The organism is Pseudomonas sp. QL9 (assembly GCF_041409665.1).
Classification (GTDB): domain Bacteria; phylum Pseudomonadota; class Gammaproteobacteria; order Pseudomonadales; family Pseudomonadaceae; genus Pseudomonas; species Pseudomonas knackmussii.
In genome coordinates, this window is record NZ_CP166971.1 from 1,632,762 (window position 1) to 1,690,432 (window position 57,671).

At 65.2% G+C, this 57,671-nt stretch carries 44 protein-coding genes and 1 pseudogene (2 of these 45 cut by a window edge); 21 read left to right on the forward strand and 24 right to left on the reverse strand.

Features of this window, described 5'->3' with window-relative positions; genetic code table 11:
• From ACA097_RS07690 to ACA097_RS07755, 14 genes are all read right to left on the reverse strand, one after another.
• Positions 1-194, reverse strand: partial view of a hypothetical protein gene (locus ACA097_RS07690; protein ID WP_371369509.1) — the start only. It extends 982 nt beyond the left edge of the window; only the first 194 of its 1,176 coding nucleotides appear in the window; the start codon lies at positions 192-194; the stop codon falls past the left edge of the window.
• A gap of 59 nt (positions 195-253) precedes the next feature.
• Complete coding sequence (locus ACA097_RS07695; RefSeq protein ID WP_160287200.1) at positions 254-517, reverse strand: PAAR domain-containing protein; 264 nt, start codon at positions 515-517, stop codon at positions 254-256.
• Positions 518-635: 118 nt separating this feature from the next.
• A complete protein-coding gene (locus tag ACA097_RS07700; RefSeq protein WP_371369511.1) occupies positions 636-1,094 on the reverse strand; it encodes a hypothetical protein in 459 nt (152 codons plus the stop codon).
• 58 nt (positions 1,095-1,152) lie between these two features.
• Positions 1,153-1,662 (reverse strand): hypothetical protein, encoded by a 510-nt coding sequence (locus tag ACA097_RS07705; protein WP_371369513.1) that lies wholly within the window; start codon positions 1,660-1,662, stop codon positions 1,153-1,155.
• 5 nt (positions 1,663-1,667) lie between these two features.
• Positions 1,668-2,600, reverse strand: coding sequence for a hypothetical protein (locus ACA097_RS07710; protein ID WP_371369515.1), 933 nt, complete (start codon positions 2,598-2,600; stop codon positions 1,668-1,670).
• Positions 2,601-3,040: 440 nt separating this feature from the next.
• Positions 3,041-3,637 (reverse strand): hypothetical protein, encoded by a 597-nt coding sequence (locus tag ACA097_RS07715; protein ID WP_371369517.1) that lies wholly within the window; start codon positions 3,635-3,637, stop codon positions 3,041-3,043.
• Positions 3,618-6,212, reverse strand: coding sequence for a transglycosylase SLT domain-containing protein (locus ACA097_RS07720; protein WP_371369519.1), 2,595 nt, complete (start codon positions 6,210-6,212; stop codon positions 3,618-3,620). Before ACA097_RS07720 ends, ACA097_RS07715 begins: the two co-directional genes overlap by 20 nt.
• A gap of 72 nt (positions 6,213-6,284) precedes the next feature.
• Positions 6,285-8,657, reverse strand: a complete 2,373-nt coding sequence (locus tag ACA097_RS07725; protein WP_371369521.1) for a type VI secretion system Vgr family protein — start codon at positions 8,655-8,657, stop codon at positions 6,285-6,287.
• A 348-nt stretch (positions 8,658-9,005) separates the two neighbouring features.
• Positions 9,006-10,229, reverse strand: coding sequence for a gephyrin-like molybdotransferase Glp (glp, locus tag ACA097_RS07730; RefSeq protein WP_371369523.1), 1,224 nt, complete (start codon positions 10,227-10,229; stop codon positions 9,006-9,008).
• Entirely contained in the window at positions 10,226-10,795 is a 570-nt protein-coding gene (gene moaB, locus ACA097_RS07735) for a molybdenum cofactor biosynthesis protein B (protein ID WP_160285892.1), read from the reverse strand. The genes glp and moaB overlap by 4 nt, the downstream gene beginning before the upstream one ends.
• A gap of 105 nt (positions 10,796-10,900) precedes the next feature.
• Positions 10,901-11,353 carry a molybdopterin synthase catalytic subunit MoaE gene (gene moaE, locus ACA097_RS07740; protein WP_371369526.1) on the reverse strand — a complete coding sequence of 151 codons (453 nt, stop codon included), beginning with the start codon at positions 11,351-11,353 and terminating at the stop codon, positions 10,901-10,903.
• A gap of 4 nt (positions 11,354-11,357) precedes the next feature.
• A complete protein-coding gene (locus tag ACA097_RS07745; protein WP_160285891.1) occupies positions 11,358-11,606 on the reverse strand; it encodes a MoaD/ThiS family protein in 249 nt (82 codons plus the stop codon).
• On the reverse strand, positions 11,603-12,079 hold the full coding sequence (gene moaC, locus ACA097_RS07750; protein ID WP_043249479.1) for a cyclic pyranopterin monophosphate synthase MoaC: 477 nt from the start codon (positions 12,077-12,079) through the stop codon (positions 11,603-11,605). The genes ACA097_RS07745 and moaC overlap by 4 nt, the downstream gene beginning before the upstream one ends.
• Before the next feature lie 304 nt (positions 12,080-12,383).
• Positions 12,384-13,775 (reverse strand): PhoH family protein, encoded by a 1,392-nt coding sequence (locus ACA097_RS07755; RefSeq protein ID WP_043249478.1) that lies wholly within the window; start codon positions 13,773-13,775, stop codon positions 12,384-12,386.
• 409 nt (positions 13,776-14,184) lie between these two features.
• Between ACA097_RS07755 and yaaA the strand changes: the two genes are divergently transcribed.
• The 13 genes and pseudogenes from yaaA (at position 14,185) to ACA097_RS07820 (ending at position 32,397) form a co-directional block, all read left to right on the forward strand.
• Complete coding sequence (gene yaaA / locus ACA097_RS07760; protein WP_371369528.1) at positions 14,185-14,964, forward strand: peroxide stress protein YaaA; 780 nt, start codon at positions 14,185-14,187, stop codon at positions 14,962-14,964.
• Between the two features lie 816 nt (positions 14,965-15,780).
• Positions 15,781-17,091: a GDP-mannose 6-dehydrogenase gene (algD, locus tag ACA097_RS07765; protein WP_371369530.1), complete on the forward strand. Its 1,311-nt coding sequence runs from the start codon at positions 15,781-15,783 to the stop codon at positions 17,089-17,091.
• A 93-nt stretch (positions 17,092-17,184) separates the two neighbouring features.
• Positions 17,185-18,669 carry a mannuronan synthase gene (gene alg8 / locus ACA097_RS07770; RefSeq protein WP_156957986.1) on the forward strand — a complete coding sequence of 495 codons (1,485 nt, stop codon included), beginning with the start codon at positions 17,185-17,187 and terminating at the stop codon, positions 18,667-18,669.
• 58 nt (positions 18,670-18,727) lie between these two features.
• On the forward strand, positions 18,728-19,897 hold the full coding sequence (locus tag ACA097_RS07775) for a PilZ domain-containing protein (RefSeq protein ID WP_371369532.1): 1,170 nt from the start codon (positions 18,728-18,730) through the stop codon (positions 19,895-19,897).
• A gap of 10 nt (positions 19,898-19,907) precedes the next feature.
• Positions 19,908-21,305: an alginate biosynthesis TPR repeat lipoprotein AlgK gene (gene algK / locus ACA097_RS07780; RefSeq protein WP_371369535.1), complete on the forward strand. Its 1,398-nt coding sequence runs from the start codon at positions 19,908-19,910 to the stop codon at positions 21,303-21,305.
• A 6-nt stretch (positions 21,306-21,311) separates the two neighbouring features.
• Positions 21,312-22,798 (forward strand): annotated as a pseudogene (locus ACA097_RS07785) (alginate export family protein).
• 146 nt (positions 22,799-22,944) lie between these two features.
• Positions 22,945-24,519 carry a mannuronan 5-epimerase AlgG gene (gene algG, locus ACA097_RS07790; RefSeq protein WP_371370492.1) on the forward strand — a complete coding sequence of 525 codons (1,575 nt, stop codon included), beginning with the start codon at positions 22,945-22,947 and terminating at the stop codon, positions 24,517-24,519.
• Positions 24,520-24,530: 11 nt separating this feature from the next.
• Positions 24,531-25,952 (forward strand): alginate O-acetyltransferase, encoded by a 1,422-nt coding sequence (locus ACA097_RS07795; protein WP_371369537.1) that lies wholly within the window; start codon positions 24,531-24,533, stop codon positions 25,950-25,952.
• A 3-nt stretch (positions 25,953-25,955) separates the two neighbouring features.
• Positions 25,956-27,080 (forward strand): mannuronate-specific alginate lyase, encoded by a 1,125-nt coding sequence (locus tag ACA097_RS07800; RefSeq protein WP_371369539.1) that lies wholly within the window; start codon positions 25,956-25,958, stop codon positions 27,078-27,080.
• Between the two features lie 283 nt (positions 27,081-27,363).
• Entirely contained in the window at positions 27,364-28,836 is a 1,473-nt protein-coding gene (locus tag ACA097_RS07805) for an MBOAT family protein (RefSeq protein ID WP_371369541.1), read from the forward strand.
• A gap of 13 nt (positions 28,837-28,849) precedes the next feature.
• On the forward strand, positions 28,850-30,022 hold the full coding sequence (locus tag ACA097_RS07810) for an alginate O-acetyltransferase (protein WP_371369543.1): 1,173 nt from the start codon (positions 28,850-28,852) through the stop codon (positions 30,020-30,022).
• 34 nt (positions 30,023-30,056) lie between these two features.
• Positions 30,057-30,731 (forward strand): alginate O-acetyltransferase AlgF, encoded by a 675-nt coding sequence (locus ACA097_RS07815; protein ID WP_371369545.1) that lies wholly within the window; start codon positions 30,057-30,059, stop codon positions 30,729-30,731.
• Between the two features lie 220 nt (positions 30,732-30,951).
• Positions 30,952-32,397, forward strand: a complete 1,446-nt coding sequence (locus ACA097_RS07820; protein WP_371369547.1) for a mannose-1-phosphate guanylyltransferase/mannose-6-phosphate isomerase — start codon at positions 30,952-30,954, stop codon at positions 32,395-32,397.
• A 273-nt stretch (positions 32,398-32,670) separates the two neighbouring features.
• Here ACA097_RS07820 and ACA097_RS07825 read toward each other — a convergent pair whose 3' ends face one another.
• From ACA097_RS07825 to ACA097_RS07835, 3 genes are read right to left on the reverse strand one after another with little or no spacing between them, the layout of a single operon-like run.
• Positions 32,671-34,008 carry a TolC family outer membrane protein gene (locus ACA097_RS07825; protein ID WP_371369549.1) on the reverse strand — a complete coding sequence of 446 codons (1,338 nt, stop codon included), beginning with the start codon at positions 34,006-34,008 and terminating at the stop codon, positions 32,671-32,673.
• On the reverse strand, positions 34,009-35,358 hold the full coding sequence (locus tag ACA097_RS07830) for an HlyD family type I secretion periplasmic adaptor subunit (RefSeq protein ID WP_371369551.1): 1,350 nt from the start codon (positions 35,356-35,358) through the stop codon (positions 34,009-34,011).
• Positions 35,355-37,094 carry a type I secretion system permease/ATPase gene (locus ACA097_RS07835; protein ID WP_371370493.1) on the reverse strand — a complete coding sequence of 580 codons (1,740 nt, stop codon included), beginning with the start codon at positions 37,092-37,094 and terminating at the stop codon, positions 35,355-35,357. The genes ACA097_RS07830 and ACA097_RS07835 overlap by 4 nt, the downstream gene beginning before the upstream one ends.
• 523 nt (positions 37,095-37,617) lie before the next feature.
• Between ACA097_RS07835 and ACA097_RS07840 the strand changes: the two genes are divergently transcribed.
• Entirely contained in the window at positions 37,618-38,343 is a 726-nt protein-coding gene (locus ACA097_RS07840; protein WP_371369553.1) for a response regulator, read from the forward strand.
• Here ACA097_RS07840 and ACA097_RS07845 read toward each other — a convergent pair.
• Complete coding sequence (locus tag ACA097_RS07845; RefSeq protein ID WP_371369555.1) at positions 38,321-39,814, reverse strand: sensor histidine kinase; 1,494 nt, start codon at positions 39,812-39,814, stop codon at positions 38,321-38,323. The genes ACA097_RS07840 and ACA097_RS07845 overlap by 23 nt on opposite strands.
• A gap of 77 nt (positions 39,815-39,891) precedes the next feature.
• On the opposite strand from ACA097_RS07845, the gene ACA097_RS07850 reads away from it, so the two are divergent.
• Entirely contained in the window at positions 39,892-45,810 is a 5,919-nt protein-coding gene (locus ACA097_RS07850) for a peroxidase family protein (RefSeq protein WP_371369557.1), read from the forward strand.
• Positions 45,811-45,972: 162 nt separating this feature from the next.
• On the opposite strand, the gene codA is transcribed toward ACA097_RS07850, so the two are convergent.
• Positions 45,973-47,214, reverse strand: a complete 1,242-nt coding sequence (gene codA / locus ACA097_RS07855; protein WP_371369559.1) for a cytosine deaminase — start codon at positions 47,212-47,214, stop codon at positions 45,973-45,975.
• A 214-nt stretch (positions 47,215-47,428) separates the two neighbouring features.
• Here codA and ACA097_RS07860 point away from each other — a divergent pair, with 214 nt between their 5' ends.
• The 5 genes from ACA097_RS07860 to ACA097_RS07880 all read left to right on the forward strand — a co-directional run bounded on the left by ACA097_RS07860 (position 47,429) and on the right by ACA097_RS07880 (position 50,956).
• The gene (locus tag ACA097_RS07860; RefSeq protein ID WP_371369561.1) at positions 47,429-47,893 is read left to right on the forward strand and encodes a multidrug transporter; all 465 of its coding nucleotides are present in this window, start codon (positions 47,429-47,431) and stop codon (positions 47,891-47,893) included.
• Between the two features lie 70 nt (positions 47,894-47,963).
• Positions 47,964-48,794 carry an SDR family oxidoreductase gene (locus ACA097_RS07865; RefSeq protein WP_371369563.1) on the forward strand — a complete coding sequence of 277 codons (831 nt, stop codon included), beginning with the start codon at positions 47,964-47,966 and terminating at the stop codon, positions 48,792-48,794.
• A gap of 11 nt (positions 48,795-48,805) precedes the next feature.
• Complete coding sequence (locus tag ACA097_RS07870) at positions 48,806-49,192, forward strand: hypothetical protein (protein WP_371369565.1); 387 nt, start codon at positions 48,806-48,808, stop codon at positions 49,190-49,192.
• A gap of 97 nt (positions 49,193-49,289) precedes the next feature.
• Positions 49,290-49,964 carry a tyrosine-protein phosphatase gene (locus ACA097_RS07875; RefSeq protein ID WP_371369567.1) on the forward strand — a complete coding sequence of 225 codons (675 nt, stop codon included), beginning with the start codon at positions 49,290-49,292 and terminating at the stop codon, positions 49,962-49,964.
• Positions 49,965-50,068: 104 nt separating this feature from the next.
• A complete protein-coding gene (locus ACA097_RS07880; protein ID WP_371369569.1) occupies positions 50,069-50,956 on the forward strand; it encodes a TIGR01459 family HAD-type hydrolase in 888 nt (295 codons plus the stop codon).
• A gap of 21 nt (positions 50,957-50,977) precedes the next feature.
• Here ACA097_RS07880 and ACA097_RS07885 read toward each other — a convergent pair whose 3' ends face one another.
• The 5 genes from ACA097_RS07885 to ACA097_RS07905 all read right to left on the reverse strand — a co-directional run bounded on the left by ACA097_RS07885 (position 50,978) and on the right by ACA097_RS07905 (position 57,192).
• Positions 50,978-51,928 (reverse strand): IS110 family transposase, encoded by a 951-nt coding sequence (locus tag ACA097_RS07885; protein ID WP_043248478.1) that lies wholly within the window; start codon positions 51,926-51,928, stop codon positions 50,978-50,980.
• 455 nt (positions 51,929-52,383) lie between these two features.
• Positions 52,384-53,283: an efflux RND transporter periplasmic adaptor subunit gene (locus ACA097_RS07890; protein ID WP_371369571.1), complete on the reverse strand. Its 900-nt coding sequence runs from the start codon at positions 53,281-53,283 to the stop codon at positions 52,384-52,386.
• A 13-nt stretch (positions 53,284-53,296) separates the two neighbouring features.
• Positions 53,297-53,497 (reverse strand): DUF1656 domain-containing protein, encoded by a 201-nt coding sequence (locus ACA097_RS07895; protein WP_043256924.1) that lies wholly within the window; start codon positions 53,495-53,497, stop codon positions 53,297-53,299.
• Between the two features lie 4 nt (positions 53,498-53,501).
• Complete coding sequence (locus tag ACA097_RS07900) at positions 53,502-55,682, reverse strand: FUSC family protein (protein ID WP_371369573.1); 2,181 nt, start codon at positions 55,680-55,682, stop codon at positions 53,502-53,504.
• A 1-nt stretch (position 55,683) separates the two neighbouring features.
• Positions 55,684-57,192: an efflux transporter outer membrane subunit gene (locus tag ACA097_RS07905; RefSeq protein ID WP_160285884.1), complete on the reverse strand. Its 1,509-nt coding sequence runs from the start codon at positions 57,190-57,192 to the stop codon at positions 55,684-55,686.
• Positions 57,193-57,388: 196 nt separating this feature from the next.
• On the opposite strand from ACA097_RS07905, the gene ACA097_RS07910 reads away from it, so the two are divergent.
• Positions 57,389-57,671: the beginning of a LysR family transcriptional regulator gene (locus ACA097_RS07910; protein ID WP_371369575.1), read on the forward strand. 638 nt of this gene lie beyond the right edge of the window; only the first 283 of its 921 coding nucleotides appear in the window; its start codon is at positions 57,389-57,391; the stop codon falls past the right edge of the window.

A 57,671-nucleotide genomic window follows, 5' to 3' on the forward strand; every position in this document is an offset into this window, starting at 1 on the left:
TCGGCAGCGCCCTCCTCCAGAAGGAAAGCGAAAACACGCAACAGGACCACCCCGCACCAGGCCACCAGCGGAATACCCAACGCCTGCATCCAGAAGCGGCCCGACTGCTGCCCCAAAGCTTCATCCCCCAGCCACAATGTCACGCCCACACCCAGCAACAGGCACAGCACCAACAAGCCCAACCACAGCCACAAGCGCGGTGGCCGCGAGCGTTGCGCCGGCGCGGGCACCCTATCCAGTCGAACCGGCATGATTAGGAACTGCTCACGTCAGGCAAGGACGTCAGCAGCAGGCACCCGCACGCGCAGCGATGGCCATGGAAAGCCACGGGAATACCGTCGTCACAGAAATCGGGATCGCCTTCGGCGATTACCGTCGGTCCATGGAACGGCAACGGGCAAAGCACCGGATCGCCCAGACGCGCAGCCCCAATGCCGTCGAAGATCATCTCCGTGGAACCGGCCAGGACCGTACCGCCGCCGGTGGTTTTGTCGCCAATGCGGATGACTCCTTTCATATCTCTGTTAACTCCAGTTCATAAATAGAAAACTCTCACACTAAAACAGCCAACGAATTCCAAATAACGGGAAACCTCCCGACTCAGATAGAGATGCTCTTCCGAAACACAATAAAAACTAATTCCCTTTTGTCGAAACCAACACCAATCTCTCCCCTAGAAACTCAAAGTACCGGATCCTATTTTTCGCTAGCAGAACCTTTCCAAATCGATCCCTTTCCGAGTTGGCCGCCTTCCCGGAAATCTCGAGAAGCCTACTATCTGGATGGTATTCCGCGTCGTAATAGCCACCATCAGCACTATCCAACTCATATGCATTTGGAAAACCTGCAACTACCCTTCCAGTCATTGCATCGAGAATCTCCCCGCAAATCGCACCTCCACCACAGCCACCCGTAAAAATGATGTAATGCCCCGCGAAATTAACTTTTCTTTTTATGGCACTCCTTCGATACTCGCCCCATATATCGTCACTCTGCGCAGACACATCCAATCCATGATTTGGACCAGCAAAAACACAATCAACCTTGTAATCTTGAAATTTCGGACCAACCTCTTGAGCACTGACATCAGACATGACCGCACACAGTGCAATTGCAACAAACAACTCCCTATAAACCTCCACTCACCGCCCCTCAATCCATATACGCAGTATGACTTCCCACAAATCTTCCGCCCTCAAGAACAAAACAAAGCTCCCGCTCCTTTATTGACTTATAAATCAGAACATCCCCATAGATACATATTTTATTTTCGTTCAACTTAAAATTTATATCTCCATTTTTTCCTGTCTTTCCTTTCACTCCAGATATCGAATCAATAGGGAGCGGGTACACTTCAGCGGTAACACTATCCACAGCAACAACAGAAACCTGGTTATATTCATCTCGCTCAGGAATAGTTATTAGTATGAATTTATTCGCAAAATTCGGAGCCCTATCCTTAAGAGCGCCCCTTATCGCCTCCATATGCCTATCATCACAAAAATCAATCGGACTATACATAAACGAGCACCCGTCCTGGCTTTTGTACCCAATATTCACCTTTGGATTTAGCTCCCTTTGCGCAATGAGATTTTTCTCACCGACAGCGCCCCAGCAAACCTCCATCCCAAACACTGCAAAAACAAGCATTAAATATTTCACAGTCGTCACCCTCCAGATATTTCAAACAAAATTTCCCTCAACATAAGAGTCGACCGCTGATTGGCACTATTTGCTTGTGACTCATGATATGAGAGCCTGCCGTCCGAGATTCTTCCGTCTTTGATTTGACTGCCTGCCGGTGCTGCAATCGACGCCCACTCTTTAGCTGCGGCGAGCTGTGCGCTGTCAACCGACCCTCTACCATTTTTAATGAACCCCCCTAACGAGCCATCTCCAGCTTTATCAATCAAATACTCCCGAAACACTCTCTCTTGAAGCTCTTCATCATAAAATTCATCGCCAGATAGATTTAGCACTGATTTCGCAACCCTAAGCGTCGCTATAATTGTCTGATATTTCCCTGTTGCAAAAAGTCTATCCCTATCTAGACCAGATAGAGTCTCGGTAGCCAATATTTCATTTATGGTTTTCGCTGTAACCGTTCCAACAGGTGGACTTATGAAGGAAAAACCAACTCTGTCACCCGGAACATTCTTGGTTCCGGTGTTATATGACTCATAGCCGCCCTCACCATGTGAAATAATGTCACCAACCCTTCTGATTAACTTATCAAGTGCTCCAATCCCCTTGGCAATCGCAGAGATCAATCCAATCGGATGAAAATTTGGAAATCCTGAAATTACCTCCCCAGTCATTGCATCAAGAATCTCCCCACAAATTGCACCTCCACCACAACCGCCAGTATAAATAATGTAGTGACCGGCAAAGTTCACCTTTCTTTTTATGGCTTCTTTTCGATATTCACCCCACAGAGCACCGCTCTGCGCTGACACAGCCAAATCATGATTTGGACCAGAAAACACACTATCAACCCTGTAGTCCTGGAAGGTTGGCACCAATTCATCGGCATCGGCATTTAACATACATACACACAACGCCAACCCCATTATCACAGCATCGAAAAACTTAACCTCCATTTCTTTTCGACCCCTAAAGCATCTTGATAATTTTTATATATTCCTTCCCTCAGGAACTCGAGACCCAGATCGGAAGATCATGAGCCAAAATTAATTATCCCCTTCGCGAGGAGCAGAGTTTTCGAATGTTTTAGTCAGCCTTCGAATTTCTAACCACCCTTCCACTGAAGAGCCGTCTCTCCTTAGGTACATCACTGAAACGAACCCATTATATTCAGTGTACACTTGAACTTTATTGCCCGAAATCACGAAGGCATCTGTCCTGCACGACAAATCTGGCGCGCTAAAGAAGAATGCGCGCCCCTTCTGAACGATATAGATGGCTCCCGGAGGATCAACTCTCGATTCGGTCTTGTAAGAATTTTCATTTAGCTTACTGCAATAATTATCGGCCCAGCCTTGCGCAGAAAAGAGCAGACAGAAGGCAAGTATGATTCGCTTCATTCCAGCCTCCACGCACTTATAACCCCCTTCAACTTCGCAGCGTATGCGCTATCAGCTGCATACCCTCTAGCTTGTAACTGCTCAGCCCAACAACAAGAGCTCTTGCTGCCAAAATTGATCGCATTGGATTTTTCTTCCTTGTAGACTCCATCCTCTAACGTATAGTTTTTCTCCACCACGACGCCGCCATTTTCAAATGCAATTGTTATGTTTTCTTTGTCATGGCCTGCTCTCGTTCTTAAACTATACCCCCCAGTGCTAAGCAACAGCCTATGCTCAGTTGAGCTACTTTTCGCTAACCAAATTGGTCCAATGTTAGCCCCCCAGCCGCAAGCATTTGATGTTGTGATGAAATAGGTCCTTTCATCATTAGCAGGGACTTCGAATAGCTCTGCGCCAATTACATCGCAATGTAGTGAGTAATAGGGTGAATATGAGTCACTGCTCCTTATTAGCTGAGAAACTGGGGCAGGTAATTTTTTAAGTCGTCGATCCTCAATCGTTAATTCAGCCGCCTCCAAGCCCTGAGTAATTACCAAGGCAATCAGAAGAGAGATCTGTATAAATATTTTTTTAGTACTCAAACATCTCATCGCCAATGCTCCTAATATAGATATCAAATTTAGGCATAACCTCTCTTTCAGAAATCTCTTTCCCACCATACGCAAGGCTTGGACCATCATGGTGCAAGGCATAGATCATGGTGTACATTTCGCGACCGGAGTATCTGGCCTCTGAAGACTTCTTGTTTTCAAGGTAGTGCTGAATTAGAGCATGAGCTCCAATCTCTGCGTCGAAACGCTGCTCATTCGTAAATATTCCGTACGCCTTTGCAGTCCCGTCTACAAATTGTCCAAGTCCAGCTGCTGATGTTGTTCCGGCTGCAGCGTCTGGATTGAATCCAGACTCAACGTGTGTGATTGCCAGAATCATAGCCAAATCGCTTTTGCTAAGGTTCTGTTCAATGACTAAGTCTGCAATAATGTCTATAACTGCGCGCTGGCCATCTTCAGATATGTCTCCATGAACTCTACTATTCCCAGATACTCGTTCGTTGCTGATGTCTATTGGATGCCTATAGTGACTGTATTCCTTTATTTGCTCATCTTTGTATGCCCAGCCTTTTTTGGAATACATTACTGAATAGTTAATTCTTCTAGGGGGCTTAAGGAAGTTTCCAACGCCCCCAATTGGATGAAAATGCCAAACCCGCCCATCCACCGGCAGCCCCACTTTCGCGGCAACTTCATTCCACCAGCACATCTGTTCAATTCGGCTTTTCTCGGAAAACCAATTGGTATGCGGCGTCGACGGGGTGTGGCCGAGAATCTCGTCCAGCTCGTTCCACTTCTGGGGATTCCAGTGCCATTCGTTTTCGCAGTGGATCACCAGGCGGGAAATGGATTGCGCATGGGCGGGTAATTCGAGGGCTTTTTGCAGTTCATCGGCGGTCATCCGGCCGTCGCGATTGCGGTCGATGATCTCGAACAGCCGGCTGCGTACCGGGCCCTGGTCCGACAGGTCGGCCATCTGGCTGTAGCGTTCGCGGGCCTGGTCGTTCAGCCGCTCCATCGTGGTTTGTTGCCGGTAGGCCACGCAGCGCTGGGGCGTGTCGCGGTTGTAGATGACGTCGTAGCCGGGCCATTCCCAGGGGCTCACCCACTGGGCGTCAGCCTCGACCTTTACCCAGCCGGACTGCAGCTGGTTCTGCTCGTCGTGCAGCAGGTTTTCCAGGCGATACCAGGTGCAGGCCTTGCGGCCATCCTTTGCCGGGATGGCGAGCTTGTGTTCGGTTTTGAGGCCGTCGAGCAGGCTTTTCGGCAGGTAGAGTTCGGCGGCGCTGCGTGGGGTGTCGGCGTCGACGATCGGGTAGCGCGCGGCGCTGAGGTCGGCCCGGTCCGGCGCAATTGGCGTGCCCTTGGGCAGCGGCAACCAGGTCTTGCTGCTGGCCGGTAGACGCTTCGCCCACTCGCGGCAGAAGTGGATGAAGCCACCGACGTTCTGGCCGCTGAAGACTTCCAGGTGCAGCTGTTGGGTCGGCTCGTCGGCGAAGCACTTGTGGTACTGGCCCAGGTGGCCGATCAGGGCGCCGGCCTTGATCGGCACCGGTTCGTCGAGCACGACGCAACAGTCCCGCTCTTGCGGTTCCGGCTCGCTCAGCAGCGAGGCGAAATGCACGTATTGGTTGACCCATTCCAGTTTGCGATAGGCGCCTTCGCCGCTAATGCGCACAACTGTGCCCAGAGGCAATTTCATTAGCCGCTGTGCGTGGGTATCGGCACTGACCAGCACGTCGAGGTCATGGGTGGCGCGGTATTCGTTGCCGTTGATGAGCACCAGATGGCCGAAGCGGACATAGCCCTGCAGTGCCCCATCGCTCAATAACTGCCGGGGACCGGCGAGGTTCTCCAGCTTGCGGTAGCTGCCGGTGCCGCTGACGGTCACTTCCGTGCCTCGGGCCAGGCCAGAAACGATCGCGCCACCGTTCGGGCCGATTCGCGTGCGTAACCAGACCAGGCCATCGAGGCCGGGCACATGGTCGTGCTCCGTATTCTTGACCCGCAGGTTCTTGCTGGGGGGCCAGAACGCTGGTCGTTTCAGGCTGGGGTCTAGCTGATAGGCCGACCAATCCTGCAAGTGCATGTACAGGCTGTAGAAGGTCAGGCTGGGCGGGATGTCATCACTACCCGCGATCTTCGGCGCCTGCAGGCGATGCCGCACCAACACGAAGTTCCGGGCAAAGGGTCGTTTCACGAGTTGGCGATTAACGGTGTACTCGTTAGCGGGCGCTTGCGAATCGATGCGATAGGCCACCACCTCGCCGTCGGCCAGGCAACGCACAAAGGACTGGTCGAGGATGCCCGCCGTGCCGGCGTCGAAATGCACGCCCGTATGCCAGATGCCATTGCGCCCCAGCGGGTAATAGCCGCTCTTGGCGTTGGCCAACTCAGTCAGCTGCCGCAGCGGATCGGCCTTGCTGCCGAACGGATGGCTCCACTGCCGTACGGCAGATAGGTGCATGTGCTCGTGGCTGTCGGCCCACTGCTCGCCCGGTAAGGGGGCGTAGATCGGCATCCTGAAGGGCTCGCCTTCGCGTTGTGCGGCACGCGCTGCATTGACGGCGTTGGCCGCGGCGGCGGCCAGTGCGCTGAGGGAGGGGGTAGCCATGACATCTCCTTGTGGAAGGTTGCTACTGGAGCAAGCCGCGCTTGTGACACGTGCTCCATGTCGATTGGAGGCCTAGTCCGAAGCCTCAGTGAAACCTTGTCGCTCCGTTTCGTGCTCGTTCAACTGCGGAACAACTGGCATCGCCATTGATGCGGAAGCGCCGCCCTTGCGGTTCATCCGCGCCTTGACGGTGAAGTCGCCGCTGCCCAGCTCGACCGCTCCAGGTGCCAGGCTGAAATAGCTGCCACCGCCGGTGAGGACGATCTTCTTCTTCGCGGTGATGCGGATTTCATCCTCGGTGCTGATGATCTCCAGCCCCTGGCGGGCCAGCAGTTGCATGGCGTCGTTCTGCGCCTGCAGCGTCACCGGGCCCTGGTTGGCGACAAACTTGAGCCCGAGCTTCTTGGCGAACAAGCCGATGGCCTCCCCGGCGGCAACGGTGAAGCGCTTGAGCACGCTGGTGTCAGCGCTGCCACCGGCGACGGCGATCAGGTTCTGGCCGGCCGCCTGCTGGAGGTTGCGCGGCGTGGCCAGCGCGATACCTGCAGGTGCCGAGGCCAGCAGTCCGGCTTCGCGCAGCTGTTCCAAGGTGTTCTTGAGTGCTTCGGGTTGCGCGTTGTCTACCGGCAGGGCCTGAGCCTGGGAGGCGTCCTGCGCCAGGCCCTTCGCCAATGCCAGGGCTTGCTCCAATTGCTCGATGGCAGCGCGCATGTCGAGCACTTGACCCTGCGCTTTTGGCTGCTCGTCGGCGCTAATGAACAACCCCTTCCCCGCCCGAATGGCGCCATGCCCATCGGTACGCAGTTCGAAGCCAGCCCCACGCGGATTGGGCACCGGGCGCTGGTTGTCGACCAGATGCCCCAGGTTCAGCTGGCTCTTGCCGCTATGCTCGGTACTGAGCTTGACGTGCTCTTTTCCGCGCTCGTCGTCCATGCGCAGCTTGTTGTTCGCCGGCGTGCGTAGGACGTTGCGCTTGTAGTTGTAGAGGTTGACGTGGTCCGGGTTGCGGCTGTCGTGCAGGGCGTGGGCGATGTAGGGCCTATCCGGGTCGCCCTGCTCGAAGGCCACTGCCACTTCGGTGCCGGCGATCAGCGGCAGGTGCAGGCCGTGGGTGTCGCCGGCGTAGGGACGGGCCAGACGCAGCCACATACTTTCTTGGCCGGCCGGCCAGGCGTCGCGGTCGAAGAGGAAATTGACCTTGTAGCGGCCCTCTTTATCGATATGGCCATACGGGTCGTTAGCCTGATTGCTGGTCACGCGGGCGGGGACGGTGCCGGCGATGCGCGGCTTCTTCGGCAACGGCGGGCGGAAGCTGTAGTGGTCGGCGTCGGGGATGGCTTGGAAGCTGACTTCGAAGCTGCTGTCGCGGGCGGCTTTGCAGGTCAGGCTGACGATCAGTGCGCCCTTCTCGAAGGCTTGCGGCGCGCCGCCGTCGATCTTCAGCACCTGGCCCGGCAGTAGCATCGCGCTGCTGCTGGTGCCGGAGAGGCGGGTCTGCTGGTTGAGGTAGCGTTCGTGGGCCAGCCGGGCGTGGAAGAAACTCTCGTCGCTGCTGTGCTCGTGATCGAAGGCGAAGGCATCGCCCGGCTTGGTATAGGGCTCGGCGTAGTGGTAGGCCTCGCCGTAGGTGGTTTTCGCACCGCGGGTGAGGTCGGCCTTGGCGTCGAGATCGGCGTGGGCTTCTCGGGGGTTGTAGCTGCGGGCGAAGACGCCGGCTTCGACCACCTGGTGGCTGGCTTGCAGGTTCCACACGCTGTCGGCGGCGTTGCTCTGCAGCCCGGACTGCGGGCGCAGCGGCAGGCTCGTGCCGCGCTCGTAGTAGCGTGAAGCGTCGTGGACCTCCAACACATCCAGCTTTATGCGCTCATCAAAGCGGATGCAGTACCAGAGGCCATGGGCCGCGCAGATGCGCTGGAGAAATGCGAAATCGCTCTCGGCGTATTGCATGACCTGCTCGCGGTCCGGGTAGCTGCGCGAAAGGTCGAGGTGGAACTCGTAGCCTTGGAATTGGTGACGGCGCAGGACCTGCTCGACGATCTCCGGGATGCTCAGGTTCTGATAGATGCGGTACTGGATACCGCGATCCAGCAGCGCCAGGCGTGGTTGCAGTCGCACCTCGTAGCGGGCTTCGTCGCGTGAGCCGGACAGGCGCTTGAAGGCGGTGATCACGCCATTCAGCGTGCGCAGCGGCAACACCGGCTGGGGGTTGAAGCTGAATTTCGGCGTCGGGTCGGGCGCCGCGTACAGGCTGAAGATGGCGGGCTTACCGAGCATGGCGTCGGCGGCGATATCGCCGGCACTGCTGGTGAACTCGATGCGGTAGCTGAAGGGTTGGCTCAACCCTTCTTCGCCCTCGAAGGCGAGGACGTCGAGAGGGGCCTCGAGATCGCTGACGCTGAGCTTGTGGCGGGAATGGTCGAAAAACGAACGGACTGGATCGAGCACGGGCGGAGCCTCCATTGCGTTGCCGCAGTCGAGGCAGATGTCCGTGGGCTAATCGCGCGCCAGGCTCTACCTCGAGCCTTTCGCGGCAATGGCTTGCCGCGATGGGGGCAGCAGTAAATGCGCCGACCAGTAACAATTCAATTCAGTAATCCTCATTCAGTGTCGTTTCAGACAGGACCTACACGTCACTGGAAATGATTCCTACACACCCCGTACGCACGACGCTGAAGGCATAGCGGTCAAGCATTCGTGGTGCGGTCGTTCAGGCCAGGAGAGCGGCATGCGCTACCATGGAAAAACTCGTGAGCCTGCCGCGACGGACGACCACGAACGGTAGCCCGCCCCACGTCAGGCGAAGAGCTCGGCAAAGGGCAGGAACTCCACTGCCTCGCCCTCCTCCAGTATCCGCCCCGCTTCGACCACCGCCAGGCCGTTGGCCCAGCTCGCGGCGCGCAGCATCGCCGAGCCTTGCTGCGCATGGATGTGCACTTGCCCATCTGCCTCGAGCCGCGCGCGCAGGTACTGCCGGCGCGAGTTGGCTTCGGGCCAGGGGAAGCCCGCCGGCAACGACAGCGCCTGCATTTCGGACTCGGACCGCCCCTGCGCCGCCCAGAGGAACGGACGCGCCAGCACCAACGCGGTGACGAAGGCCGCTGCCGGATTTCCCGGCAAGCCGAGCCAGGGTTTGCCGGCGACACTGCCGAAGGCCAGCGGCTTGCCCGGCTGCATCGCGATCCGCCACAGGTGCAGCTCGCCCAACTCGCGCACCGCCTGTTTCAGGTAGTCGCGCTCGCCGACCGAGACGCCGCCGCTGGTGATCAGCAGGTCCCATTCGGAGGCGGCCAGGCTCAAGGCATCGCGGCTGGCCGCCAGGGTGTCGGCCAGCACGCCATAGTCATGCAGCTCCATGCCCCAGCCACGGATGAGCGCGCCGAGGCTGAAGCGATTGACGTCGTGGATCTGCCCGGCCTCCAGCGCCTCGCCAGGCGCACACAGTTCGTCGCCGCTGCTGAGCAGGCAGACGCGCAGGCGACGGTGAACCGGCACCCGCGCCATCCCGATGCTGGCGAGCAGGCCGATCTCCTGGGCGCGCAGGCGGGTGCCGCGGCGCAGCAGGCAATCGCCCTGGCGCATTTCCTCGCCCCGCCGCCGCACGTGGCTGCCCTGGCGCACGGCCGGCAGCACCACCCACTCGCCATCGAGCTGACAATCTTCCTGGGCAATCACGGTATCCGCGCCTGGCGGCAGGGGCGCGCCGGTGAAGATGCGCAGTGCCTGGCCGGGCTGCAACGGCTTGCGCCGGGACTGGCCGGCCGCCAGGCTGCCGGCCAGCGACAACGCCGTGCGGGGCACGCGGGCGTCCTCGGCGCGCAGGGCATAGCCGTCCATGGCGCTGTTGTCCCAGGCCGGCAGGTCGGCCGGCGCGCGAATGTCTTCTGCCAGCACCCGGCCCATGGCCTGGTCCAGACCGACCGACTCCACCGGGGGAGCCGCCGGCACCCGCGCCAGCAACGCCTCCAGTGCCAGCTCCACCGGCAGCAACCCGCCGCCGGCGCAACCGCAGCCGCTCACGATCGGCTGCCGCAGGCACAGGCGCCGCCGCAGCCTCCGTCAGGCTCCAGCAGGACCTTCAGGTGCGGCACGAAATTGCAGGGGCGCGTGCGGCTGTCGAGCTGCTCCCGGAGTATCCGCTCCCAGGCGGTGCGGCAGGCGCCGGGCGAGCCGGGCAGGCAGCAGACCAGGGTGCCGTTGCTGATGCCGGCGAGCGCCCGCGATTGCAGGGTGGAGGTGCCGATCTCGGCCTGCGAGACCTGGCGGAACAACTCGCCGAAGCCGTCGACCCGCCGCACCAGCAGCGGCTCGACGGCCTGCGGGGTGTTGTCCCGCGCGGTGAAGCCGGTGCCGCCAGTGAGCAGGCAGACCTGGATGGCCGGGTCGGCGATCCAGGTCGAAACCGCGGCGCGGATCTGGAAGATGTCGTCGGCCACCAGGCGCCGCGCAGCCAGCACGTGGCCGGCTGCCTGCAGCGCCTCGGCCAGGGTGCGGCCGGAATCGTCGGTGTCGAGGGTGCGGCTATCGCTGATGGTCAGCACCGCTATCCGCAGGCGCTGGAAGTCCTGCGCGGCCAGGTGGCTCATGGTTGCCTCCGGGGAAGGTTGGGATGCCGCCCAGCCTGCGCCGCCAGACGGCAGCGGCCCATTCCCCGGAAGAGGTAGCCCGCCGATCCAGGCGGGGGATGCCAGTCAGGTCTTCCAGCGCTCGGCGGCGTCCTGGTCGCTGCAGCGGCCTTCGACCCAGCGCGGGCCTTCGCTGGTGTCTTCCTTCTTCCAGAAGGGCGCGCGGGTCTTGAGGTAATCCATGATGAAGTTGCAGGCGTCGAACGCCGCCTGGCGGTGGGCGCTGGCGGTGCCGACGAAAACGATCGGCTGGCCCGGCTCCAGGCGGCCGATGCGGTGCAGGATCTCGATGCGCAGCAGCGGCCAGCGCTGCTCGGCCTCGGCGGCGATCTTCTCCAGGGCCTTCTCGGTCATGCCTGGATAATGTTCGAGGAACATGCCGCCGACTTCGCGGCCTTCGTTGAAGTCACGCACGTAGCCGACGAAGCCGACCACTGCGCCGACGCCGACATTCGCCGCATGCACGGCATTGAGTTCCACGCCCGGATCGAAAGGCGCTTCCTGCACGCGGATCGCCATGGGCTCAGCCTCCGGTCACGGTGGGGAAGAAGGCCACTTCGTCGCCGTCGGCGAGGGCTTCTTCGAGGGAGCAGAGTTCCTGGTTGCGGGCGCACATCAGGTTCTGTTCGGCCAGCACCTGCCAGACGCCGCCACGTTCGAGCAGGCGCGAACGCAGGTCGTCGAGGCGGGCGAAGGCTGGGTCCCAGGCGAGTTGTTCGCCGTCCAGGCCGAGGGCTTCGCGGTAACGGGCGAAGTACTGCACGCGGATCATTGCGCGTCCTCCGCGCGGTAGTGGCCGCTCTTGCCGCCGAGCTTCTCCAGCAGGCGCACGTTCTCGATGGTCATGCCTTTGTCCACGGCCTTGCACATGTCGTAGATGGTCAGCGCGGCAACGCTGGCGGCGGTCAGTGCTTCCATCTCCACGCCGGTCTGCCCGGCCAGCTTGCAACGCGCCTCGATGCGCACGGTGTCTTCGCCTTCCGCGCTCAGCTCGACCTTCACGCTGGTGAGCAGCAACGGGTGGCACAGCGGAATGAGTTCGTGGGTCTTCTTCGCCGCCTGGATGCCGGCGATGCGCGCCACGGCGAAGACGTCGCCCTTGGGATGGCCGCCGTCCTGGATCAGGCGCAGGGTTTCCGGGCGCATGCGCACCCGCGCTTCGGCCACGGCCTCACGGGAGGTCACCGCCTTGTCGGTGACGTCGACCATGTTGGCGCGGCCCTGGGAATCGAGATGGGTGAGCAAGGAAGGTCTCCGGGAAAAACGGGCGATGCGGACAAGTGTACGCCCCGGACGGCTCACCGGGTGTTCGCCGGACGGCGTGTCGGGGGGATCGATTGTATACAAAAAGAGGTACGACGGGAGGGCCGGGTGTAGGGCTGGGTGAACCGAAACCACCCGGTTCGGACGCGGAGTTGGCGATGCGCAAGGTGAGGCGGCGTACAACCGCGAACGGTTGTACGCCCTACGCTCGCCATTGAAAACGGCGCCCCGGTGGGCGCCGTTTCGGTTGGTACGAGGCCCACCTCTCGCGAGGCGGGCCGCCGGCTCACATATGCGCTTCGGCGTACTCCGCCAGCACCGAGCGCGGCACCCCTTGCAGGGTGATGTGCACGCCGTGGGGGAAGTCCTTGAAGCGTTCGGTCAGGTAGGTGAGGCCGGAACTGGTGGCCGACAGGTAGGGGGTGTCGATCTGTGCCAGGTTGCCCAGGCAGATCACCTTCGAGCCGTTACCCGCGCGGGTGATGATGGTCTTCATCTGGTGGGGGGTGAGGTTCTGGCACTCGTCGATGAGGATCAGGCTCTGCTGGAAGCTGCGACCGCGGATGTAGTTCAGCGATTTGAACTGCAGCGGCACCTTGCTGAGGATGTAGTCGACGCTGCCGTGGGTGCATTCGTCGTCCGAATGCAGGGCCTCCAGGTTGTCGGTGATGGCGCCCAGCCAGGGCTCCATCTTCTCGGCCTCGGTGCCCGGCAGGAAGCCGATGTCCTCGTCCAGGCCCTGCACGCTGCGCGTGGCGATGATGCGCCGGTAGCGCTTGGTGACCATGGTCTGCTCGATGGCCGCGGCCAGCGCCAGGATGGTCTTGCCCGAGCCGGCGGCGCCGGACAGGTTGACCAGGTGGATGTCCGGGTCGAGCAGCGCGTAGAGCGCCAGCGACTGGTACACGTCGCGCGGGCGCAGGCCCCAGGCTTCCTGGTGCAGCAGCGGCTCCTGGTGCAGGTCGAGGATCAGCAGTTCGTCCTGCTGGATGCCCTTGATCCAGCCGACGAAGCCCTGCTCGTCGACGATGAACTCATTGATGTGCACCGCCGGCAGGTTGTCGGTGAGTTGCACCCGATGCCAGGTGCGGCCGTGGTCCTGGCGGGTCTCGACCTTGCTCACGCGGTCCCAGAACGAGCCCGAGAGCGAGTGGTAGCCACGCGAGAGCAGGGCCACGTCGTCGATCAGCTGGTCGGTGTGGTAGTCCTCCGACGACACACCGCAGGCTCGCGCCTTCAGGCGCATGTTGATGTCCTTGGTCACCAACACGACGCGCCGGCTGCTGTAGCGGCTCTGCAGCTCGACCAGCTGGTTGATGATCTTGTTGTCGTTCAGGTGTTCCGGGAGCCAGGTGATGGGCTCTGCGCGCTTGCTCATGAGGATCGACAAGGTGCCGCAGGGGCCGGCCTTGCCGCGCTGGATCGGCACGCCTTCCTCCACTTGCTCGGGCGAGGCTTCGCCGAGTACCTGGTCGATCAGGCGGATGGCCTGGCGACATTCGGCGGCGACGGAGTGCTTGCCGGTTTTCAGCTTGTCGAGTTCCTCCAGCACCGTCATCGGAATGCCGACGTGGTGTTCCTGGAAGTTCAGCAGGGCGTTTGGATCGTGGATCAGAACGTTGGTGTCGAGGACGTAGAAGATCGGCTGGGAATTGCTGGAACGTCCGTGGTCATCCATACGCGGGTCACCTCATCCGGGGGAGTTACGACGGAATGCCTTTACAGCGCTCCGCCGTGCGGTGAGCCACCGACTCTCGAAGCCTGGGCTCGAGAGTGTTGCAAGCAAGGGACGGGCCGGGGCCGCCACCTGTCTGCAGGGTTCGGCGGTCTACGCCTTCAGAAATACAGGAAAAAAGATGACGATAAAAAGTCTTTTTCCTTCTCAATGGGGAAATTTTCGTCGTACGACGAAATACCTTGGAAAGGTGCGCGCACAGGACTAGTTTTATCAGTCCAGTCATCGACTTATTCACCTGCAGCAATTCCCTCCCCGCGTATCCCCTGATCGATTTTTCCAATCGTCTCCATCGCTGGAGCCCGCCCGGGCAAGTCCCTACAATCGCCCGACGCTTCGAGGAGACCGCACGATGCTGATGGTGATTTCCCCCGCCAAGACCCTGGATTACGAGACCGCGCCGGTCACCGACCGCCACACCCTGCCGCTGCACCTGGATGATGCACAGGAGCTGATCGGCGTGCTGCGCGAGCTGACCCCGGCACAGATCGGCAGCCTGATGAGCCTGTCCGACAAGCTCGCCGGCCTGAACGCCGCGCGCTACGCCAGCTGGCACCCCGACTTCAAGCCGAGCAACGCCAAGCAGGCGCTGCTGGCCTTCAAGGGCGACGTCTATACGGGCCTGGCCGCCGAGGACTTCGGCGATGCCGACTTCGACTTCGCCCAGCGCCACCTGCGCATGCTCTCCGGCCTCTATGGCGTGCTGCGCCCGCTCGACCTGATGCAGCCGTACCGCCTGGAAATGGGCACCCGCCTGGCCAACGCGCGCGGCGCCAATCTCTACGAGTTCTGGGGCGAGCGCATCAGCGGCTGGCTGAATGAAGACCTCGCCGAGCAGGGCGATGCCGTGCTGCTCAACCTGGCCTCCACCGAGTACTTCGGCGCGGTGAAGCGCAAGGCGCTGGACGCGCGCATCATCGACACCGAGTTCAAGGACCTGAAGAACGGCCAGTACAAGATCATCAGCTTCTACGCCAAGAAGGCCCGCGGCCTGATGGCGCGCTACGTGATCAAGGAGCGCCTGACCAACCCGGAAGGCCTGAAGGACTTCACCTACGCCGGCTACCGCTTTGCCGCCGAGGAGTCTTCGGTCGACCGCCTGGTGTTCCTGCGCGACCAGCCCGACGCCTGATAGCCCCCTGCGCTGGCGGCCGCCCGGTCGCCAGCCATCCCTCTCCTGCCACTTGCGGGCTCCCAATTGCCCCTGCCACTCTTCCGCCTCGCTACCGTTCGTCGGTAACCGCGTAGTTTCGTGACATTTTTTTCCACGCCGGCAGCCCTTCCGAACGGCTAAAAAACCGCCACTTTTGCCATCGCAGTTGTAATCCATTCGCCATTAAAAGCATCCGGCCATTACATGCAATTCACGATTGCAAGTTGCACGGAACCTCTTGAATCAAGCTGAACAGAAGCTGAACGAAGTGTAAATCGGCCGAAACAGGGCGGAACTTTTCCAACTTCCTGCATTTTGCACGAGCGCCAGAAGCGACATTTTTATTTCACGCTGATAGCAAATTCTCGCCAATTGATGGCCATTGGATATTCACTTCGCCGCATAACTTCGGATCGGTGACAGGAACTATCCAACAGCCTCGAACATCCTACCTCCGCAACGCCCATTCCGACTTAGTTGCACCCATACAGGTAAAACGAACGCATCGAACTCTGTTCGAAGGCCTCGCTCATCCTGAATAAATTCAAAAGCTTACGTATTTAAGCAGAGCACTAGAAAGACTTGCCGCTTATCCAGATGCACATTTCAAGAGCACTCTTGAAATCACTCTGAAACATTAAAGTGCAAGTCGCGGAACTCTGCCCAAATTGAGTGCAAGAACTTTCAGATCACTCATGGACTGCCTGGACGGGGCGCCTCGAAATGCCCCGCAGCAAAAGGGAATTGGCCACACGGCCAACTTTTAACCGCTCGACAAAAGCAGAGGTGAATACGATGCGTATCAGCATCTTTGGTCTTGGCTACGTTGGCGCAGTATGCGCCGGTTGCCTGTCCGCCCGTGGTCACGACGTGATCGGCGTGGACGTTTCCACCACCAAGATCGACCTGATCAACCGCGGCAAGTCGCCCATCGTCGAACCGGGGCTGGAGTCCCTGCTCGAGAAGGGTATCCGGACCTCGCGGCTGTCGGGCACCACCGACTTCAAGCAGGCCGTGCTGGACAGCGACGTCTCGTTCATCTGCGTCGGCACCCCGAGCAAGAAGAACGGCGACCTGGACCTGGGCTACATCGAGAGCGTCTGCCGCGAAATCGGCTACGCCATCCGCGAGAAGGCCGAGCGCCACACCGTGGTGGTGCGCAGCACCGTGCTGCCGGGCACCGTGCAGAACGTGGTGATCCCGATCATCGAGGACTGCTCGGGCAAGAAGGCCGGGGTCGACTTCGGCGTCGGCACCAACCCCGAGTTCCTCCGCGAGAGCACCGCGATCAAGGACTACGACTTCCCGCCCATGACCGTGATCGGCGAGTTGGACGCGCAGACCGGGGACCTGCTGGAAGAGATCTACCGCGAGCTGGACGCGCCGATCATCCGCAAGACCATCGAGGTCGCCGAGATGATCAAGTACACCTGCAACGTCTGGCATGCGGCCAAGGTCACCTTCGCCAACGAGATCGGCAACATCGCCAAGGCGGTCGGCGTCGACGGTCGCGAGGTGATGGACGTGATCTGCCAGGACAACAAGCTCAACCTGTCGCGCTACTACATGAAGCCCGGCTTCGCCTTCGGCGGCTCCTGCCTGCCCAAGGACGTGCGCGCCCTCACCTACCGCGCCAGCCAGCTGGACGTCGAGCACCCGATGCTCGGTTCGATCATGCGCAGCAACGCGCACCAGGTGCAGAAGGCCTTCGACATCATCACCAGCCACGGCAGCCGCAAGGTCGGCCTGCTCGGCCTGTCGTTCAAGTCCGGCACCGACGACCTGCGCGAGAGCCCGCTGGTGGAGCTGGCCGAGATGCTGATCGGCAAGGGCTACGAGCTGCAGATCTTCGACCGCAACGTCGAGTACGCCCGCGTGCATGGGGCGAACAAGGAGTACATCGAGTCGAAGATCCCCCACGTCTCCTCGCTGCTGGTCTCCGACCTCGACGAGGTGGTGCGCACCTCCGACCTGCTGGTGCTGGGCAACGGCGACGAGCTGTTCGTCGACGTGGTCAAGCAGGCGCCGCAGGGCAAGAAGGTGATCGACCTGATCGGCTTCATGCCGAGCGTCACCGACGAGCGCGCCGAAGGCATCTGCTGGTAAGCGCCACGCCCCTGTAGGAGCGCGCCACGCGCGCGATTCGCGGGCATGGCCCGCTCCTACGGGGGACTCCCCGCCCGACGACTGACGGACCACATCATGGACGCATACAAACGAGCCCTCGGCGAAGCCAGCGGCTGGCTGCTGTTCCTTTGCCTGCTGATGGGCCTGGCGCTGCTGGTGCCGCCGACGGTCTTCGACCCGAATGCCCGCGACTTCCTGCTGATCATCGGTGCGGTCGGCATCTGGCGCTATTCCATGGGCGGCCTGCATTTCCTGCGCGGCATGCTCTTCCTGCACCTGGTCTACCCGTACTACAAGCGCCGCCTGCGCAAGCTGGGCAGCGCGGCCGATCCGTCGCACGTGTACCTGATGGTCACCAGCTTCCGCATCGACGCCCTGACCACTTCGATGGTCTATCGCTCGGTGATCGAAGAAGCCATCGCCTGCGAGCTGCCCACCACCGTCGTCTGCTCCATCGTCGAGCTGTCCGACGAGGTGCTGATCAAGCAGCAGTGGCAGAAGCTCAACCCGCCGGCGCGGGTAAAGCTGGACTTCGTGCGCATCCCCGGCACCGGCAAGCGCGACGGCCTGGCCCACGGCTTCCGCGCCATCTCCCGGCACATGCCGGATGACGAATCGGTGGTCGCGGTGATCGACGGCGACACCGTGCTCGAACCCGGCGTGGTCAAGGCCACGGTGCCCTGGTTCAAGCTGTTCGCCAACGTCGGCGGCCTCACCACCAACGAATTCTGCGAAGTGCAGGGCGGCTACATCATGAGCCAGTGGCACAAGCTGCGCTTCGCCCAGCGGCACATCAACATGTGCTCCATGGCCCTGTCCAAGCGCGTGCTGACCATGACCGGGCGCATGTCGGTATTCCGCGCCAGCGTGGTCACCGACCCGGCCTTCATCGCCGACGTCGAGAGCGACCACCTGGACCACTGGCGCCTGGGCCGCTTCCAGTTCCTCACCGGCGACGACAAGTCCAGCTGGTACAGCCTGATGCGCCTGGGCTACGACACCTTCTACGTGCCGGACGCGGCGATCAACACGGTCGAACACCCGCCGGAGAAGAGCTTCATCAAGGCCAGCCGCAAGCTGATGTTCCGCTGGTACGGCAACAACCTGCGGCAGAACTCCCGCGCCCTCGCCCTCGGCCCGCGGCGCCTGGGCTGGTTCACCAGCGTGGTGCTGTTCGACCAGCGCCTGTCGATGTGGACCTGCCTGCTCGGCCTGGTCGCGGCCATCATCGCCAGCCTCAAGTACAGCATCACCTACCTGCTGGTGTACCTGCTGTGGATCGGCATCACCCGCCTGGTGCTGACCCTGCTGCTGTCGCTGTCGGGCCACCCGATCGGCCCGGCCTACCCGCTGATTCTCTATTACAACCAGATCGTCGGCGCCCTGGTGAAGATCTACGTGTTCTTCCGCCTCGACCAGCAGTCGTGGACGCGCCAGAGCACCAAGCTCGACCGTGGTTTGAACCGCTACCAGCGCCTGTTCAACACCTGGTCCTCGCGTGCCATGACCTTCTCTGCCGCCAGCGTCTTCGTCGCCGTACTCCTGACCATCGTTTGAGCTACCGCCCCTCGGCCCGTGGCCGGATCGACCCTTTGCGAACATAGGACCCGACCTCATGAATACCGCCGTCAACGTCAACGTCGTGCACGAATCCGAAGCCCAGCGCCAGCATGCGCGGGTCAAGCTGCCCGCGCGCATCCGCTACATCGGCGCCAACCGCGAGGGTGTCGACGCGCGCCTGCTCGACCTCTCCGCCGGCGGCTTCGCCTTCACCGCCAGCGCCGCGCCTATCCAGGCCGGCGACATCCACAAGGGCAAGCTGCTGTTCCAGATCGACAGCATCACCTTCGCCATCGAAGTGGAGTTCCAGGTGCGTTCCTTCGACAGCGAGAGCCGCCGCGCCGGTTGCGAGTTCCAGAACCTCAAGCCGCGCGAAGTGGCCGCCCTGCGCTACCTGATCACCGCCTTCCTCGCCGGCGAAGTGATCAGCGTCGGCGACATGCTCAACACCCTGCAGCGCGAGAACTTCACCAAGGCCCGCAAGCACGGCGCCGGCGGCAGCGGCATGGGCTTCTTCGGCCGGGTCCGCGCGGTCACCTTCAGCACCGCGATCTTCGTGGTCGGTGTCGGGGCCTTCGCCTTCATCCTCAACCAGATCTACAACCTGTACTTCGTCACCCACGCCGACTCCGGCGTGGTCAACATCGCCAGCCAGCAGATCACCATGCCCCGCGAAGGCACCGTGGACAGCCTGGTGCAGCCCAACGCCGAAGTGGCCAAGGGCGCGCCCATCGCGACCTTCTCCACCAGCCTGCTGGACCTGCTCAAGGGCAACCTGTCCGACGAGCAGCTCAACCCGGGCAACATCGAGAAGCTCTTCGGCCACCAGCTCAAGGGCACCCTGACCAGCCCCTGCGATTGCCGCGTGGTCGAGCAGCGCGTCGCCAACGGCCAGTACGCCAACAAGGGCGACGTGATCTTCACCCTCGCCCCGCGCGAAGCCTCGGCGACCGTCGAGGCGCGCTTCGCCTACCGCAATGCGTCCGAACTCTCGCCGGGCACCCTGGTGCACTTCCAGGTCGCCGGCGACAGCGAGGTACGCAGCGGCCGCATCCTGCGCACCGCGCCGGTGGACGGCGACCTGGCCAGCGAGATCCGCGCGCAGATCCAGCCCGAGCAGCCGCTGGACAGCCAGCTCGCCGGTCGCCCGGCGGAAGTCAGCATCGGCGGCCTGCCCGGCCGCACCCTGTTGAACAAGGCCATGGCCCTGGCCACCGCGCGCTGAGGAATCGCCCATGAACGCACTTGCCCAGCATCCGCTGCGCGGCGTCGGCCTGGCCCTGGCGGTGAGCCTCGCCGCCGGCTGCGCCGGCCTGCCCGACCAGCGCCTGGCCGACGAGGCCATGGCGCGCGGCGACCTCGCCACAGCCCAGGCCAACTACCAGGCCCTGGCGACCCTCGGCTACACCGACGCGCAGATCGGCCTGGCCGACCTGCAGGCGGCCAACGGTGACAGCGCAGCCCAGGCCCGCGCCGAGAAGCTCTACCGCGACGCCGCCGAGACCTCGCCGCGCGCCCGTGCGCGCCTGGGCAAATGGCTGGCGGCCAAGCCCGGCGCCAGCGAAGCCGAGCACCGCGAGGCCGAGCAGCTGCTGACCCGCGCCTTCGCCGAAGGCGAGGACAGCGCCCTTGTGCCGCTGGTGGTGCTCTACCTGCAGTACCCGCAGACCTGGCCGGACGTGAACCCGCAGCAGCGCATCGACCAGTGGCGCGCCCAGGGCCTGCCGCAGGCAGACCTGGCGCAGATCATCCTGTACCGCACCCAGGGCACCTACAACCAGCACCTGGGCGAGGTCGAGCAGGTCTGCCAGCGCTGGCTGACGCGCATGGACGTGTGCTGGATGGAGCTGGCCACGGTCTACCAGATCCAGGGCAACGCGGATAAGCAGAAGGCCCACCTCGACCGCCTGCGCGCCGCGCACAAGACCGGCCACGTGCCGCCCGAACGCGTCGAATCGGTGGCCCAGGTGCTGGCCGACGCCAACCTCGGCAAGCCCGATCCGCAAGCCGCCCAGGCCCTGCTCACCGAGCTTGCGCCGGAATTCCCGGCCGCCTGGGTCGACCTCGCCAAGCTGCAGTACGACTACCCCGAGCTGGGCGACGTGAACCAGATGCTCGACTACCTGAAGAAGGGCCAGGACGCCGCCCAGCCGCGCGCCGAGCTGCTGCTCGGGCGCCTCTACTACGACGGCAAGTGGATGCCGCAGGACCCGCAGAAGGCCGAGCAGCACCTGCTCAAGGCCGCCCCCAGCGAGCCCCAGGCGCACTACTTCCTCGGCCAGATCTACCGCCGCGGCTACCTCGGCAAGGTCTACCCGCAGAAGGCCGCCGACCACCTGCTGATCGCCGCCCGCGCCGGCTCCGCCAGCGCCGACATGGCCCTCGCCCAGCTCTGGTCGCAAGGCCGCGGCGTGCAGGTCGACCGCGCCGCCGCCTACGTCTTCGGCACCCTCGCCCAGCGCCAGCAGGCGCCCGCCGCCGCCGACCTGATGAGCCAGCTCGAACCGCAGATGCTGCCGGCCGAACGCAGCCAGGCGCAGCAACTGCTCAAGCGCGAGGAACAGGCACGCGGCGCCAACTGGCAGGCCACGGTCAGCCTCATGCAGAACGAACAGGAAGCCCAGAACCTATGAAGCGCCTTGCCCCGACTCCCGCCCCGCTCCTCCAGCCGCTGCGCCTCGCCGGCGTCATCCGCCGCGCGCGCCTGCTGTCGGCCATGCTCGGCGCCGGCATGAGCCTGCTCGGCAGCCTCGTGCAGGCCGCCGAAGAGCCGCCGAAGAACTTCGGCATCGACATCAAGGTCACCGCCGAGTCCCTCGACGACCAGGACCTGGGCACCGCCCACGGCGGCGACCTCAATGGTATTGGCCTCGACCTGCGGCCCTGGGCCCTGGGCACCTGGGGCGACTGGAGCGCCTACGTGATGGGCCAGGCGGTGACCGCCACCGACACCGTGCAGACCGACACCCTGCAGTCCGACGAAGTGGACAACAGCGGCACGAACGGCCGCGAGCCCGACGACAGCTACCTCGCCCTGCGCGAGTTCTGGGTCGACTACGCCGGCCTCACCCAGTACCCCGGCGAGCACCTGCGCTTCGGCCGCCAGCGCCTGCGCGACGACAGCGGCATGTGGGCCGACACCAACATCGAAGCGCTGAACTGGACCTTCGACACCACCCTGCTGCGCGCCCACGCCGGCGTGGCGCAACGCTTCTCCGAGTACCGCACCGACCTCACCGAGCTGGCGCCGCAGGACAAGGACCGCACCCACGTGTTCGGCGACATCTCCACCCAGTGGGAGCCGCACAACTGGGTCGGCCTGCGCCTGCACCACGCCGACGACAGCGGCCACCTGAAGGATGCGGGCGAGCAGGTCGATTCCCTCGACAAGCGCTCCACCGGCGACCTCACCTGGCTCGGCGTCGAGGCCAACGGCGACGGCTACGAGTACCGCTCGCAGATGCCGCTGAACTACTGGGCCAGCGCCACCTGGCTGACCGGCAACCGCGACCGCCTGAGCAGCGCGGACGTCAACGGCGAGCGCATCGCCACCGGCAAGCAGAGCGGCGACGTCAACGCCTACGGCGTCGATCTCGGCCTGCGCTGGAACATCGACGAACAGTGGCGCGCCGGCGCCGGCTACGCGCGCGGCAGCGGCGGCGGCCACAACGGCGAGGACCAGTATGAGCAGACCGGCCTGCAGAGCAACCGCTCCAACTTCACCGGCACCCGCGCCCGCGTGAACCGCTTCGGCGAGGCCTTCCGCGGCGAGCTGTCGAACCTGCAGGACGCCACCCTGTTCGGCGCCTGGCAGCTGCGCGACGACTACGACGCGAGCCTCGTGTACCACAAGTTCTGGCGCGTCGACGGCAACTCGGACATCGGCAACAGCGGCATCAACGCGCCCCTGGTGAACGACTCCAAGGACGTCGGCCAGGAGGTCGACCTGGTCATGACCAAGTACTTCAAGCACGGCCTGCTGCCGGCCTCGATGAGCCAGGCGATCGACGAACCCTCGGCGCTGGTGCGCTTCCGCGGCGGCCTGTTCATGCCCGGCGACGCCTACGGCAATCACGTCGACTCGACGATGCACCACGCGTTCGTCGACGTCATCTGGCGCTACTGAGGATCGGGGCGATGGCGGCTGGTTACTGGGTCCCCGCGTTCGCGGGGAAGACGCAAAAGCAATCTGTCTCTCCCGCGAACGCGGGAGCCCAGCCAACACAGCGCCCACGCCCGTACGGAGAACGGACCATGAACCGCCCCCTACCAATGGCCTCCCTGCTGCTCGCCGGCATGCTCGCCGCGGGCTCCCCGGCCTGGGCCCTGGCGCCGCCGACCAAGGCCCCGGCGCAAGCGGCTGCGGCCAATCAGCCCGGCCATGCCCGCGGCCTGAAGGAAACCGGCAACTACACGGTCCAGACCATCGCCGAGGAAACGCTGCACCTGGACCCGCCGAAGCTGCCCGACCTGTCCGGCTACACCGCCGAGGCGGTGGCGAAGATGATCGACCGCAGCAAACCCGGCAAGGCCGTGCTGCAGCGCATGGTGCAGCAGCAGCCGCTGAAGGAATTCACCGGCGGCAGCAACCGCCTGGCCGAGTGGGTGAAGCGCCAGAAGCAGATGCCGCAGGCGATCTTCATCGAGGGCGGCTACGTCAACCTGGCGGCGCTGGCCGGCAAGCTCGGCAAGTCCCTCGAACAGGTCGAGCCCGGCGTTTACGTCGCGCGCCTGCCGATCGTGGTCAGCCAGGGCGCGACCCTGGAGATCGACGGCAAGGTCAAGGAGCTGCGCCTGTCCCAGGATCGCGGCGCCTTCCTGGTCAACGACGGCAAGCTGTTCGTGCGCGACAGCAAGGTCACCGCCTGGAACGAAGCCAAGGGCGAGCCGGCCTGGTTCAAGTCGCCCAACGAATTCCGCCCCTTCCTGGTGTCCTGGGGCGGCGCCGAGGCCTACCTGGTGAACAGCACCTTCACCAGCTTCGGCTACAACGCCTCCAAGGCGTACGGCATCTCCATCTCGCAGTACAGCCCGGGCATGGACACCCAGATGAAGCGCCCGCGCCCCAAAGGCTGGGTGCTCGATTCCACCTTCGTCGACAACTGGTACGGCTTCTACTGCTACGAGGCCGACGACCTGGTGGTGCGCGGCAACACCTACCGCGACAACGTGATCTACGGCATCGACCCGCACGACCGCTCGCGCCGGCTGATCATCGCCGAGAACACCGTCTACGGAACGAAGAAGAAGCACGGCATCATCGTCTCGCGCGAGGTCGACGACAGCTTCATCTTCCGCAACAAGACCTACGACAACCACCTCTCCGGGATCGTCCTGGACCGCAACAGCGTGAACAACCTGGTGGCCTACAACGAGGTCTACCGCAACCACTCCGACGGCATCACGCTCTACGAATCCGGCGACAACCTGATCTACGCCAACCAGGTGCTGGGCAACCGGCGCCACGGCATCCGCATCCGCAACAGCGTGAACATCCGCCTGTACGAGAACCTCGCCGCCGGCAACCAGCTGCTCGGCGTGTATGGGCACATCAAGGACCTGTCCGACACCGACCGCGACATCGACCTCGACCCGTTCGACACCAAGGTCTCGCTGATCGTGGTCGGCGGCAAGCTCGCCGGCAACGGCTCCGGGCCGCTGTCGGTGGCCTCGCCGCTGTCCCTGGAGCTGTACAAGGTGGCCATGCTCGGCCCGACCAAATCCTCCGGCATCAGCTTCTCCGGCGTACTCGGCGAGAAGCAGGAAGAGATCCTCGACCTGCTCGTGCGCCAGCAGCGCGCGGTGCTGATCGACCCCGTGGAAAGCCAGGCCGAACTGCATAAATGAGGACCCGCACCATGACCATCCGCCCCCATTGCCTGTCGGGCCTGACGGGCCTCGCCGCCGGCCTGCTGCTCGCCCACGGCGCCTTCGCCGCCGACACCGGCGCGCCGACCTACCGCGCCCTGCCGGCCGCCGGCCTGTGCCCCAAGGCGGCCGACGACAAGGCCTACGACACCAAGTACCTGGGCTTCTTCACCCACCTGGTGCCGGCCCAGGAAGACTGGCTGTTCCGCACCACCTACGACCTGCGCACCGACTTCGGCACCAGCCCCGAAGGCTGGCGCGAACTCAAGGCGCTGCGCGACGAGCTCAAGCGCAAGGGCGTCGAGCTGATGGTGGTCTACCAGCCCACCCGCGGCCTGATCGACCGCGAGAAGCTCAACCCCGAGGAGAAGGCCTCCTTCAACTTCGAGCTGGCGAAGAAGAACTACCTGGCGACGATCGCCAAGTTCCGCGAGGCCGGCATCTACACCCCGGACTTCTCGCCGCTGTTCGACGAGAAGGAAGCCCACCCGTACTACTTCAAGGGCGACCACCACTGGACCCCGTACGGCGCCATGCGCAGCGCGAAGATCGCCGCGCAGACGCTGAAGGAAATCCCCGGCTACGACGGCATTCCGAAGAAGGAATTCGAAAGCAAGCGCACCGGCCTGCTGTCCAAGCTCGGCACCTTCCACAAGGCCGCCGCGCAGCTCTGCGGCAGCAGCTACGCACCGCAGTACGTCGACCGCTTCGAGACCGAGCCGGTGGGCGCCAGCGACAGCGGCGACCTGTTCGGCGACGGCGGCAATCCGCAGGTGGCGGTGGTCGGCACCTCCAACAGCGGCCCGGCCTACAACTTCGTCGGCTTCCTCGAGGAGTACGGCAAGGTCGACATCCTCAACAACGCCGTGTCCGGCGGCGGCTTCGACAGCTCGCTGCTGGCCTACCTGACCAGCGAGAGCTTCCACAAGAACCCGCCGAAGATCCTCGTCTGGGAATTCGCCACCCACTACGACATGGCGCAGAAGAGCTTCTACCGCCAGGCCATGCCGCTGGTGGCCAACGGCTGCGCGACGCAGAAGGCCGTGCTCAGCCGCAAGGTCAAGCTGCACGCCGGGCGCAACGAGGTGCTGCTCAACAGCGCGACGCTGCCGATCCGCAGCGGCAGCTACACCGCCGACATCACCTACAGCGACCCGAGCGTGCACCAGCTGAAGAACACCGTCTGGTACATGAACGGCCGCCGCGAACAGCTGAAGATCGAGCAGTCCAAGGCCGTCGACACCGGCGGGCGCTACGTCTTCGAGCTGCGCAACGACGAGGACTGGGCCGACCAGCAGTTCCTCTCCCTGGAAATCGAGGCGCCGGACGAGATGCCGGCCGGCCTCGAGGTCGAGGCCAAGCTGTGCCAGACGCCGCAAACCAAGGCCACTGCCGAAGTGGCCGGGAGATAACCCATGTCCATACAACGACTTTCCCGCAGCAAGGGCCTGCGCCTGCTCTGGCCGCTGCTCAGCCTGGGCAGCCTCGGTGCGCTCTACGGACAAGCCTCCCAGGCCGCCGACCTGGTGCCGCCACCCGGCTATTTCGCCCCGGTCGGCGAGCGCAAGGGCGACGCCGACAGCTGCCAGGCAGCGCCCACGCCCTACACCGGCTCGCTGCAGTTCACCAGCAAGTACGAAGGCTCCGACTCGGCGCGCGCCACCCTCAACACCGGCGCCGAGAAGAAATTCCGCGAGCAGATCAAGGACATCACCGAGATGGAGCGCGGCACCAGCAAGCTGATCACCCAGTACATGCGCAGCGGCCACAAGGGCGACCTCGACTGTGCGCTGAACTGGCTGTCCACCTGGGCCAAGGCCGATGCGCTGGAAAGCACCGACTTCAACCACACCGGCAAGTCGATGCGCAAATGGGCGCTGGGCAGCCTGTCCTCGTCCTACCTGCGCCTGAAGTTCTCCAGCAGCCGCCCGCTGGCGGCCTACCCGCAGCAGGCGGCGCAGATCGAGCAGTGGTTCGGCAAGCTCGGCAGCCAGGTGGTCAGCGACTGGAGCAACCTGCCGCTGAAGCAGATCAACAACCACAGCTACTGGGCCGCCTGGTCGGTGATGTCCACTGCCGTGGTGACCAACCGCCACGACCTGTTCGACTGGTCGGTGCAGGCGTTCAAGGTCGCCGCCAGCCAGGTCGACGACGACGGCTACCTGCCCAACGAACTCAAGCGCCGCCAGCGCGCCCTCTCTTACCACAACTACGCGCTGACCCCATTGGCGATGATCGCCGCCTTCGCCCAGGCCAACGGCACCGACCTGCGCGAGGAAAACCACGGCGCGCTGCAGCGCCTGGCCGAACGCGTGATGCAGGGTGTGGGCGACCAGCAGGCCTTCGACGCCAAGACCGGCAACGACCAGGACCTGGAAGACCTGAAGGAGAACAGCAAGTTCGCCTGGCTGGAGCCCTACTGCGCGCTCTACAGCTGCGCACCGAAGACCCAGGACTGGCGCAGGAAGATGGAGCCCTTCAACAGCTTCCGCCTCGGCGGCGACGTGACCAAGGTGTTCAACCGCGGCAACGGCGGATAACGGACCGAAACCTGTAGGAGCGAGCTTGCTCGCGAATGGCGTCCCCGGAGGCACCGGCGCTGGGCGGTTCGCGAGCAAGCTCGCTCCTACGAAGAGCAATCCCGCACACGCGGGGCACCGCAACACCCCGACCCAGGCGCAAAGACGCCGGGCGGGCGCACCACCACTTGGCAATACCACGGGGAGGAATTGGCGGATCGCACCGGCCTTTTCCTTGCGCGCCTTCACGGCGCCGGAAGGGCTGGAGCGATCCAGGGTACGAAGCTCCAGAGCGAGACGCGCAATGGTCTTTTCTTCCAACGTGTTCCTGTTCCTGTTCCTGCCGGTGTTCCTCGGCCTGTACTACCTGAGCGGGAACCGCTACCGGAACCTCCTGTTGCTGGTCGCCAGCTACCTCTTCTATGCCTGGTGGCGCGTGGACTTCCTCGCCCTGTTCGCCGGCGTCACCCTGTTCAACTACTGGATCGGGCTGCGCATCGGCGCGGCCGGCGTGCGCACGCTCGCGGCCAAGCGCTGGCTGATCCTCGGCGTGGTCGTCGACCTCTGCGTGCTGGGCTACTTCAAGTACGCCAACTTCGGTGTCGACAGCCTCAACCAGATCATCACCTCGTTCGGCATGCAGCCCTTCGTGCTGACGCACATCCTGCTGCCCATCGGCATCTCGTTCTACACGTTCGAGTCGATCAGCTACATCATCGACGTCTACCGCGGCGACACCCCGGCCACGCGCAACCTGATCGACTTCGCCGCCTTCGTCGCCATCTTCCCGCACCTGATCGCCGGCCCCGTGCTGCGCTTCAAGGACCTGGTCGACCAGTTCAACCACCGCACCCACAGCCTCGACAAGTTCGCCGAAGGCTGCACCCGCTTCATGCAGGGCTTCGTCAAGAAGGTGTTCATCGCCGACACCCTGGCGGCCCTGGCCGACCACTGCTTCGCCCTGCAGAACCCGACCACGGGCGACGCCTGGCTCGGCGCGCTGGCCTACACCGCGCAGCTGTACTTCGACTTCTCCGGCTACAGCGACATGGCCATCGGCCTGGGCCTGATGATGGGCTTCCGCTTCATGGAGAACTTCAACCAGCCCTACATCAGCCAGTCGATCACCGAGTTCTGGCGGCGCTGGCACATCAGCCTCTCCACCTGGCTGCGCGACTACCTGTACATCAGCCTGGGCGGCAACCGCGGCACCACTTTCCAGACCTACCGCAACCTGTTCCTGACCATGCTGCTGGGCGGTCTGTGGCACGGGGCCAACGTCACCTACATCGTCTGGGGCGCCTGGCACGGCACCTGGCTGGCCATCGAGCGCGCACTCGGCGTCAACGCCGCGCCGCGCGTGCTCAATCCGCTGAAGTGGGCCTTCACCTTCCTCCTGGTGATCCTCGGCTGGGTGATCTTCCGCGCCGAGAACCTGCACGTGGCCTGGCGCATGTACGCCGCCATGTTCAGCTTCGGCGACTGGCAGCTGTCGGAGCTCAACCGCGCCAGCCTCACCGGCCTGCAGCTGGGCACCCTGGCGCTGGCCTATGTCGTGCTCGCGGTATTCGGCCTGCGCCAGTTCCGCGGCCAGCCGCTGCAGCTCAAGGCGCCCAAGGCCGAGGCCGGCAACGACCAGGGCGGCGCCGTGGTCGCCAGCTGGAGTGCCGCGCTGCCGCTGCTGGCCACCCGCGTGGCGCTGCTTGCGCTGTTCGCCGCCTCGGTGCTGAAGCTCTCCGCGCAGAGCTACTCGCCCTTCCTCTACTTCCAGTTCTGAGCGAGGCCGCCGCATGAACCCGACGCTTCCCAAACCCCTGCAATACACCTATGTCGCCGCCTTCGGCGGGCTGCTCCTGGGCCTGGCCTGCGGCTCGCTGAAGAGCTTCCCGAGCTTCAGCGCAACCCCCGGCACCCCGCTGCTCAACGGCAAGCTGGCGCACGCCTTCGAGACCCACTACGACGAGCAATTCCCGATCAAGCGCCTGGGCACCAACCTCTGGGCCGCGCTCGACTTCGCCCTGTTCGACGAAGGCCGCCCCGGCGTGGTGCTCGGCAAGGACGGCTGGCTGTACACCGACGAAGAGTTCAAGCCGGCACCGACGGCGACCCAGCTCGACGACAACTGGGCACTGCTGCGCGGCGTGCAGAAGGAGCTGGAGCGACGCGGCGTGAAGCTGGTACTGGCGATCATCCCGGCCAAGGCGCGGGTGTATCCCGAATACCTCGGCAAGGAACAGCCGGCCAGCCTGCACGCCGGTCTGTACCAGGACTTCCTGCAACGCGCGCGGCAGGCCGGCATGGCCGCGCCCGAGCTGCTGGAAACCCTCGACCAGGCCAAGGACAAGGGCCAGGTCTTCCTGCGCACCGACACCCACTGGACGCCGCTGGGCGCCGAGGCCGTGGCCGAGCGCCTGGCCCGCGCCATCCGCGACGGCCAGCACCTCGACCTGCCGCAGCAGACCTTCATCACCGAGGCCCACGCCGCCGCGCCGCACAAGGGCGACCTGCTGACCTTCCTGCCGCTGGACCCGCTGTTCAGCACGCTGCTGCCGGCGCCGGACCAGTTGCAGGAACGCCAGACCCGCGCGGCCGACGACAACGCCAGCGGCGGCGACCTCTTCGGCGACAGCACCGCGCCGCAGGTGGCGCTGGTCGGCACCAGCTACAGCGCCAACCCGCGCTGGAACTTCGCCGGCGCGCTCAAGCAGGCGCTGTCGGCCGACCTGATCAATTACGCCAAGGAAGGCAAGGGGCCGCTCGAACCGATGCTCGAACTGCTCCAGGACCCCGGCTTCGCGCAGCACCCGCCGCGCCTGCTGGTCTGGGAATTCCCCGAACGCTACCTGCCGATGCGCAATGACCTCAGCCAGTTCGACGCGAACTGGCTGGCCCAGCTGCGCGCGGCCGGCACCCGAGACGAACGCCTGGCGGCCAACCCGCCGGGCCTGGCTGCGGCGCACTGAGCGCCACCCACTGGGCGCCCGCGCGCCCGCTGCAATGCAAGAAGAGACGGAGGTACACCCCATGATCCGATCCAAGACCCAAGGCTGGAAAATCCCCGCCCTCGCCTTGGCCCTGGGCCTGGCCAACGTCGGCGCGCACGCCGGCGAAGCGGCCCTCTACGGTCCGCAGGCGCCCAAGGGCTCGGCCTTCGTGCGGGCCTACAACGCCGGCAACAGCGAACTCTCGGTGAGCGTCGGCAACGCCGCGCTGAACGACGTCGCGCCGCTGGGCTCCAGCGACTTCAAGTTCCTCCCGCCCGGCAGCTACACCGCCAAGGTCGGCAGCCAGAGCCTGCCGGTGAAACTCGACCCGGACGCCTACTACACCCTGGTCAGCGAACCGGGCGCGCAACCGCAATTGGTGAGCGAGCCGCCCTTCAAGAACAAGCAGAAGGCCCTGGTGCGCGTGCAGAACCTCAGCGGCAAGGCGCTGACCCTGAAGACCGCCGACGGCAAGACCGAGGTGGTCGGCAACGTCGCCCCGAAAAGCCATGGCGACCGCGAGATCAACCCGGTGAAAGTCGACCTGGCGCTGTTCGACGGCGCGCAGAAGGTCAGCGACCTCAAGCCCGTCACCCTGGCGCGCGGCGAGGTGGTGTGCCTGTACGTCACCGACGCCGGCGGCAAGCTTTCGCCGGTGTGGGTCAAGCGGCCGGTGGTGGCGGATTGAGGGGCTTTTTATTGGGTCCCCGCGTTCGCGGGAATGACGACGTTCTCGCATTCGCGGGAATGACGAGCCATTGAGCCACCGTCTTCCCCGCGAACGCGGGGACCCAATGAACAGAAAAAACAGCGGGCTGCCATGACGGCCCGCACGGAGAGGTCACCCAGAACGGCAACGGCGCCCGCGGGCGCCCCACAGAACGCATGAACGCTTAAGGAGAAACCCCATGATTCCCGTCATTCTTTCCGGTGGCAGCGGCTCCCGACTCTGGCCCCTTTCACGCAAGCTCTACCCCAAGCAGTTCCTCGCCCTGGCCGGCGAGCACACGCTGTTCCAGCAGACCGTCGAGCGCCTGGCCTTCGACGGCATGGAGCCGCCGCTGGTGGTGAGCAACAAGGAGCACCGCTTCATCCTCCAGGAACAGCTCGAACAGCTGAACCTGCAGACCCAGGGCATCCTGCTCGAACCCTTCGGCCGCAACACCGCGCCGGCCGTGGCCATCGCCGCCATGCAGCTGGTCGCCGAAGGCCGTGACGAACTGCTGCTGGTGCTGCCGGCCGACCACGTGCTGGAAGACCCGCGTGCCTTCCAGCGCGCCCTGGCTCTCGGCACCGTGGCCGCCGAACGCGGCGAGATGGTGCTCTTCGGTGTCCCGGCGCAACGCGCCGAGACCGGCTACGGCTACATCCGCGCCAACGCCGACGAGCGCCTGCCCGAAGGCGTGGCGCGGGTCGAACGCTTCATCGAGAAGCCCGATGCCGAACGCGCCCGCCAGTTCGTCGAGCAGGGCAACCACTACTGGAACAGCGGCATGTTCCTGTTCCGCGCCAGCCGCTTCCTCGAAGAGCTCAAGCGCCACGACGCGGACATCTACGACACCTGCCTGCTGGCCCTGGAGCGCAGCCAGCGCGAAGGCACGGTGGTGAACATCGACGCCGCCACCTTCGCCTGCTGCCCGGACGACTCCATCGACTACGCGGTGATGGAGAAGACCAAGCGCGCCTGCGTGGTGCCGCTGGACGCCGGCTGGAACGACGTCGGCAGCTGGTCGTCGATCTGGGAAGTCCACGAGAAGGACGCCAACGGCAACGTCACCAAGGGCGACGTGGTCGTCCACGACAGCCGCAACTGCCTGGTGCACGGCAACGGCAAGCTGGTCTCGGTGGTCGGCCTGGACGACATCGTGGTGGTGGAAACCAAGGACGCCATGATGATCGCCCACCGCGACCGCGTGCAGGACGTGAAGAAGGTGGTCGGCGAACTCGACGCCGCCGGTCGCAGCGAAACCCAGAACCACTGCGCGGTGTACCGCCCCTGGGGCAGCTACGACTCGGTGGACATGGGTGGCCGCTTCCAGGTCAAGCACATCACCGTGAAGCCCGGCGCGCAGCTCTCGCTGCAGATGCACCACCACCGCGCCGAGCACTGGATCGTCGTCTCCGGCACCGCCCAGGTGACCTGCGACGAGAAGGTGTTCCTGCTCACCGAGAACCAGTCCACCTACATCCCCATCGCCTCGGTGCACCGCCTGGCCAACCCCGGCAAGATCCCGCTGGAGATCATCGAGGTGCAGTCCGGCAGCTACCTGGGCGAGGACGACATCGAGCGTCTGGAGGATGTCTACGGACGTACAGAACCGGCTGTGATGCAAGCCCAGGCCGGCGCACGCTAGTTCAGGACGGCGCCTCCCCATCGGTGCCAACAGCCCCCAAGGCCATGTGCCTTGGGGGTTTTTCTTTGCGCGAAGTTTTTGTAGGAGCGGATTCATCCGCGAAGCGCACCGCACGAATGCCGACACGTAGGGCGAATAACCCCGAAGGGGTTATCCGCCGGTTTCGTGCCGGGCGGCGGCGCATAACCGCGAACGCGGTTATGCGCCCTACGGATCGGTGCGGGGATTTTCGCGGATGAATCCGCTCCTACAGGGTCGCGCCGAACGGCCCCCTCAGAACCGCAGTTCCGGCCCCAGGTAGCCGTTGACCTGGTCGATGTCGTCCTGCCCCAGGGCGCCGGCCTGGGCCACCAGGCTCAGGCGCGCGAGCAAGTAGCGCAGCTTGGCTTCGAACAGGTCGCGGCGGGCGCTGTAGAGCTGCTGCTCGCTGTCGAGGATGTCGGTGTTGGTGCTGCTGCCGTAGCGGAAGCTCTTCTTCGAGGACTCCACCGCCTTGTCGTTCGACTTCACCGCCACCTCCAGCGCGCGGACCCGGGCGGCGCCGTCCTGCACGCCCTGGAACTCGCGGGTGGTCTTGGACAGTACCGATTCGCGGGTGGCGTTGAGGTCTTCTTCGGCCTGCTCCTGCGACGCAAAGGTCTGCCGCACCCGCGCGCTGGTGCCCCCGCCGGCGTACAACGGCACGCTCAGCTCGACGCCGATGGAGCTGTAGCGGCTGCGCTGGTCGACGGTGGACAACGAATCGCTGTCGGCGGCGGTGTAGCCGGCCACCAGGTTGAGGGTCGGCCAGTGCCCGGCGCGGGCCTTGGCCACTTCCTGCTCGGCGACGCCGACGCCATAGCGACGGGCGATGATGTTGGGGTTGTCGCGGCGCGCCAGGGCCTGCCATTCGCTCAGGGTATCCGGACGCATCGGCGGGGTCGGGAATTCGTCGCGCAGGGTGGCGATGGTCTCCGGCACCTCGCCGATGTACTCCTCCAGCAGGCGCCGGGCGACCAGCAGGTTGTCACGCGCCTCGATCAGATCGGCCTTGGCCACATCGCGCCGGGCGGTGGCCGTGTCGACATCGGTGACAGTGCCGTCGCCCAGCTGGAAGCGCCGGGTGGTCGAGATGACCTGCTCCTCGAAGGCGCGCAGCTTGGCCTCGGACAGCTCGATGGTCTGCTCCGCCAGGAGCACGTCGAAATAACGCCCGGCCAGTTGCACGGCGACATCCTGGGTCTTGCCATCGAACACCGCGTCGCCCATCTGCGCCTGCAACCGCCCCTGCCGGTAGGCCGCCAGTTTCGCCTTGTCGAAGAGCGGCTGGCGCGCCTGCACGATGGCGCTCTTGGCGGTGTAGCCGAGGTCGACGTCATGGCCGTTGCCGAACACGTCCGGCTGGCGCTGGGTGCCGTTGATGCGGCTCTGGTAGGCGTTCAGGTTGACCTGCGGCAGCAAGCCGGCGCGGCCGATGGGCAGGTTCTCCCGCGCGGCATCGCGTTCGTGCAGCGCCGACAGGTAGATCGGCCCCTGGGACTGGATGCGCTCCCAGGCTTCACGCAGGTCCAGCGCGCTGGCGGTCGGCAGTACGCACGCCAGGCACAGGGCAGTCAGGCCAAGGGGGCGCATTCATTGCTCCTTGAACGAATGCTCGACGCGGTCGAGCAGTGGCTTGAGCAGGTAGCTCAGCAGGTTGCGCTCACCCGTGCGGATGGTGACCGAGGCGGGCATCCCCGCGCGGATGCGATTCGCCCCGAGCAACTTCATGCCGGCCGGCGTGACCTCGACCTGGGCGAGGTAATACGGCTTCTTCTCGTTGTCGTCGCTGAGCATGCGGTCGGCGGAAACCGTCAGCACGCGGCCGGGAATGGTGGGCGTCTGCGCGTGGTTGAAGGCCGGGAAGGAGATCTTCACGTCCAGGCCCGGCTCGATGCGGTCGATGGCCTGCACCGGGACCATCGCGTCGACCTGCAGCGGCTCGCCGCGCGGGACTATTTCCATCAGCTTGGCGCCGGGCTGGATCACCCCGCCGATGGTGGTGACCGCGAGGGCCTGCACTTCACCGTCGATGGGCGAGCGGATCACCGTGTGGCGCACCTGGTAGTCCAGCGCCTGCAGGCGGTCGGCCAGGGTGCGGCGCTCTTTCTGCACGTCGGTGAGCTGCGCCTGCACTTCCTTGCGGAAGTCGTATTCCTGCTGAAGGATGCGCAGCTTCAGCTCGGCAGCCTGGCCGCGCACCTGGGCCATGGTGTTGAGGTTCTGCGCCTGGCTGGCGCTGATTTCCGAGAGATCGCGCTCCAGTTCGAGCATGCGGTTGCGCGGGATGTAGCCTTCGGCGGCGAGCTCACGGGCGCCGCTCAGCTCGTCCTGCAGGTAGCGCTGCTGCGCCCCGCGCGCACCCTGCACTTGCTGCAGGCTCTGGACCTGCCGCTCGGCCGCGACCATGGACTCGCGAAGGATCTCGACCTCGCCGGCGAGGCTCGCGCGCCGCGCGGCGAACAGGCGCCGCTGCAGGGCGATGGTCGCGTCCAACTGCGGGTCGTCCTTGTAGCGCTCCAGCAGCTTCGGGTCGAAGACGATCTCGTCGAGCCCGTCGCGTTCGGCCTCCAGGCGGTTTTCCACGGCGCGGGTCACCAGGTACTGGGAGCTGACCACGCCCTGTTCCGACAGGGCCTGGGTAGCGTCCAGGCGAATCAGTTCCTGGTCGAGGCTGACGTCGTCGCCCTCGCGCACCAGGATGGCTTCGACGGTACCGCCGGTGAGGTGCTGGACCACCTTGCGGTTGCTCGACACCTTGACCGTCGCCGAGGCCACCACGCCAGCGTCCAGCGGCGCCAGGACCGCCCAGGCGAGGAAGCCGCCGAAGGCCACGATCACCAGGATCAGCCCCCAGCGCAGCGGGCGCTGGAAATCGACCTCTACCGGCGCGCTGCTCTCCAGCGGCAGGACCGCGCGTTGCCGCAGTTCGGCACTGGTCATGATTCCCTCCCCCGGACCGCCGTCAGCGTGGGCGCCGTCGGACTACCCGGCACGCTGGCCTGGGTCAGGTGCGCGAGCACTTCTTCGCGCGGACCGAACAGCTGCGTACAGCCGTCGCGCAGCAACAGCAGCTTGTCGACGGTCTTCAGGGTGCTTGGCCGGTGCGAAATGACCACCACGGTGCGATGACGCGCGTGCAGTTCCTCGAGCACCTCGACCAGCGCGCGTTCGCCCAGGTCGTCGAGGTTGGAGTTCGGTTCGTCGAGGACCAGCAGGCTGGGGTCGCCATAGAGCGCGCGGGCCAGGCCGATGCGCTGCTTCTGCCCGCCGGACAGCGGATGCCCTTCGGCATCCAGGCGCGTGTCGTAGCCCTGCGGGAAGCGCAGGATCATGTCGTGCACGCCGGCGCGGCGCGCGGCCTGCAGGACGGCCTCGCTGTCCACTTCGGAGAAACGCGCGATGTTCTCGGCGATGGTGCCCTCGAACAACTCGACATCCTGCGGCAGGTAGCCAAGCCAGGGGCCGAGCTCTTCCTTCTGCCAGCTGAAGACGTCGGCGCCGTCGAGCCGCACCTTGCCGCCGAACGCCGGCCAGATGCCCACCAGCATCCGCGCCAGGGTCGACTTGCCGGAAGCCGAGGGGCCGATGATGCCGAGGCTTTCGCCGGCCGCCAGGTGGAAGCTCACGCCGCGCACGAACGGCTGCCCGGTGCCCGGCGCGCCGCCGCTGACGCTCTCCACCGAGAGCGCGCCCTCCGGCCGCTGCAAGTTCATCGCCGGCGGCGTCACGGGGAATTCGCGCAGCAGTTCGCTCAGGCGGCTCCAGGCGCGGCGGGTGACCACCAGGCCCTTCCAGCTGGCGATCAGCGCTTCCACGGGGGCCAGGGCGCGGCCGCTGATGATCGAGCAGGCGATCATCATCCCCGGGGTGATGCTGCCCTCGATCGCCAGCCAGGCACCGACGCCGAGGATCAGCGACTGCAGGGTGATGCGCACGAAGCGCGCCATGCCGCCGATCCAGGCGGCGCGGTCGGAAGCCAGGCTTTGCAGCTGGAGCATGCGCAGGTGGTGATTGAACCAGCGCAGGCTGATGCCCGGCAGCATCCCCATGGCCTGGATTACCTCGGCGTTGCGCAGGTTGTTGTGGGCGAAGCTGGACGAGGCCTGCCCCTCCGCATTGGCCTGGGCCAGCGGCTTGCGCGTCATGCCTTCGGTCAACGCGGTGAGGAACAGCAGTACGATGGAACCGCCCAGCGTCAGGTAGCCCAGCAGCGGGTGCACGAGGAAGGCGATGGCCAGGTAGATCGGCGTCCAGGGCGCATCGAAGAAGGCGAACAGCGAGCTGCCGGTAAGGAACTGGCGCACCTGGGTGAGGTCCTGCAGGGCCTGCGCCGGCGAGCTGCCGGCACGCTTGAGGTTGCGCAGGAAGGCGGCCTCGAAGACCCGCTGGTTGAGGGTCATGTCGAGTCGATTGCCGAGGCGGATGAGCACGCTGTTGCGCACCACTTCGAGCTGCGCCAGCAGCATGTAGAGGCCGATCATCAGCAGGGTGAGCATTAAAAGCGTGGTGGGGTTGCTGCTGCCCAGGGCGCGGTCGTAGACCTGCAGCATGTAGATCGCCGGGGTCAGCATCAGCACGTTGATCACGCCGCTGAACAGGGCCACGCCGACAAAGGCGCGGCGCAGGCGCAACAGCGCTTCGGTTAGTTCACAACGTAGTTCGGAGGCCGTCTGCATCATGCCCATCCCCAGCGGTTGGTCACTGATGGCCCGGCGCGCCGGAATCGCGAGCAGCGCCACCGGCGCACGCCCGCTCGGGTCCGGCCTGCCCACCTGGACCTCTTCTGATTCAGCTTAGGAGTGGCGCGGATCGCCCCGAGTTTGTCGCGCCGACTTGGTGCGATTATCGAACAAGGACAGACGGAGCTTTATTTGCAATTTCAAAAGCTTGTATTCACCACCAGCAGAATCTCCTTAATTTCGGCGGCCCTTTGACACCACCAAATCATTCGACCTTAGTCCAATCCGCGCCTCCGGAAACTCGACAAACTCCTTTACCGCCAGCCACTTCCCGGCTCCATCGGGCTTTCGCGATCCGACGAGCGTACCTGCCGATTGATTGCAGCCTGCTATTACTCAACACGAGTGACTCACTTGCCCAGGTGCGGGCGACCTGTACCGGCGCGACGACAACGTCAACAATCCGTCGCATTTTTACCGTCAGGCGATCCCCCTCGGCGAGTCCACTCGGGAGGGCACAATGAACACCCCGATCATTCGCATCGGTATCGTCGACGACCATCCCCTTCTGCGCGAAGGGGTGGCCAGTACGCTGCGCAAGCGCAGCGACTTCAAGATCGTCGAACAGGGCGCCAGCGCCGAGGACGCCCGCTCCATCGCCGTCCGCCTGCAACCGGATGTGCTGCTGATGGACGTCAACATGCCCGGCGACTCCTTCGCCGTCGTGCATGACATCAGTTGCCGGCTGCCGGACGTGAAGGTGCTGATGCTCACCGTGTCGGAATCCGAGGAAGACGCCTACTGCGCCCTCGAAGCCGGCGCACGCGGCTATCTGCTCAAAGGCATCAGCGGCCCCGAGCTGGTCAATGCCATCCGCGATGTGGCGCGCGGCAACATCCACATCACGCCGGAGTTCGAGCACAAGCTGCTGAGCAACTTCAAGCGCCGCGAGAACGAGATCCGCAAGATCGACCTGACCCACCGCGAGGAGCAGGTGATCCGCGAAGTCTCCCGCGGGCTGACCAACAAGGAAGTGGCCGATCGCCTGTCGCTGAGCGAGAAGACGGTGAAGTACTACATGACCTGCGTGATGCAGAAGCTCAACGCGCGTAACCGCGTCGAGGCGGTCGCTGCGCTGCGTCGCTACTGGGAACGGGAAACCCAGTCGCGCTTCGGCACACCGCCGGCACCGCCCGCGGAGTCCGAGCCGATGCTCGCCCGCTTCAGAGGCGGAACAGCGCCGTAACCCGGGTCCCCTGCCCCGGCACCGAATGGATGTCGAAAGTGCCGCCGAACGACTCCACCCGATAGCGCAGACCGGCGAGGCCCAGGTGCGGCCGGCCGTCGTCGCGCCGGGCCACCTCCTCGGGGTCGAACCCCGGCCCGCCGTCCGCCACGCAGAGGCTGAGCTGGCCTTCGGCATAATTGGCGCTCAACCGCTGCTCCTGCCCGCCGGCATGCTTGAAGGCATTGTTCAGACTCTCCTGCACGAAGCGGTACAGGCAGAGCTTCAAGGGTAGCGGCAGGTCCGCCGGCAGGCTCCCGAGCTCCAGCGCCACCTTGCTGCCGGTACGCTCCTCGTGGCGCTTGGCGGCCAGCTTGAGCTCCTCCTCCAGCGACAGCTCGGCGATCTCCGGCAGCGCCAGCCCGCGCGAGATGTCGCGCACCTCGCGCAGGGCGTCCTGCGCCGCACCGCGGATGGATTCATAGGTGTCGCGGTCTTCGCCATCGGAACGGGCTGGCAGCAGCTCGGCGAGATCGTCCAGGCGAATCAGGATCAGCGTCAGCAGCTGCGCCGGACCGTCGTGCAGGTCGGCCCCCAGGCGGCGCAAGGTGAGTTCGTTGATCTGCCAGAACTGCCGGTTGGCGTTGGCGATGCGCCGCTGCAGCTGGTCGTTGTGCCGCAGCAGCTGCACCTGCTCGGCCATCCGCGCGCGCAGGTCGGCCTGCTGGCGCTGGATGATCCGTTCGCTGCGGCGGACGAAGCCGAACAACAGCAGGAGCATCGCCAGGGTGGCTGCGCCGACCACCCGCCAGACCTGCCCGCGCACCCGGCCGATTTCCTTCTCCAACCAGTCGGCACGCTCATAGAACTCGCCCACCGCGATGACCTTGCCGTTGCTGTCATGCAGTGGCGCATAGATCTCGTAGAGCGGCATCTTCAGCGTACGCTCGAAGCGGTTCTCGTCCTGCGACAGGTCCTCGAGGTCGGTCACCACATGGCCGCGCAGGGCGACCTCGATCTCGTCGGTGGGAAAGCGCTGGCGAACGATCGACTTGTCGGTGCTGTAGACCACGGTGCCGTCGGCGCGCCAGATCTTCACCGACTCGACATGGCGCCTGAGCGACGCATTGTTCAGCAGCCGATCCAGCGCCACGGTGTCCTCCGCCGAGATTTCCGCCTGCACGCCCATCTCCTGCACATAGGGCTCGAGGAAGGTCTGCATGTACAGCGCCCCGGCCTCGGCGGCGCTCTGCAGGGCCGCGTTCTTGAGCCGCTCGCTGGCCAGGTCGCCGACGAAGAACATGGTCAGGCCGAGGATGAAGGTGGCCGCGATGATGAACTGCGTGGAGTGGCTCAGCCCGCCACTCCAGCGCTGCCATGCGCCGCGCAGGCCACCTGCGACCTTGGTCGCAGGCGGCGCCTCGACCATCGGTTCGGTTCCCTCCACGACCATGGTCGTTGGAATTGATTCGACCTTCGATTCTTTCGCCATGCGCGTATGTCCCCGATGCTCGAGTACAGGCCAGTAGTAGGAACGGCAAATTCCAAAACGGACATGAGGTGAACTGCATGTACGCGCTCAAGAGCTTCTCCCTCAACCAGAAGGACGTACTATTCCTTCTGCAACAGGTCGAGTTTCCGACGCTTCGTGTCGTGGGCTACGACACCAGCGGCCAGGCCCTCTACGGCTACACGGGCTCCGACGGCGTCGTACATATTCTAGGCGTGATGGGCAGCTTCGACCCGCTGGCGAACCCCGCGGGCGAACCGGTCTGGTACAACGGCGCGCGCGACCCGATCGGCCTGCGCAACGTCTCCGGGGTCTTCAACAACCTCACCCAGGACGGTCACGAATGGGGCAGCTTCGCGCAGAACTTCATCCGCCTGACCCACTCCGACTACAGCCACTACGTGCACCAGAACCTGGGCAACGCGGCCCTGGGTGGACTCGGCGTACCCGCCGGTTCGACGCCACAGGCTGACAGCAGCAGCCTCTACGCCGATCCCAACGCGTCGCTGGTCGACTACACCCCGCGGATGATCAGCCAGACCATCGTCAGCGCCGGCGTGACCTTCGCCAAGGACGCCAACGGCCACATCCAGCACACCGCCAGCGGCGTGGCCATCGTCAGCGACCCCGGCCTGCTCAAGGACCTGGGCGAAGTGGATACCTCCATTCCCGACTCCGGCCAGTACTACATCCGCAACCTGAACACCGTGGCCGGCGACCCCTCGACCACCGGCTGGTTCACCCTGTTCGGGCAGTTCTTCGACCACGGCCTGGACTTCATCGACAAGCCCAACCAGAACGCCACCATCACCATTCCGCTGGCGCCGGACGACCCGCTCTACGGCGCCATCGGCCCGGACGGGCAGCCGGTGTACTCGATCAAGGTGCACCGCGCCAGCGCCAGCGGGACCGACGCCCAGGGCGCGGTCTACAAGAACCTCGACTCGCCCTACATCGACCAGAACCAGACCTACGGCTCCAACGACGCGGTCACCCAGCTGCTGCGCAAATGGGTCGCGGACCCTAACAATCCCGGCCACTTCCGTGCCGGCGCCGAGTTGTTCGACGGCAACTCGCTGAGCGACACGGCCGCCTGGATGCTCAACGGCGAGCTGACCCACCGCACCCTGCCGACCCTCGACGAGCTGCGCGCGCACATCCTCACCACCGGCCGCGACGACCTGACCTGGGACGACCTCGCCGACTTCCGCGTGCGCGACCAGAACGGTCACGTGCTCGATGCCGATGGCAACGCCGCGAACGGCGTCCAGGTCGTCCTCACCCATGAAGCCCTGTTGCTGGACATGAACCCGCACTTCGACGATGCGCACATCGACCAGGCCAAGCTCATGGGGCTGGACGCCACCATCGCCTCGATCACCTTCGATGCCAACAACCCCTACGGGATGCTCATCCACTACGCCGACAACTCGGTGAAGACGTTGTTCGACCTGGTCGACTTCAGCACCTTCGCCATCAAGGCCCCGGCCGGCAGCGCCACCTATGCGGTGACCAACGAGCTGCTGCTGGAATCGGTGGGCGACCACTACATCGCCGGCGATGGCCGGGCCAACGAGAACTTCGGCCTCACCGCCATCCACCACGTGTTCCACGAGGACCACAACGTCCAGCTGCTCAACCTGCAGACCGAGATTCTCGGCGTCACCGACGTCGATATTCGACACCGCTGGCAGGTGCAGGTATCCGACGGCAATGGCGGCTATTTCCACGACGCCAATGGCAACTACACGCTGGCCGATGGCATCAGCATTTCCTGGGACCAGAACAAGCTGTTCAACGCCGCCAAGCTGACCGTGGAGATGGAATACCAGCACGTCGCCATCGACCAGTACGCCCGGCTGATCACCCCGGACCTGCCGGAGTTCGTCACCTACGACTCGGCAATCAACGCGAACATCTCCCTGGAATACGGCGAGGCCGCCTTCCGCTTCGGCCACTCGCAGCTGCGCGAAACCATTGACGCGCTGGAAAAGAGCGCCGACGGCAGCTATGACCTGACCGGCTCGATCGTCCGCTACGCCCTGGAGAAGGCCTTCCTCAATCCGGCCGGGTACGCCGAGATCGGCCCGACCGCCATCGCCCTGGGCATGACTCGCCAGATCAGCAACGAGATCGACGAATTCGTCACCCCGGCGCTGCAACAGGGCTTGCTCGGCCAGCCGCTCGACCTTGCGACCATCAACCTGGCCCGCGGCCGCGACCTCGGCCTGCCGACCCTCAACCAGGCGCGCCAGCAGATTCACGACGCGCTGATCGCCGAACGCGCGCAGCCCGGCGGCAGCCAGCACCACACCAACCTGATCGTCGACGCGCTGACGCCGTACACCAGCTGGAGCGACTTCGCCAATAACATGATCCACCCCGAGTCGCTGGTGAACTTCATCGCCGCCTACTCCTTCGACGGCGACGTGGCCCATGCCCAGGCGATCATCGATGCCGACCAGAGCGGCGAAACCAAGAGCTACGTGTCCAATGGCGTCACCTATTACGTGACCGCCGACGAAGCCGCCTACTTCCTCACCGGGGCAGCCGATCCGAACGGCCAGCACGTCGCCGGCTGGGACGGCTTCAACAACATCGACCTGTGGATCGGCGGCCTGGCCGAGAAGCACGTCTACACCGGCCAGCTGGGCACCACCTTCAACGCCATCTTCGAGGACCAGATGGAGCGCCTGATGGATGGCGACCGCTTCTACTACCTGTTCCGCCTCGACCTTGGCCTGCCGGCGATGACCAACCTCAACGAGCAGGTGGTCACCGAGCAGTTCAAGGACATCATCGAGCGCACCACCGACGCCCGCCACCTGGCCGGCGACGTGTTCGGCTACGCCGACAGCTACGTCGAGCTGAGCTACAAGGACTCCGGCGCCAGCGCCACCGCCTACAAGTCCGAGCACAAGTACGGCAACCTGATCGACGCCTACGCGGCCGGGCACGGCGGCCAGGGCATCGGCGTCTACTCCACCGGCGGCGCCGGCGGCATCGGCGGCAACGGCCTGCAGGTCAACCTGGTCAACCCGGAAACCGGCCAGTCAATCACCTACCTGCGCGACTACCGTCCCGACCAGGGCGAGAACCCCGACGGCACCGCGGCTGTTGGCTACAACTCCCACGAAGTAGTCGCCGGCACCGACTACGACGACTGGCTCGACGCCGGTGACGGCGACGACACCCTCTACGGCGAGGGCGGCAACGACATCCTCGACGGCAAGGCCGGTGCCGACCACATCTACGGCGGCGCAGGCAACGACATCATCTACGGTGGCGACATCGAGGACTTCCTCGACGGCGGCGACGGCGACGACATCATCTACGCCGGCACCAGTGCCGGGGCCATCGACATCGTCATCGGCGGCGCGGGCAACGACCACCTGTATGGCGAGGCCGGGATCGACGAGCTCTACGGCGGCTTCGGCGACGACTATATCGACGCCGGCGGCGACACCGACCTGGTGCATGCCGGTGACGGCAACGACGAGGTCTACGGCGGCGACGGCCCGGACATCCTGTTCGGCGAGGACGGCGACGACATCATTTCCGGCGGTGCCACCGGCGACCAGGAATTCGGCGGCGTCGGCGACGACATCCTGCTGCCCGGACTGGGTGGCGCACCCGGCCAGGGCGACGGCGACGAGGCGCTGGGCGACGTCGGATTCGACATCGCCGCCTTCAGCGACGTCAACATCGCGCTGGACGCCGCGGCCGACCTGAACAACCAGAACGTGGTCGCCGCGCCCGGCACCAACGTCCTGTTCCAGCCGTTCAACGCCCTGCTCACCGACATCGAGGGGCTGATCGGTTCGCGCTTCAGCGACGCCCGAGCCAATGCGCAGAATCCGGCTGCGCCATCCGCCGGCCTGATTGGCGATGGCAACGAGAACTGGCTGGTCGGCGGCAGCGGCAACGACGTCAGCCAGGGCAACGCCGGCAACGACGTGATCGTCGGCGACTCCATCGGCCTGGCCGTGCTCAACCACCTGCTCGCCAGCCAAGGCTACGCCCAGCACTTCACCGGCCTGCAGGCCAGCCGGCCGAACTTCGTCCTCGGCGACAACCACGCAGGCGGCGCGCTCGACGGCACCCTGGATACCGCCCTCTACAGCGGCAACCTGGCCGACTACAACATCGTGCGCATCTACGACAACGGCCCCGGCGGTCAGATAGTCGCCTTCAAGGTCACCGACCTGCGCGCGGGCGCCAACAACCTGGACGGCACCGATATCGTCGTCGGCGTCGAGAAGCTGCGCTTTGCCGACCAGACCATCACTCTCAACCCCACCAACAGCACGCCCACCGGCAACGTATCCCTGACCGGCTGGGCCACGGCGCCGACCACCCCGAACCGGCCGGTGCCCAGCCAGTACCGGCTGACCGCGAACACCAGCAGCATCCAGGACGCCGACGGCCTACCCGGCGCCAACGGTTTCACCTACCAGTGGCAAGCCCTGCTCGGCGCGGTGTGGACCAACATCACCAACGCGACCGGCGCTACCTTCGCCCCGACCGATACGCAGTACAGCCATCAGCTGCGGGTCGTGGTGTCCTACACCGACAACCTCGGCACCCTGGAGCAGGTGACATCAGCCCCGACCGAGGCCGTGGGCCGCTTCATCGAGGGCAACAACTTCGGCAACAACCCGCTCAACGGCACCGACTACCAGGACATCATCCTCGGCTACAACGGCAACGACGTGCTCAATGGCGGCCTGGGCTCGGACCTGCTCGACGGCGGCAGCGGCAGCGACACCATGCGCGGCAACGCAGGCAACGACGTCTTCGTGGTCGACAGCAATGGCGACTCGGTGGTGGAGAACGCCAACGAGGGTACGGACACCGTGCAGTCGTCGATCACCTACACCCTCGGCAACAACGTCGAGAACCTGACCCTCACCGGCTCAAGCAACATCAACGGCACCGGCAACGCGCTGGACAACATCATCACGGGCAACAACGGCAATAACGTGCTGAGCGGTCTGGCCGGCAACGACCACCTGTTCGGCGGCAATGGCAACGATACGTTCCTGACCAGCGTCAACGACGGCAATGACGCCTACGACGGCGGCAGCGGCAGCGACACCTACGACCTCTCGGGCACCTCGGCGGGGGCCACGGTCAGCCTGCTTGCCGGAACCTCAAGCAGCACGCAGACCGGCAGCGACACCCTCACCGGCATCGAAAACGTGATCGGCGGTTCGGGCGCCGACAACATCACCGGCGACGCCAACGCCAACGTCCTGCGTGGAGCTGGGGGCAACGACCAGGTCAACGGCGGCGCAGGGAACGACACGCTGCAGGCCTCCAACGGCGACGGCAACGACACCTACGACGGCGGTGCCGACAACGACACCTACGACCTCTCCACCACCAGCGCCGCGGCCACCGTCAGCCTGCTTGCCGGCACCGCCAGCGGCAGCCAGACCGGCAGCGACACCCTCAGCGGAGTCGAGAACGTCACCGGCACCAGCGCCGGCGACAGCCTCACCGGCGACGGCAATGCCAACGTGCTGAGCGGCCTGGGCGGCAACGACAGCCTCAATGGCGGAGCGGGTGCCGACACCCTGATCGGTGGCGCGGGCGCCGACAGTCTGAACGGCGGCGCCGACGCCGACCTGTTCGTGTTCAGCGCAACCGGCGACAGCGGCACCAGCAGCGTCACACGCGACGTGATCAGCGGCTTCGAGCACGGCATCGACAAGATCGACCTGTCGGCCATCGACGCCCGCACCAACGGCGCCGGCTCCGGCGGCCTGCAGCACTTCACTTTCCTCGGCGAGTGGAATGGCGTGGGCACGGAGTTCAGCAACCAGGCGCAACTGAAGTTCCACTACGTGACCGTCGGCGGGCAGGACCACACCTACGTGGAGGGCAATGTCAACAACAACACGGGCGCCGACTTCCAGATCGACCTGGTCGGCCACATCACCCTTACCAGCGACGACTTCGTCGGCCTGGCCTGAAACCTGCCCTGGCCTGAAGGGGCACCGGAAGCGCAACCGGTGCCTGCCAGGCCGGCGCAGGCCGTTCGCTGGACCTGGCGCTGCGCCCTTCAGCGCCCCGCCCTCTGCCTTCGTGCTGGGGGCGGTTCGTTTTTGTCGCGCATGCCCATCCTGCCGCCAGGTTCAGCCTTCCAGCAGCTCCACGCATTCGGGCGCTCGGCGCATCAGCAAGCGGCCGTGGCGGATCGAGTACAGCGCCTTGGTCTGCTGGCGTACCGCCTCGTAGTCGCTGTCCACGCCCAGCACCAGCAGGTTGGCAGGGCGGCTGGCAGCAATGCCGTAGCGCTCGCCGAGGTTCATTGCGCGGGCGCTGTTGTCGGTGACCAGGTCGAGGCTGCGCTGCAGGTCGTCGAAGCCCATCATGTGGCAGATGTGCAGGCCGGCATCGAGCACCCGCAGAATGTTGCCGTTGCCCAGGGGGTACCAGGGGTCCTTGATCGAATCCTGGCCGAAGCAGACGTTCATCCCGGCGCGGTCGATTTCGGCCACGCGGGTCACGCCACGGCGTTTCGGGAAGGTATCGAAGCGGCCCTGCAGGTGGATGCTCTCGGTCGGGCAGGAGACGAAGCTGATGCCCGAGCGCTTGAGCAGGCGGAACAGCTTCGAGCAGTAGGCGTTGTCATACGAGCCCATGGCCGTGGTGTGGCTGGCGGTGACGCGCGCGCCCATGCCGCGCACCCGCGCCTCTTCGGCGAGCACTTCGAGGAAGCGCGAGTTGGGGTCGTCGGTTTCGTCGCAGTGCACGTCCACCAGGCAGCCGGTGCGCTCGGCCAGGTCCATGAGGAACCTGATCGAGCTGACGCCCTGCTCGCGGGTGTTCTCGAAGTGCGGGATGCCGCCGACCACGTCGGCGCCGAGGCGGATCGCCTCCTCCATCAGATCACGGCCGCCCTCGTAGGATTCGATGCCTTCCTGGGGGAAGGCAACGATCTGCAGGTCCACCAGGTGCTTCGCCTCTTCCTTCACTTCCAGCATCGCCTTGAGCGCGGCCAGGGTCGGGTCGGTGACATCGACGTGGGTGCGAACATGCTGGATGCCGTGGGCGGCGAGCATACGGATGGTGGTGTGGGCGCGGGACTTGGTGTCCTCGTGAGTGATGGTTTCCTTGCGCTGCGCCCAGCGCTCGATGCCCTCGAACAGGGTGCCGCTCATGTTCCACTCGGGCTCGCCGGCGGTGAGGGTGGCGTCGAGGTGGATGTGCGGCTCGACCAGGGGCGCGATGACCAGTTGCCCGGCGACGTCGAGCTCGTCGCTGCGGGCGAGCACGCTGCCGGCCTGCGGCAGCACCTCGGCAATGAGCTCGCCTTCGCAGCGAATGGTGAACAGGCCGGTCTGCTTGCGCAGCTTGGCGTTGACGATCTTCATGGGAACTCCTGTAGCGACTCAGGCGCGAGGTTGCACGGCGGCGCGATCCACGGCGAAGCATAAGCCAGCGCGATACCCACCGCGTAGGCAAACGGGCCGCCGCCAGCGCAAGCCCGAACCGGTCGTGCCTTCGTCTAGGGTCAGGCCCCTTGGATGGTCCTCTCGCGCCCTTGCACCTGCTAGGCTCTAGTCCCTCTCCCCGACGGAACCCGCCATGCTGTTCGGCTCGCTGCTCATCGTCACCTGGGTCATCCTGCTGCTGCGCTACCCCAGCCGCGCGTTGCCGATTTCAGGCGCTGCGCTGGTCGGCCTGGCGCTGGTGGTGAGCCTGGCGATCTGGCAGGACAGCCGCGACGAACGTTACCTGCAGCACCTGGAACTGCGCATCCGCTATGCGCCGACCCTGTGCACGGCCGACCGGCCGCTGCGCGTGGAGCTGAAGAACGGCAGCGACGTGCCGCTGCTGGAGCTGCGCTGGAAGGTCGCCGCCTACCGCCCCGGCGACACCGTCGACCTCGCCGAGAACCTCTACGAAACGCCGCGCTACCGTGGCCCGGGCGCGCTGCTTGGCGGCGACAGCTGGAACGACTGCCTGCCGCTGCCGACGCTGCGTCCGGGGTACCGGGCGAGCACCCTGGAGTTCCGCGCCGAGCGCATCGAAGGGCGCTTCGGCGGCTGAGCCGCCCTTCACCCGCAGCGTGCCTATCGGCTAGGGTAGAAGCCTTTCCCTCCCCGCCAAGGACTGCCGCATGTTCCAGCCCGTCGCCCTCATCACCGGATGCTCCAGCGGCATCGGCCGCGCCCTGGCCGACGCCTTCCGCGCGTCCGGCTACGCCGTCTGGGCCACCGCGCGACGCGACGAGGACGTCGCCGCCCTCGACCAGGCGGGCTTTCGCGGCGTGCGCCTGGACGTGACCGACAGCGCCGCCGTCGCCGCATTGGCCGAGCGCCTGCGCAGCGAAGTCGGCGGCCTCGACGTGCTGATCAACAACGCCGGCTACGGCGCCATGGGCCCGCTGCTGGACGGTGGCGCCGAGGTCCTGCGCCAGCAGTTCGAGACCAACGTGTTCGCGGTGGTCGAACTGAGCCGCGCCTGCCTGCCGCTGCTACGCGAACGCGAGGGCACGCTGGTGAACATCGGCAGCGTCTCCGGTGTGCTGGTCACCCCGTTCGCCGGCGCCTACTGCGCCTCCAAGGCCGCCGTGCATGCGCTCAATGAGGCGCTGCGCCTGGAGCTCGCGCCCTTCGGCATCGCGGTGCTGGAAGTGCAGCCCGGCGCCATCGCCTCCAGTTTCGGCGCCAATGCCAACCGCAGCCTGGAGGGTGTGGTCGCCGAGGACTCGCCCTGGTGGCCGCTGCGCGAGTTCATCCGCGCCCGCGCCAACGCCTCCCAGGACAAACCCACGCCCGCCGCCGAGCTGGCCCGCCGGGTGCTGGGCGCGGTGCACCGCAACCCGGTGCCGCGCCTGCTGCGCGTCGGTCATGGCAGCCGCGCACTGCCCCTGCTCGCGCGCTGGTTGCCAACCGCGCTGCTGGACCGCGCGCTGAAGAAACGCTTCGGCCTGAACGGCGAACTCTAGGGAGAAAGCAGATGAGTGACGCGCCGATCCGCACCCGCTACTACGCCCTGGGCGGCATGCTCGTCGCCTTCGCCCTCAACGTGCTGCTGCGCACTTTGCTGCGCTACGGGCTGGTTCCGGTGAACCTGCTGGTGGCGCTGGCCATCGGCGCCGGCATGGCGTTCTTCTTCGCCCGCCGTGTGGGCCGCCTGCCCACCACCGGCGAGCGCTGGCGCCTGCTCGGTTTCTACTCGGCGGGCCTGGCCCTGCTGTACCTGGCGCTGGTCGCCCTGGCCGCCTGGCGCAACCCGCCGAGCCACGCCGCGCTGCTGCTGTTCCTGCTCAACTACCTGTTCTACCCGCTGGCGGCCTGCTGGTTCTTCCGCCCGCGCGTTCAGGAGCGTTTCCTTCCGCGCTGAAAAAACAGCTGTCGGCTTGACGATTTCTTCACGAAGCCTTCATCGCTGCTTAATCGACGGACTCCTACTGTCTCGCGCCTGACAGACAGGAGCCCGCATGGCCATCGTCCCCCGTTTGCGCACCCTCGCGCTCGCCACCCTGATCGCTCTCGGTTCGCCCGTCCTCGCGGCGCACGCCGATGCGCGCCCGGACACCTGGGCGCAGCCGCTGGACGCCTCGTTCAACCTCTACCGGATGTCGCCAACCCTCTACCGCAGCGCCATGCCGCACAGCCAGGACGTGGCCCTGCTGGAGAAACTCGGCGTGCACAGCGTGCTGACCTTCACCAAGCCCGACGACAAGGCCTGGCTCGGCGACGCGCCCGTGCAGGTGCTGCGCTACCCGACCCACGCCGATCATGTCGACGATGCCGACGTCATCGCCGTGCTGCACATCCTGCAGACCGCCCAGCAACAAGGCCCCGTGCTGATGCACTGCTCCCACGGGCGCGACCGCACCGGCCTGTTCGCGGCCATGTACCGCATCGTCATCCAGGGCTGGAGCAAGGAAGAGGCGCTCAAGGAGATGGTCGACGGCGGCTTCGGCCACGCGGACGACATGGGGCCGGCCATCCACTACGTGCAGAACGTCGACGTCGAAGCGGTCCGCACCGCCATGCGCGAAGGCCGCTGCAGCACCAGCCTGTTCAGCCTGTGCAACCTCAAGGGCCTGGTCGAGGGCTCGCTCGGCACCACCCAGGCCGCCGCGCCGCCGATACCGGCCAAGCCCTGACCGGCCCGGCGGATTCCCCGGAAGCGGCGCAGCTGCGTTAGGCTTTGTGGCGACCGACGCCTGACGCAGGCGTCTCCGCTTGCCTTCGCCTCGACCGGATCGCCATGCCCGCCTCGCATTTCCAAGCCGTCACCGACACCCGCCTCGTCGACCACGCAGGTCTCGACACCCTCTGCGCCGACTACGACGCCTACCTGCTCGACCTCTGGGGCGTGCTCATGGACGGCGCCGAAGTCTTCCCCGGCGCCCTGGCCTGGCTGCAACGCCGCGCCGCCGAGGGCAAGCCGGTGTGGTTCCTCAGCAACGCCTCGCGCAGCGTCGCGGAAATGGCCGCCACGCTCACTGCGCTTGGTGTATCGCCAACGCTCTACAGCGGCATCACCACTTCCGGCCAACTGGCCATCGACGCCATCGAACGCACGCCCGAACTGCAGCGCGGCGGTATCTACATCGCCGGCGTCGGCGATGCCCTGGAAACCTGGCCGGCGCACATCCGCGAGCGCTTCGACGCGGATATCCACAAGGCTTCGCTGATCCTCGGCGTCGGCAGCTTCCCCACCGACGAGCTGGAAGCGCGCTTCGCGCCGCTGCGCCATGCAGTGGAGCTGCCCTTCCTCTGCGCCAACCCGGACCGCGTGGTGGTCTCCGCCGGCCGCACGGTGTTCGGCGCCGGCCGTCTGGCCGAAGCCTTCGCCGAGCAAGGCGGCCAGGTGCAGTGGTTCGGCAAGCCCGACCCGGCAGCATTCCGCATCGCCGAACGGCAACTGCAGGCTCGCGGTGCGCAACGCATCCTGTTCGTCGGCGACTCGCTGGTGACCGACGTGCCCGGCGCCCTCGCCGCCCGCATAGACACCCTCTGGCTGGCCGCCACCGGCATCCACCGCCAGGCCCTGGGCCTGCCGTTCAATGGTGCGCTGGAGGAAGAGAAGGTCCAGGCGCTGCTCGACGGCTACCCGGTCCGCCCGCATTTCGCGGCGCCGGGGTTGGTCTGAACACGACCTGCGTAGGAGATTCTATGTCAATGACGGCTCCTGCTTTGGAGGCTGGTAACTGGTCTGGGATTGCATCAGGGCAAAGGCAATTCGGGCCAATTTGCGGGCGAGGATAGTCAGGGCCTCGATCTTCTTCAGGCCGCGCGCCAGGTAGCTTTGGTAAAGGGCCTGCCAGCGCTGCGTGCGCGCTGCCGCCATGGCCGCGTTGTGGAGCAGCCGACGGATTTCAGGGTCCCCTTGCTTGGTCAGCTTTCGACGGCCGCTATAGCGGCCGGACTCCTTGAGCCGCACATCCAATCCGATAAAGGCGATGAAGGCATCGCTATTGCGAAAACGTCCCCGCAGAAATGCCAGGTTCAGGGCCGCTGCCGTCAGCGGTCCGATCCCTTCGATGGCCTGGCAGCGCTTGCTTTGCTCCATTAGGCCAGCCTCTCGCAGCGCCTGTTGAATCTCTTTCTCCAGGCGTGACTCCAGTGTGGCCATTTGCTTGAGAACAGGCTTCAGCGCCTTGGCCAGGGAGCGATCCTGGGAAAAGCTCTGGCGCAATGAGATGGCGCTACGGACCAGTGCAGCACGCCGATGCAGCAGTGTCTGCAGGCGGCAGTAGGCCTTGCTCGGCGGCTGCCAAGGCTCCAGTTGCGCTTGTTCGTGGGTCAGGTAACGAGCCAGCAGCAGGGCATCGCTGCGATCATCCTTGTTTCGCCCACCAATCCCCTTGCGGTAGTTGCTCAGGCGAAAGCCATTGATGACGTAGATCCGATGTCCCCGCGCATGCGCCAGGGTCGCAACATCCATGTGATAGGTGCTGGTCGCTTCGATCGCGATGGCGCAGCAGGGCGGAAGGGTTTTCAGCCAGGCCTTGATTGTGCGGACGTCATTGGCCAGTTCGAATACTTCGCCCGAGCGTGTATCGCAGAGGCTCAGCGACTCCTTGGCGACATCGATACCGATAACCGGAACTTGGCTTGTCATGGGGTTCTCCGACAGTGAAGATGGTCCAACCTGTCGGGAGCTCACATTGGCGCAGGCTTGCCGGTATTGTCGGTTTGAGCGGCTACTCAATCCGATGGATTCCTTATCGGCGCTTGTCGTGAGCGGGTGGGTGGGGGAAGTCTCCTACCGTCTGGCTTGCAGAAGCGGATCTTGTCCCTCCACACCCCGACAGGTTCCTACCCTAACGCCATACAAGCGGATCTCATCCGCGATTGGCCTGGCACGGCGTATCCCCGTAGGAGCGAGCTTGCTCGCGAACCGCACGGCACGGCGTTCCCCTGTAGGAGCGGCCCATGGCCGCGATTCGCGCGCATGGCGCGCTCCTACAGGGGGGACCGGTGTGGGGATTTTCGCGGATGAATCCGCTCCTACAGGGAAGAGCCGCCACCAACGAAAACGGGGGCCGAAGCCCCCGTTTCTGATCCGTCTACCGCTTACTGCGCCGTCGCCGCCTGGGCGCCGTCGGTGCCTTTGCGGTCCGGATTGACGATCACGGTCGCGGTGATGCCCGCCGACAGCAGCACGCCTTGCGGCACTTCGTCGATGTGGATGCGCACCGGCACGCGCTGGGCCAGGCGGACCCAGTTGAAGGTCGGGTTCACGTCGGCCACCAGTTCGCGGCTTTCCGGGTTGTCGCGGTCGTAGATGGCGCGGGCGATGCTTTCGACGTGGCCCTTCAGGCGCTCGCCGCTCATCAGCTGCAGCTCGGCCGGGTCGCCAACTGCGATGTGCGGCAGCTTGGTTTCCTCGAAGTAGCCGTAGATCCAGTAGGAGTTCTCGTCGACCACCGCCATCTTCGCCTCGCCGGCGCGGGCGTAGTCGCCGCGATGCACGTTGAGGTTGGTGACATAGCCGTCTACCGCGGCACGCACCTGGGTGCGCTGCAGGTTCAGCTTGGCGGCGTCCAGCGCGGCCAGGGCCTGCTGGTAGTCGGCCTCGGCGGCGGCGGCGGTGTTGCTGGCGTCGTCCAGGCTCTCGCGCGAGACCACTTCGTTGTCCATCGCGGCGCGGCGCTTGGCGCTGAGCTGGCGCATCTTCAGGGTAGCCTGGCGCGAGGCGACGGCGGCTTCGGCCTGCTTCACGGCGATCTGGTAGTGCTCCGGGTCGATCTGCATCAGCAGGTCGCCCTTCTTCACCCGCTGGTTGTCGCGCACCGGCACGTCGATCACCAGCCCCGAGACGTCCGGGGCGACGTTGATGATGTCGGCGCGCACGCGGCCGTCGCGGGTCCAGGGGGTGTCCATGTAGTTCACCCAGAGGGTGCGGCCGATGATCACGGCGACCACCAGGATGATCAGGGTCGCCAGCAGGCTGAAGACGGATTTCAAGGTCATGGGTACTGGCTCGTTATCGGTAGACGGTCAGGGACAGGCCGCCGAACAGGCAGGCGAACAGGCACACGCGGAACAGCGCCGGGTGCCAGGTGAAGCGGTACACGCCAAGGGAGGCGAAGGCTCGGTCGATGACCCAGCAGATCACCGCGGCGACCACGAACAGCAGGGTCAGGGTCGGCATGTAGACGCCGTGGAAGGCGATCTCGCGCGGCAGGTCTTCAAGCAGCATGGCGAACCTCTACGGGTCGGTCCGCACGCAGCGGCGACTGCGGGTCGAGCAGCGTCGTGCGGATGAAGTGCAGGTAGCTGACCACCCGGCGCAGCGGCGAACTCTCGAAGTCCGGCGCGCAGGTTTCCTCGGTGGCCTTGGTGGTCAGGATGGCATGTTCCACGGCGGCCAGGGCGCGCTCGCGGTTGGCCTCGTTCGGGTTCACGAACAGGCGGATCAGCGCGCGGCCCATGCTGCGGATGGTTTGCCGCCAGGGCATCAACTCGGCGTAGCAGGGCTCGTCAGGCAGCCGTTCCTGTTCATTGCGCAGCTCGATGATCGCGTGGCCGACTTCCAGCACCAGGAACATCCAGGCGAGCAGCTGGCGCTGCACGTCCGGGCGCCGCGCGGCAAGGCCGTAGGCCTGGTTGAGCAGGTCGCGGGTGGCGCTCTCGAAGGTCGCGCCCAGGCCGCTGAGCTTGCCGCTGATGGCTTCCACCACGCGCATGCGCAGGTCCTTCTCCAGGCGCCGCCAGAGCCAGGCGCTGGTGGGCGGCAGGAGCACGCCGACGATCACCGCCGCGAGCCCCTGGGAGAGCACCAGGGCGATGTATTCGTTGATCGTGCGGCCGGCGTCGTAGACGGTCATGTTGGCCGGGATGGCACCGAAGCAGAAGAAGATCAGCAGGCCCATGCCGACGCCCGCGTAGGCCGGTTTCACCGACAGGTAGGCGCCGATCACGAACACCGGCGCCAGCGCCACGCAGAGCAGCGGGAAGCCGTCCAGGTAGGGGAACACGAAGTAGGTTTCGGCAAAGCCCAGGATGGCCGCGATCAAGGTGCCCACGGCCATCTGCGCGGCCATCTTCGACGGGTCCGGCGCGGCCGAGACCAGCGCGGCGACGGCGGCGGCGTTGAGCACGAAGGTGCTGCCGCTGGGCCAGGCGGTCTCGATCCAGAACACCCCGAAGACCAGCACCATGATCGCCGTGCGCGCGCCAGCGACCAGCGCACCGACCAGGTTGGCCTTGGGCGAGAAGCCGAACTTCCAGTTCTCCCGCTCGTGGTGATGGTCGGCCAGGGAGGCGTGGGTCAGGGCGTAGTTGTGCAGGTCGGCGACCAGGCGGTAGATCAGCTCGCCGGCGGTGTTGAAGTCCAGCCGCTCGGAGACTTCCTGGACCTTGGCGCGCAGCTCCGCGCGCGCCTCGCGGATGCACTGCATCATCTGCTGGCGCTGCTCTTCCAGCTGGCGGGCGAGCAGCGCGGCGTCGCGGTCGGTGAGCGGCTTGCCCTTCCACGGCTGGAGCATCTCGCGCAGCAGCTCCAGGCACGGCTGCAGGGCGTCGAGCACGCGTTCGCTGTGCTGGCTGCGCAGGCGCTCGAGCAACTGGTGCAGTGCGTGGTAGCGGGTGGTCAGGACCATGAACTCGTTGTTCAGGCGCGCCAGGCGGCCGCTGCGCAGGCGCATGTGCGGGTCTTCGAAAGCGGTGGCGGTGCGCAGGGTTTCCAGGCCCACGGCCTGGGAGACGAAGTTCACGTTGGCCGCCGCGAAACGCTCGCGCTGGCCGCCGCCGAGGTTGTCGAGGACGAACCAGGCGAAGGCGCCGAAGCGCGTATAGAGGGCGTTGCGCATGGCCGCGGCGGAGGTCTGCGGCAGCACGACGGCGCTGACCACGGTGGAGCAGAGGATGCCCAGGCCGATCTCCAGCACGCGCCAGACCGCCGAGAGGAAAGCGGCTTCCGGGTGCAGGGTGGCCGGCAGGCCGATCAGCGTCGCGGTGTAGCCGGCCAGTACGCAGGCGTAGGAACGGAAGTCGCGATAACGCGCGGCGCCGGCGGTGCAGATGCCGATCCACAGCGAGACCACCAGCAGGAACAGCACGCGTTCCTGGGCGAATACGGCGATCAGCGCGACCATCACGGTCAGGCCGACGATGCTGCCGAGGATGCGGTAGAAGCTCTTGGCGAACACCTGCCCGCTCTGCGGCTGCATCACGATGAATACGGTGATGGTCGCGGTGCTCGGCTGCGGCAGCTCCAGGCGCATGGCCAGCCACAGGGTGAGCAGGGCGGCGGTCAGCAGCTTGGCGATGTAGACCCAGGTCACGCCGTCGCTGCGCGCCCACTCGAAGAAGGCGCGGCGCACCTCGTCGAACGGCGAGCGGGCGCCCAGGGCTTGGCTGTCGGCCATCTCAGCGCTCGCTCAGCGGACGCACGGAGACGCTGGCCGGAACCATCTGCTTCTCCTTGGGCATGTCCTTGCCGTCCATCAGGCCGCCGCCGAGGGCGACCACCAGGCTGGCATGGGTTTCCAGGCGCGCGGCCTGCACCTGTTGCAGGGTCAGCTGCTGCTGGAACAGGCGGGTCTGGGCGTTGAGCACGTGCAGGTAGTCGGTCAGGCCGCCCTTGAAGGCCTTGCTGGCGATGTCGTAGGTCTTCTGCGCGGCGGCCACCGATTGCTCGGCCAGCTCCTGCTGCTTCTCCATGGAGTGCGTGCGGATCAGCTGGTCGGAAATGCCCTTGAGCGCCTTCACCAGGGTCTGGTTGTACTGCGCCACGGCGGCGTCGTATCCGGCGGATTCCTGGCCCAGCTCGGAGCGGCGGCGACCGCCGTCGAAGATCGGCAGGGAGATCGCAGGACCCACGCTGTAGGTGAACTTCTGCCCGGTGAGGAATTCCAGCATGCCGCCACCGACGGCGCTGTAGCCGAGGCTCGCGACCAGGTCGACGTTGGGATAGAACTCGGCGCGCGCGACGTCCACGCCCTTGGCCTGGGCCGCGACCTTCCAGCGGCTGGCGACCACGTCCGGACGGCGGCCGACCAGCTCCAGCGGCAGTGCGCTGGGCAGCGCGGGCTGGGCGGTCAGGCGCAGGCTCGGGCGCTTGATGGAAGCCCCGGCGCCCGGGCCCTTGCCGGCCAGCGCGGCGATCTGGTTGCGCGACAGGGCGATGGCCTCCTCGACGGCGTCGATCTTGCGCTTGGTTTCCGGCAGCGGCACTTCGGCTTCGCTGACCTCGAACTGGGTGCCGAGGCCACCGGCCAGGCGACGCTGGGCCAGCGAGAGGATCTGCTGTTGCTGTTCGAGCATGGCGTGGGCGATGTCCAGCTCGGCGTACTGCAGGGACATCTGGATGTAGGCGCTGACGATGTTGCTCTCCAGTTCCAGCTGGGCCATGCGCGCCTCGGCGGCGGTCATGTAGGCAACGTTCATGTAGCGCTCGGTGTTGCTGCGATCGCGGCCCCAGAGGTCGAGGTCGTAGGAGAAGCCCAGCGCGGCGTTGTTGTTCCAGCTGGTGGTCTTGGCCAGCTCGCCCGGACCGTAGAAGTAGTCGCTCGGCCACTTGTGGCGCAGCAGCGAGGCGTCGGCGCTGACCTGCGGCGACTCGGCGGACTCGGCGACGCCGGCCATGGACAGTGCCATGCGCACGCGCGCCTCGGCTTCGGACAGCGTCGGGCTGTTGTCCACGGCGGTCTGTACCCAGGTGTTCAACTGCGGGTCGCCATAGGCGCGCCACCACTGTTCGCCCGGCCATTTCGCGTCGCGGTTGGCAGACTGGATGGCGGCGTCGGTGGCCAGTTGGTCATTGCCCAGGCGTTGCTCCTGCGGGGCGATGCCATGGGTACTGATGCAACCGGCAATTGTTGAAAAAACGACAAAGGAGCCGACGAACGCCAGTCCTTTCACGAGGGGACGCGACACGTTTGGGAGTCCTGGGGGGGTTGCTTGCTTTTCAGCTTAGAGGATGCCGAAGAGACGATTCGGGCAGATGAATTCTAGGGAGGCGGCGGGAAAGGGATAAGTCGGCCAATTTGTGAATCTTTATTACCGTTTGTGAAACAATCCCTGTCGGCGTCTCGTGTGACAATACGCCACCCCCTGCTTCAGAGGCCCCTCAATGGACACTCTGCAAACCATGCGCGCCTTTGCTTGCGTGGCCGAGACCGGCAGCTTCACCGCCGCCGCCGTGCAACTGGGCACTACCACTGCCTATGTTTCGCGAGCCGTCGCCAATCTGGAAACCCACCTGCGCGCGCGCCTGCTCAACCGCACCACCCGTCGTATCGCCCTGACCGAGGCCGGCCAGCGCTACCTGCTGCGCTGCGAGCAGATCCTCGCCTACGTCGAGGAAGCCGAAGCCGAGGCCGGCGACGCCCATGCCCGCCCGGCCGGGCGCCTGC

What these genes read in the sequence shown, in the direction of transcription:
- ACA097_RS07865 (WP_371369563.1), top strand. Translation starts at nt 47,964, where the DNA reads ATGTTCCAGCCCGTCGCCCTCATCACCGGATGCTCCAGCGGCATCGGC.
- ACA097_RS07815 (WP_371369545.1), top strand. Translation starts at nt 30,057, where the DNA reads ATGCAAGAAGAGACGGAGGTACACCCCATGATCCGATCCAAGACCCAA.
- ACA097_RS07880 (WP_371369569.1), top strand. Translation starts at nt 50,069, where the DNA reads ATGCCCGCCTCGCATTTCCAAGCCGTCACCGACACCCGCCTCGTCGAC.
- ACA097_RS07850 (WP_371369557.1), top strand. Translation starts at nt 39,892, where the DNA reads ATGTACGCGCTCAAGAGCTTCTCCCTCAACCAGAAGGACGTACTATTC.
- yaaA (WP_371369528.1), top strand. Translation starts at nt 14,185, where the DNA reads ATGCTGATGGTGATTTCCCCCGCCAAGACCCTGGATTACGAGACCGCG.
- ACA097_RS07805 (WP_371369541.1), top strand. Translation starts at nt 27,364, where the DNA reads ATGGTCTTTTCTTCCAACGTGTTCCTGTTCCTGTTCCTGCCGGTGTTC.
- algK (WP_371369535.1), top strand. Translation starts at nt 19,908, where the DNA reads ATGAACGCACTTGCCCAGCATCCGCTGCGCGGCGTCGGCCTGGCCCTG.
- ACA097_RS07715 (WP_371369517.1), bottom strand. Translation starts at nt 3,637, where the DNA reads ATGAGATGTTTGAGTACTAAAAAAATATTTATACAGATCTCTCTTCTG.
- ACA097_RS07800 (WP_371369539.1), top strand. Translation starts at nt 25,956, where the DNA reads ATGTCCATACAACGACTTTCCCGCAGCAAGGGCCTGCGCCTGCTCTGG.
- ACA097_RS07775 (WP_371369532.1), top strand. Translation starts at nt 18,728, where the DNA reads ATGAATACCGCCGTCAACGTCAACGTCGTGCACGAATCCGAAGCCCAG.
- ACA097_RS07830 (WP_371369551.1), bottom strand. Translation starts at nt 35,358, where the DNA reads ATGACCAGTGCCGAACTGCGGCAACGCGCGGTCCTGCCGCTGGAGAGC.
- ACA097_RS07890 (WP_371369571.1), bottom strand. Translation starts at nt 53,283, where the DNA reads ATGACCTTGAAATCCGTCTTCAGCCTGCTGGCGACCCTGATCATCCTG.
- ACA097_RS07900 (WP_371369573.1), bottom strand. Translation starts at nt 55,682, where the DNA reads ATGGCCGACAGCCAAGCCCTGGGCGCCCGCTCGCCGTTCGACGAGGTG.
- ACA097_RS07845 (WP_371369555.1), bottom strand. Translation starts at nt 39,814, where the DNA reads ATGGCGAAAGAATCGAAGGTCGAATCAATTCCAACGACCATGGTCGTG.
- ACA097_RS07875 (WP_371369567.1), top strand. Translation starts at nt 49,290, where the DNA reads ATGGCCATCGTCCCCCGTTTGCGCACCCTCGCGCTCGCCACCCTGATC.
- ACA097_RS07700 (WP_371369511.1), bottom strand. Translation starts at nt 1,094, where the DNA reads ATGTCTGATGTCAGTGCTCAAGAGGTTGGTCCGAAATTTCAAGATTAC.
- ACA097_RS07695 (WP_160287200.1), bottom strand. Translation starts at nt 517, where the DNA reads ATGAAAGGAGTCATCCGCATTGGCGACAAAACCACCGGCGGCGGTACG.
- ACA097_RS07820 (WP_371369547.1), top strand. Translation starts at nt 30,952, where the DNA reads ATGATTCCCGTCATTCTTTCCGGTGGCAGCGGCTCCCGACTCTGGCCC.
- moaB (WP_160285892.1), bottom strand. Translation starts at nt 10,795, where the DNA reads ATGAGCCACCTGGCCGCGCAGGACTTCCAGCGCCTGCGGATAGCGGTG.
- ACA097_RS07795 (WP_371369537.1), top strand. Translation starts at nt 24,531, where the DNA reads ATGACCATCCGCCCCCATTGCCTGTCGGGCCTGACGGGCCTCGCCGCC.
- algD (WP_371369530.1), top strand. Translation starts at nt 15,781, where the DNA reads ATGCGTATCAGCATCTTTGGTCTTGGCTACGTTGGCGCAGTATGCGCC.
- ACA097_RS07870 (WP_371369565.1), top strand. Translation starts at nt 48,806, where the DNA reads ATGAGTGACGCGCCGATCCGCACCCGCTACTACGCCCTGGGCGGCATG.
- algG (WP_371370492.1), top strand. Translation starts at nt 22,945, where the DNA reads ATGGCCTCCCTGCTGCTCGCCGGCATGCTCGCCGCGGGCTCCCCGGCC.
- ACA097_RS07835 (WP_371370493.1), bottom strand. Translation starts at nt 37,094, where the DNA reads ATGCAGACGGCCTCCGAACTACGTTGTGAACTAACCGAAGCGCTGTTG.
- ACA097_RS07825 (WP_371369549.1), bottom strand. Translation starts at nt 34,008, where the DNA reads ATGCGCCCCCTTGGCCTGACTGCCCTGTGCCTGGCGTGCGTACTGCCG.
- ACA097_RS07840 (WP_371369553.1), top strand. Translation starts at nt 37,618, where the DNA reads ATGAACACCCCGATCATTCGCATCGGTATCGTCGACGACCATCCCCTT.
- ACA097_RS07860 (WP_371369561.1), top strand. Translation starts at nt 47,429, where the DNA reads ATGCTGTTCGGCTCGCTGCTCATCGTCACCTGGGTCATCCTGCTGCTG.
- ACA097_RS07720 (WP_371369519.1), bottom strand. Translation starts at nt 6,212, where the DNA reads ATGGCTACCCCCTCCCTCAGCGCACTGGCCGCCGCCGCGGCCAACGCC.
- ACA097_RS07810 (WP_371369543.1), top strand. Translation starts at nt 28,850, where the DNA reads ATGAACCCGACGCTTCCCAAACCCCTGCAATACACCTATGTCGCCGCC.
- moaE (WP_371369526.1), bottom strand. Translation starts at nt 11,353, where the DNA reads ATGGCGATCCGCGTGCAGGAAGCGCCTTTCGATCCGGGCGTGGAACTC.
- ACA097_RS07885 (WP_043248478.1), bottom strand. Translation starts at nt 51,928, where the DNA reads ATGACAAGCCAAGTTCCGGTTATCGGTATCGATGTCGCCAAGGAGTCG.
- ACA097_RS07755 (WP_043249478.1), bottom strand. Translation starts at nt 13,775, where the DNA reads ATGGATGACCACGGACGTTCCAGCAATTCCCAGCCGATCTTCTACGTC.
- ACA097_RS07710 (WP_371369515.1), bottom strand. Translation starts at nt 2,600, where the DNA reads ATGGAGGTTAAGTTTTTCGATGCTGTGATAATGGGGTTGGCGTTGTGT.
- ACA097_RS07745 (WP_160285891.1), bottom strand. Translation starts at nt 11,606, where the DNA reads ATGATCCGCGTGCAGTACTTCGCCCGTTACCGCGAAGCCCTCGGCCTG.
- codA (WP_371369559.1), bottom strand. Translation starts at nt 47,214, where the DNA reads ATGAAGATCGTCAACGCCAAGCTGCGCAAGCAGACCGGCCTGTTCACC.